Origin of the sequence: Mammaliicoccus sp. FSL K6-3158 (assembly GCF_038005105.1) — a bacterium.
Classification (GTDB): domain Bacteria; phylum Bacillota; class Bacilli; order Staphylococcales; family Staphylococcaceae; genus Mammaliicoccus; species Mammaliicoccus sciuri.
The window spans coordinates 2,249,185-2,306,855 of sequence record NZ_JBBOSL010000001.1 but is presented as its reverse complement, the minus strand read 5'-3'; the positions used below and the strand labels follow the sequence as shown (position 1 = coordinate 2,306,855).

Here is a 57,671-nt window from a genome sequence, read left to right as displayed (position 1 = left end):
CACAGATGAGAAAAGGTTTATTAGATGCTTGTATTTTATCTATCATACAATCTCAACCAGTATACGGTTATGAATTATCTCGCAAATTAAATGAACATCAATTTACCGATGTAAGTGAAGGAACGATATATCCTATTTTACTTAGATTATTAAAGAAGGATTTTATTTATAGTGAGTTTAAGCATAGTGAACAAGGACCTAAAAGAAAATATTATTATATTACAGATAAAGGTCGCGAAGAATTAGAAATCGTACGAAAAGAATGGCTTGAAATTAAAGATCCTATTACTAAATTGTTAAAAGGGAGCAATGAAGATGTCTAGAACAACTAAACAACTGGTCAAAGAAAACAACGAGAAGAGAAAGCAGCTAAATGAAGCAGATTTAGAAGTTTATGAAGATTTCTTATTATATGTTAGAACGGATTTAAGAGTAAATGAACATGAATCAGAAGTCATATTAATGGATGTCCTTGATCATTTATTAGAAGCTGTTTCGAATGGCACTACTGCAATTGAATTTTTCGGTCATGATGTTAAAGGTCATGCTGATGATATATTAAATGAACTACCGAATGAATCTAATAAAGCAATTTTAAAAATGGTAGGAATGGGTGTAGCTTACTTCTATAGTGTATATTTTGTTATTACAGGTATAGTAGGTATATTTGTTGATTATAAGACACCACTTATATCTACACTTTTCCTTTTACTTATCGTACCAATAGGTGGATTCTTTATTGTTAAAGCATTATTCAATATTATCCAAAGATATATCTTTGATAAATCTAAATATAAGAAGATAAAAGAATCAGCATATGCTGGACTATTAGTTGGTGTTATACCAGCAATTCTAATATTAGTACCTAACCTTGTATTTAAAGATATGATGAAAGTTTATATTCCTTGGTGGATCTTTCTAATATTAGGTATAGCAATTTATGCTATATATAAAGTCATGAAAAGACAGCCAAAAGCTGTATAAATAAGAATAATAAACCAAAATAAATAAGCACATCACTTAAAGAGCATTTTCAAGTTAGTGACGTGCTTATTTTATACTGTGTTTAATATTTCCTAGGAAATATTAAACACCTTTTTTATTACTCCATAACAGCGTATGTAGCTGTGGTAGAACAAAAATATCATTTAAAGTATCATTCATTACTTTATCAATCAGTTGTTCATATTTTTCGAGTAATTTCTCAGTATGGTTTGAAACGCTATCGTCTAGATACGGATTACCTACTTGTAAATAGAACGGGATAGAAGGATATCGTTTGTGTATATCTTTAGCAAATTGATAGTCATCTTCGTCGAAAATCACAACTTTAAGTGAAAGACTTTCTTTTACACATTGTGCGATAACTTCATCTAGAATTGTTAAATTAGGTTTCATACCAGAACTTGGTGGCTTAGGACTAATCGTTAAGTCATCGATTAGCGTCATCCATTCTTGGAATTTAGACCCTTGAGTTTCAAGTGCGGTCTTTATATTGCGTGCTTTAAGAGCTTCTACGAACGGACCTATATTTTTAATCAGAGCAGGGTTACCACCTGATATCGTAACGTGTTGATATTTATTTGGAGCGAGTTGATCTAATTCAGAAATAATATCTTCTGGTTCAAGTAATCGAATATCATCTTTAGCTGAGCCATCCCATGTGAAACTTGAATCGCACCAACTACATCTATAATCACAACCACTTGTTCTAACAAACATCGTTTTTTGACCAATGACTGCACCTTCACCTTGAATCGTTGGACCGAAGATTTCTAACACTGGTATTTTAGGCATTGTTGTCACCTTTCTTAGTTGGACGGTAAACGACATAACTTGTAGGTGTTTCTCTCACAAATACTTGTACACATTTAGGTTTGTTATCGCGCTTATCTAGAGATGCTTGAACGATATTATAAATTGTTTGAGCTACTTGTTCAGTTGAAGGACTATAATCTTTGAATTCTTCAAAGTCATTTAAAAGTTGATGATCATAACGTTTATGGATTAATGATTTTAATTCGCTAAAGTTTACTAAAAATCCCATTTTATCTAATTCGTCGCCAGCAATTGTTAAATTAACAAAATATGTGTGTCCATGTACATTCATACATTTACCGGCTTCTTCGTGTGGAATATAATGTGCACTTGAAAAATTAAAGTCTTTATTCAGTTCGAAAGCATAAGGGTGTTGAACGCTCGGATAAATTTGTTGTAACATTATAAACTTCCTTTCGTTTCTAGGTATTGGTCTAATCCTTGTTTTCTTAATTTACAAGCAGGACATTCACCGCAACCATCACTCATTACACCGTTATAACACGTTAATGTTTTTTCTCTAACATAGTCTAATGCACCTAATTGATCACTTAGTGCCCAAGTTTCTTTTTTATTCAACCACATAAGCGGTGTATGAATGACGAAATCTTTATCCATTGATAAGTTAAGTGACAAGTTCATAGATTTAATAAAGCTATCTCTACAATCTGGATACCCACTAAAGTCTGTTTCGCAAACACCTGTAATAATATGTTTAGCACCAATTTGATATGCTAATGCACCGGCAAATGATAAGAATAGCAAATTACGTGCTGGCACAAATGTATTAGGTATACCATTTTCGTCATTTTCAATTTGCATTGAATGGTCTGTTAGTGCGTTAGGAGATAGTTGTGAAAGTAGTGACATATCTAGAATATGATGCTTTAATCCTTGTTCTTTCGCAATGTCTTCAGCAACTTTAATTTCTAAATCATGGCGTTGGCCATATTGAAAGGTAACTAATTCTACTTCTTTAAAATGTTTTTTCGCATAGAATAAGCATGTTGTACTATCTTGTCCGCCACTGAACACAACAACTGCTTTTTCATTTTTTAATGTTTCTGACATAGTGTTTCTCCTTTATAAAGGCATAAAAAAAGCCTGCCTTCTATAAAAAGGTAGACGTAGGTGTCTAGTTTTTTATAGAGGGTGTAAGCTAGTAACCTCTTAGTTTATTGAATATACAAATGATAATATAATCAAATTGTAAAAGCAAGTTTAGTATATGGTATGATTGACATGAAATTAAGGAAAGAAGAGCGAATAAACATATGATTATAATGATAGATAACCACGATTCATTTACATATAACATTATCGAGTATATTAATATACTGACAAAAAATGAACAAATAAAAATTTTGAAATCTGAAGAGGTTACTTCTGATGTTGTACATGCAATCAATCCAGATGCGATGATCATTTCACCTGGCCCTGGTCATCCAGATGATTATGTACAGTTAAAGGCATTTCTTCAATCTATTTATACAGATGTCCCCATCTTAGGTGTATGTCTTGGTTTTCAATTATTAATATCTACTTTTGGTGGCAAAGTCGTAAAAGGCCCGCGTCCGGTACATGGACATACGGCTACGATTAAACATGATGGGAAAGGTATTTTTGAAGGATTGCCTGAATCATTTGAAGTGGCAAGATATCATTCTTTAATAGCTGATAAACACCATATACCTGAAGGGTTTAAGGTTTCGGCATGGTTAGAAGAAGGTATCCCGATGGCTATACGACATCAACATTTACCTATTGAAGCGGTTCAGTATCATCCGGAAGCAATATTAAGTGAATATGGATTAGAACAAATTGCGAATTTCTTAGTAAAGGCAGGTGTAGAGATTGAAGACACATATACAATTTAAGTATATTACAGACAGTCAAATAGAAGAGAAATTAGATTATAAATTTGAGAATCCTGTTGTTATTAAATATGCAAGAACGATTGAAGAAGTATCAGACCTTGTACATGAAGCAGAGCGCTATCAAAAGGAAGGATACTATGTTGTCATGACTTTACCATATGAAAGCGCAGCTGCTTTTGATTCAGCGTTAAATGTTTATAAAGCGTCTCATCATTATGGGAGTATTCAAGTATTCGAACAACCCGTCTCACACTTTAATAATAAAACGTATCATACATATATAAATGAACATATTGAATGGCGAAGAACAGATTCAGATGAACGTTTAGCAAACAATATACTTGCTATTCAAGATGAAATTAGAGTAGGAAATACGTATCAAGTTAATTATACGACACAACTTGAATCAGAACCGATTCGTCATGGATATGCATATTACCAATCACTCACAGAGGATGCTAATGGAGATTATCAAGCATATATTGAACTTGAAGATGAAACTATTATGTCGATTTCACCAGAACTTTTCTTTCAATATGGTCCTTATCAACAAAGGCCAAACACAATATTAACGAAACCAATGAAAGGTACAATTTCAAGAGGAAATCATAAAGCAGAAGATCAAACAAATTATGAACAACTTAAGCATTCTAAAAAAGATAGAGCAGAAAATGTCATGATTGTAGATTTACTTAGAAATGATTTAAGTAAAATTTCTGAAGTTGGTACGGTTAATGCCATTGATTTATTTAAAATCGAACCTTATCAAACGGTATATCAAATGACCAGCACGATTCGAAGTCAATTGAAAGCACAGCATTCATTATTTAATCTAATTCAAGCGCTGTTCCCATGTGGCTCGATAACGGGTGCACCAAAAGAATCAACGATGGCCATTATCAAACGATTAGAGAATAGACCAAGAGGTATATATTGTGGAGCGATAGGTTTGTTGTTACCTGATAACAGAATGATTTTTAATGTTCCAATCAGAACGATACATTCAAATTCAGAAAGATCAGTTTATGGTGTTGGAGCTGGTATCACAATAGATTCAAATGCTGAAGCTGAAATTGAGGAATTCAAAATGAAATCTAAAATATTAGAAAGCAGACATGTAAATCTTATTGAAACGATGAGATTAGAAAATGGAATAGTCCAAAGACGTCACGAACATACGCACAGAATTTCTACAAGTGCTGAAGCTTTAAATATTCAATTCAATAAAGATAAGTGGGATATTATGCTTAATGACATGGTTAATCATTATGTAGATGGCACATATAAATTAAGAGTAGAATTAAATTCAGATGGTACATTTAATGTTGAAGCTTCACCAATAACTGATTCATCTCAATCTTTAACCGCTCAGTTGTTACCGAGTACACCAGTTTCTTCTATTTATACGATACACAAAACAACTGAACGTCAGCATTTTCAACATAATCATGATACAGATGTCATATTGTATTATAATGAAGAGAATGAAATAACAGAATTTGATATTGGTAATGTCGTTATTAAAATAGGTGATGCATATATCACACCTCCATATCATGGACAATTTTTAAACGGTTGTATGAGGCAAGCATTATTAAAGGATAACCTCATTGAAGAAAAAAATATTACTGTGAAAAAATTAATCAACGATATCGAAAGTTTAAATTGTGAAATATACATGATTAACAGTTTGCGAGAATGGACAAAAATAGATTTAAAATTATGATGGCAATATAAAGATACAAATAGTAAAATAGTAAACATCATATAAGGACGGGTGAATAAAGATGTTCTTAACATTATTATATTTAGTAATAGTGATTGTTATTGTATTTTACTTAAAGCGAATCGTTTTAGGTGAATTGAGAAAAGAGAAAAATAAGCAAAGTTTTGCGTATTTATATATTGGATTTGCCGTTACAATTGTTTTTGTAGGCTTATTTGTAAATCAATTAACACATGTATTTATTGATTTAACAGATGTATTTTATCGTAAATAATGATGCTTTATATATAGCAGAATAGAATGAGGTGTCTTAAATGCGCATATATCCTAAGGGCGATTCTGCATTAACTGTAATGAGCGATCGTGAACCTTCGAGACAGCTAACGCATGAAATTAATGAATTTAGATTAGAAATATTAAATCAAGATATGCCTTTTATAGATGAGGTTATACCAAGCGAAAATAGTTTGATGGTTGTGTATCATCCATATAGCATGATGATGAATCACAATATTAATGAGCCATTTAAATATATGACTGAATTTGTAGAACGTATTATTTATCAGAAAAAACAAGACATTAATGATAGAGAAGTTATAAAGGAATCGATTATGATAGATGTTATTGTGGGTGGCGAATATGGTCCAGATTTCGATACTTTAACTGACTTGTCAGAAGAAGAACAAAGTCAAGTGCTGGAATCTAGAACTTATTTTGTTTCAATGATAGGTCATACACCAGGATGTCCTTATTTATCTGGATTAAGTCATCGATTGCATTCAGGTAATGCACAGTTCAAACATTTTATCCCTAAAGGATCATTGTGTATTGAAAGAGATAAATTATTTATTACGACAACTGATACAAGTGGTGAATGGCCAGTCATTGGTTGGACGAATATTGAAATATACGATAGACAAAATAATGTTTGTAAGCTTAATTTTGGTGATGATGTCATCTTAAATATTGTAGATCAACTACAAAGCAAGGATGGAGGGTATAAGCCATGTCATTAATTATTCGAGAAGCTGGACTATACTCTTCGATTCAAGATTTAGGAAGGCAAAAACAGCAACATATTGGTATTGTTAAAAATGGCTCAATCGATCAATTAAACCATAGACTCGCTAATATGCTTGTTGGTAATGAAGAAGGCGAAGCTATAATCGAAATGACGATTAAGTTGCCATCTATTCAATTTACAGAACCAACTTTAATTGCATTTACAGGGGCTAACTTCCCAGCATTTGTAGATGGTAAGAAAATAGCACCATATAAAATTCATTTGATGGACAAAGGTGAAGTATTAAAATTTGGCGAAGCTTCAAAAGGTACGAGAGGTTATTTAGCAATTGCAGGTGGTATTGTTGCTGAAGAATGGTTAGGTTCAAAATCTACGAGTATCCGCTTAGAAATGGGTGGCTACCACGGTCGTACTTTACAAGCAGGCGATGAAATCGAAATTTGCCGTAACTACACCCCTTTACAAAAAAAGCTATTTGAAAATCTAGAAGAATGCAAAACAGCTTCATGGGGCGTAGACCAATATACGTTAGCCTTAAATTATTTAACAGATATATTCCATGTTATATCGGGAGAAGGTATGACACACTTTAATGAAGCAGAGATTAAGCATCTTGAGAGCCAAGTTTATAAAGTATCTAATCGCTTTAATCGAACAGGATTAACATTAGAAGGAAACTCCGTTATTAATCGTAGAATCGTCGATCAGTCATTTTTAAGTGTTAAAAAAGGTACTGTTCTATTAAATGAAGGGAATCAACCGGTCGTGATGTTGAATGATCATCAATCATTATCCAGTTATCCTCAAATTGGAACAATTGCTTCTTATCATATCGATAAATTAGCACAAAAAAAGCAAGGTTCAAAACTCATCTTTAAGAAAATAACAATACAAGAAGCGGAACGCAATATGAGAAAACATGCTCAATTCGTTAAGCAAATTAAAACCGGCATCAGATATAAATTAAATGAAGAATTAAACAAGTAATTTTCATGTGTGAATTGTGTCTATTGTGTGCACTTTTTACACATTTCTTATTTGTATTTTAGGTTTTTAGTTGAAATTTATTGTAAAATAGTATAAATTATAATACTGTACATTAAATATTACAAGAATATTACAACCTTCAATAATATGTAATGAAATAATAATGAAAATTGATATGAGTTGAGATACGGAGGAACGGTATGAAAACTAAAAATAGGAAGATAGGCGTCTTTACATTCTTCTTGCTAACGATTTTAGCAATAGCGTTAAAGACTTATTTTGCCTATTATGTAGATTTGTCACTCGGGGTAAAGGGACTCGTACAGAATTTAATTTTATTAATGAACCCATACAGCTTGATTGCGCTAATATTGAGCGTATTCTTATTCTTTAAGGGAAGAAAGTCGTTCTGGTTTATTTTTATCGCTGGATTTGTACTATCGTTCTTACTATATGCGAACGTCGTGTACTTTAGATTCTTTTCAGATTTCTTAACATTTAGTACTTTGAATCAAGTAAGCAACGTAGAATCAATGTCTGGTGCGGTATATAGTTCATTCTCTTGGTACGATTTTATATATTTCACAGATACGATCATATTCTTATTTGTGTTGATCTTTAAGAGAAATAATTTATCAGTAAAAGCATTTCCAAAGAAATTTGTCCCAGTTGTTATGGGTGTAGCAGTAGCACTATTTTTCCTAAACTTAGCATTTGCTGAATCAGATAGACCAGAATTATTAACACGTACATTTGACCATAAATATTTAGTTAAATATTTAGGACCTTATAACTTTACGGTTTATGATGGGGTTAAAACGATTCAAAATAATTCGCAAAAAGCATTGGCAAGTGAAGATGATTTAACACAAGTTAAAAATTATACAAAACAGAAGTATCAAGAACCTAACAAAGAAACGTTTGGTATCGCTAAAGACAAGAACGTTATTAAAATTCACTTAGAAAGTTTCCAATCATTCTTAATTAACTTCAAAGTTAATGGTGAAGAAGTAACACCTTATTTAAACTCTTTAGCTAAAGGTGATAAAGGTTACAAATACTATCCAAACTTCTTCCATCAAACGGGACAAGGTAAAACAGCCGATTCAGAGTTAACGATGGATAATAGTATTTTCGGTTTACCACAAGGTTCAGCATTCTCATTAAAAGGTGACAACACTTATCAATCACTACCAGCAATTTTAAATCAACAAGGTGGCTATGAAACATCAGTCATGCATGGTGATTACAAAACATTCTGGAACAGAGATCAAGTGTACAAGCATTTTGGTGTAGATAAGTTCTATGATGCAACTTATTATGATATGCAACAAAAAAACCTTGAAAACTTAGGCTTAAAAGATGAAGTATTCTTTGATGAATCTATTGCACATCTAAAAGAACAAAAACAACCATTCTATTCTCATTTAATTACGTTGACTAACCATTACCCATTCACATTGAGTAAAGAAGATGCAACGATTGAGAAACCAGACACAGGAAGTGCAACATTAGATGGTTATATTCAAACAGCTCGTTATTTAGATGAATCATTAGAAAAATTCATGACAGAACTTAAAAAAGAAGGTTTATATGATGATTCAGTAATCATCATATACGGAGACCACTATGGTATTTCTGAGAACCATAATAAAGCAATGGCTAATTTACTTGGTGAAGATGAAATCACTCCAGCTAAATTCATGGACTTAAACAGAACGCCATTCTTTATGAAAGTACCAGGTCTTAAAGGTGGCGTCGATGAAACATACGGTGGCCAAACAGATGTAATGCCTACACTATTAGACGTATTAGGTATTAAGTCAAACAACTACATTATGTTTGGTACAGACTTATTAGCTAAAGGACACGATCAAACAGTTGCATTTAGAAATGGTGACTTTATAACGCCAGAATATAAATCAATCGGTAGCACTGTGTACGACAATAAGACTAATAAACCTATGAAGACGAAACCTAAAGATTTAGAAGAAAATAAAAATAACGTCGAAAAAGAACTCGAATTATCAGACCAGTTATTACACGGAGACTTATTCAGGTTCTATGATAACCCTGACTTCAAGAAAGTTAAGCCATCAAACTATGAATACAAATCCGGTAACGGTTATCAAGAAAAATAATTATGAGTAGATAAGTACCACAAAATCATGAGATTTTGTGGTACTTTTTTATGTTGGAAATGGGAGATGTGAGAGTCTGAAAATATACTTTTTAGTGAGGAATATGGGTTAAAGTTGTAGTAAACTCACAAGATTGGTAAAGAGGTGAGTTAAAGTTGTAGTAAACTCACATCTTTTTCAAAAATATAAAATGATTATATAGAAATGAACACTTTTGATTATTTAAAAAACATCCAAGTCATAGCTTAACTTCCTAATAAAGCCAAGAGATCATCCAAGTCATGGCTTAACGCCTGAATAAAGCCAAGACATTCCCAAAATCATCGACATCTCTAATTCACCCAATCTACACAACGCCCATACCCCCAACCCTCAACACATTAATCAATGAAAAAATCCCAATCGTCCTCACGATTGGGATTTGTATTCTATCTAACCTAAAGCGACATCTAATATCATCATTATTGTGAATCCACCCATTAATCCTAATGTAGCTAAGTCAGTGTTATTACCTGACTGTGATTCGGGGATGAGCTCTTCTACAACAACAAATATCATTGCGCCGGCTGCGAATGCTAATGCATATGGTAATACTGGTGTAGCAATGATAACTAGTAATGCGCCTAGCATTGCGAATACGGGTTCAACTAATGCTGATGCTTGACCGTAGTTAAATTACTTCCATCTTGATAAACCTGAAGCACGGATTGGCATAGAGAGTGCTGCGCCTTCTGGAATGTTTTGTATACCGATACCGATTGCTAATCCGAGTGCGCCTAATAATGTTGCACCTTCGTTTCCAGTTGCAACACCACCGAAAGCAACACCGATGGCCATACCTTCTGGAATGTTATGCAATGTGATGGCTAAAAATAGCAAAGTGTTTTTGCCTAATTTAGTGTCAGGTCCTTCTACTCGCTGACTTTTATCAACTGCATTTTGGTGTGCATGGGGTATGACAAAGTCTAGTAGTCTAATAAACAATCCGCCTAATAGAAAGCCGATTGCTGCTGGTAACCAAGGCATTGCTGAATGTGAACTTTGTTCTATAGAAGGTTGTAATAAAGACCAAAAACTAGCTGCAATCATGACACCTGCAGCGAAACCTTGCATTGTATTGATAACCTTTGTGTCTATATTTTTGAACAAGTAAACGAACGATGCACCGAATGCTGTTAATAGCCATGTGATGATACCTGCGAATAATGCTTGCAAGTATGGTGGTAGTTCTGTAAAAATCTGTTGCATAGTTTTTGCTCCTTCATATCTTTTGTGTGAAAAAAAGTGTATAATATATTAATTGAAAACTGAGAATACTAAAGGATGTTAATTCATGGAAGCATATAAAATTGAAAAACTTAATAAGCAATATGGTGACAAAATTATTTTTAATGATTTAGATTTATCCATTTCTTACAAAGAACGCATTGGTTTAGTTGGAATCAATGGAACAGGGAAAAGTACTTTGCTTAAAGTTATTGCAAATATTGATGATGATTATGATGCGAAGACATCTTATCCTAACCAATACCAAATTGCATATGCAAGCCAAAAGCCTGAACTTGATGAATCTTTAACTGTAATCGATGAAGTGTTAAATAACGAAACTGAATTGACGAAAGTGATTTCTAAATACGAAAATGCTTTAAATCAATATCAACAGACGGGTGAATCTAAAGATTTAGATCTTATGATGAAATATCAAACTGATATGGATCGACTAAATGCATGGGATTATAGTGCGGACGTTAAAACTATTCTATCAAAACTAGGTATAAATGACTATCTTAAAAAAATAGCTACATTAAGTGGTGGTCAGAAAAAAAGAGTTGCACTAGCAAAAGAATTAATACGTAAACCAGATTTATTATTATTAGATGAACCGACAAACCATTTAGACATTGAAGGAATTGAATGGCTCGTTAACTATATTAAACAATATCCCCATACAATCATGTTTGTTACACATGATCGTCATTTCTTAAATCAAGTTTCTACAAGAATTGTTGAACTTTCAAATGGTAAACTTACAAGTTATCCAGGTAATTATGAAGCGTATATTGAAGCAAGAGCTGAAAAAGAAGAGATTGAAGCACAACAACATGTTAAAAAGAAAGCGCTGTATAAACAAGAATTGCATTGGATGAGACAAGGTGCTAAAGCTAGATCAACGAAACAACAAGCAAGAATACAACGATTTAATACGTTAGAAGAAGATTTATCAAATAGAAAAACACAAGGTGAAGCAAGTTTGAATTTAGCGCATGCTCGTCTCGGTAAACAAGTATTTGAGTTAGACGATATTTCTAAATCTGTTGGAGATAGAAAATTATTTGAACACTTTACAACGATTATTCAAAAAGGCGATAGAATTGGTATTGTTGGAGAAAACGGCGCAGGTAAAACGACATTACTCAATATTATTAGTGGCTTAGATCAAACATTTGAAGGTAATCTCATTACAGGTCAAACTGTGAAAATTGCTTATTTTAAACAGCAAGACGAAAGTTTAACTTCAGATAAGAGAATGATTGATTATTTAAGAGAAGAAAGTGAAGTTGCTAAAGAAAAAGATGGCACAGTTGTATCTGTAACGCAGTTGTTAGAAAGATTTCTATTCCCAAGTCAGACGCATGGCACTCAAATTAATAAATTATCAGGTGGAGAACAAAAACGTTTATATTTACTAAAACTATTAGTTCACGAACCAAATGTATTAATTCTTGATGAGCCAACAAACGATTTAGATACTGAAACTTTAACAATATTAGAAGCTTATATTAATGAGTTCGGTGGAACGGTTATAACGGTAAGTCATGATAGATATTTCTTAAATAAAGTGGCAAATAAATATTGGTATATCCATGATAAGCAAATCGAACCTATGTTAGGTACATTTGAAGATTATTTAGAATATAAAAGAGAGATTGAGAAAAAAGCAACACAACAACATAAAGAAGTTCAAAAAACAGAAACGAAACCTAAGACTTCTGTAAGATTATCGTTTAAAGAAAAGCGTGAACTAGAACAACTTGAGAAAAATATTGAATATATAGAAACAAGATTAGAAGAAATCGACCAAGAAATGGTTGAACATGCTACAAATTATGAAAAATTAAATGAACTCGCAAATGAAAAGACATCAATTGAAACGCAATATGAAGAAGATTATATGCGTTGGTCATCCTTATCAGACAGATTATAAGCGTATAGAGGTGTATATATAGATGCAAAATATTTTAAAAGAGTATTTCGGATATCAACAATTTAGAGATGGACAGAAAGAAATTATTGATAAAGTTATTGATCATCGTCCCACTTTAGGTGTTATGCCAACAGGTGGCGGTAAATCGATTTGTTATCAAGTGCCGGGTCTATATTTAGATGGATTAACGATTGTGATTAGTCCATTGATTTCATTAATGAAAGACCAAGTTGATAGCTTGAGATCGATGGGAATCAAAGCTGAATTTTTAAACAGTACTTTAACAGCTAAAGAGAAAAAAAGAGTAGAGAATGAACTTGTCTCAGGACAGTTGAAATTTCTATATATTGCACCTGAAAGATTTAATCAACCACAATTTATACAAATGTTGAATAAATGTAATGTACAGCTCATCGCATTTGATGAAGCACATTGTATTTCGAAGTGGGGACATGATTTTAGACCAAGTTATCAAGAAGTAATTACACATGTTATGAGCTTGCCTCATTATTTTAGGGTGGTGGCATTAACAGCAACAGCCACTAAAGAAGTACAAGAAGATATCTCTCAAAAATTAGGAATTGCTGAAAGTGATATTGTTGAAACGTCTATTAAACGTGAGAACTTAACTTTTAAAGTGAACAATACATATCAGAGACTTAATTTTGTTAAAGATTATGTGAAGAAAAATATTAATCAATCAGGTATTATTTATTGTTCTACTAGAAAACAAGTTGAACAATTAAGTGAAACATTTGATGATTTAGAGATTAAAAATGTGATGTATCATGCAGGGCTACCAAAAGATGAACGAGAACGTGCACAACGTAAATTTATTGAAGATGATATCAAATTAGCAATTGCAACTAATGCTTTTGGTATGGGAATCGATAAATCAAATGTTAGATACGTGATTCATTATAATATGCCTCAAGATATCGAATCATATTATCAAGAGGCTGGTCGAGCTGGTCGTGATCAGTTAGACAGTGAATGTATCTTATTATTCTCAGACCGTGATATAGACCTTCAAAAATTCTTCATTTCTTCAAGTTCTGCAGATGATGAATACAAAGAAAAGCAAGGCGAAAAGCTTCGACAAATGATTCAATATACGAAGACGACTAAATGCTTAGAAGCGATGATGATTCATTACTTTAATCCTGATGAAAAATTAGAAGAGTGTGGCAGATGTTCTAGTTGTTTACAATCAGAAAAATCATATAACATGACAACTGAAGCACAAAAAATATTAAGTTGTATCGCGAGGTTAAAACAAAAAGAAAAACGTAATATGATAATACAAGTATTAAGAGGAGAACAAACACCTCAAATAACGTCTTTAGGATATGATGAACTCAGTACTTATGGTATTTTAAAAGACTATACGACGAATGAATGTCATCATTTGCTTGATGAATTACGTTATAAAGGCTATTTAAATGAACATAAAGAAATATTAAGTGTTGATCAAGAAGCGATGGATGTATTGCGTGGAAAAGTTGAAATTATGACAACACCATTTAAATCTAAACCGAAAGAAATCGTTGATATTCAAACGATTACAGATGTTGATAGATCATTGTTTAATCGATTAATAGAAGTTAGAAAAGATTTAAGTAAAGAATTAGAAGTTTCACCGCTTTCTATATTCTCTGACCAAATTTTAGAGCAATTTGCTAAACGATTACCTGAATCTAAAAAAGAAATGATTTTAATCGACGGTATTGGAAGTTATAAATTGAAACACTATTGTCCGATATTTATTGAAACCATTAAAAATTATAAACAACCCATTTAAGAAAGAATAGGCATTATATTTTGAAAATAGGGTAAATAATATAAAGGAAATTCTAGCACTGATAAAAAAGAGGAATGTGGTGTCTATTAATGATTAAGTTTGAAGCTGTTTCAAAGATATACGGGGATAAGAAAGCAGTAGATAATGTAAGTTTTAATATTAATGAAGGTGAATTTTTTGTACTTATAGGACCTTCTGGGTGTGGAAAGACTACAACACTTAAAATGATCAACAGGTTAATACCTTTATCAGAAGGATTTATATATTTTAACGATAAACCAATAAGTGAATATGATGTTGCGGAAATGCGATGGGACATTGGGTATGTTCTCCAACAAATAGCGCTTTTTCCGCATATGACGATTAAAGAAAATATCGCACAAGTACCAGAGATGAAGAAGTGGAAAAAGAAAGATATTGCGAATAGAGTAGATGAATTGCTAACTATGGTCGGTTTAGATCCTGAAACATATCGAGATAGATATCCAAGTGAGTTATCTGGAGGACAACAACAACGTATTGGCGTTATTCGTGCACTAGCTTCCGATCCGCCAGTTGTCTTAATGGATGAACCATTTAGTGCACTAGATCCAATTAGCAGAAAGAATTTACAAGATGATTTACTCGAACTTCAATCACAAATTAAAAAAACAATCGTCTTTGTAACACATGATATTGAAGAAGCAATGAAAATGGGAGACCGTATTTGTTTATTGAATCAAGGACATGTGGAACAAATTGGAACGACAGAAGACTTTATTCATCGCCCTAAGAATGATTTCGTAAAATCATTTATTGGTAATGTGGATGCGCATGTATTAAAGCAAGTGAAGTTAGGAGATATTGCGCAACCAATTTCAGAAGTAAATACGCATTCTATTGATCAATATCCTAAAGTTTCACCAGAACAAACGATTGACGACATATATGGATTATTAGCAGAACACGAAGCGATTGTGATGGATTCAGAAAATGCATCACCTAGCCATATTGTGACAAGACAATACGTGTTTAGTTATTTAGCTGAAAAGAATAGAGGTGTTTCTTCATGAATGCCTTAATCGAGACACTTTCAAGCCGTAAAGGGCAACTTTTAGAAACGTTAATTGAACATATTCAATTGTCATTTATTGCACTTTTAATTGCAGTCGTAATCGCAGTTCCGTTAGGTATATTACTGACAAAGACTAAAAAGTTAGCCGAAGTTATTATTAACATCGCAGCTGTATTACAAACAATACCATCTCTTGCTTTACTAGGTTTAATGATTCCGCTATTTGGTATAGGGCGAATACCGGCAATTATTGCACTTGTTATATACGCGTTATTACCAATATTAAGGAATACATATACCGGTATTAAAGAAGTAGATCCTTCATTGATTGAAGCGGCACGTGGTATAGGTATGAAGACTGGTAGAAGATTGTCTAAAGTTGAGTTACCACTTGCAATGCCAGTTATGATGGCTGGTATTCGAACAGCAATGGTATTAATCATTGGTACAGCAACATTAGCAGCTTTAATAGGTGCTGGTGGTCTAGGGGATTTAATATTATTAGGTATTGATAGAAATAATTCAACTCTTATATTACTTGGGGCAATTCCTGCAGCTATTTTAGCAATTTTCTTTGATGTATTTTTAAGAATTTTAGAAAGAATTTCATACAAGAAGTCTTTAATTATTCTTGGAACAATATTAGTCATATTCTTATTATCTGTAACGATACCTTTATTTGCTCAAAAAGGTGATAAAATCACATTAGCAGGTAAATTAGGATCTGAACCAGAAGTTATCACAAATATGTATAAGATTTTAATTGAAGAAGAAACTGACAACACTGTAGAAGTTAAAGCAGGTATGGGTAAGACATCTTTCCTATTTAATGCATTAAAGTCTGACGAAATAGATGGATATTTAGAATTCACAGGTACAGTTCTAGGTGAGTTAACGAAAGAAACACCGAAATCAACAACAGAACAAGAAGTATATAATCAAGCTAATAATAGTCTTGATAAAAAATTTGATATGCAATTGCTTGAACCGATGAAATATAATAATACGTATGCTTTAGCAGTTAAAAAAGAATATGCTGAAAAACATAATATTAAAACTATTTCAGATTTAAGTAAGGTAGAAGATGAAATTCGACCTGGTTTCACTTTAGAGTTTAATGACCGTGAAGATGGTTACAAAGGTATTCAAAAGAAATATGATTTAAACTTTAAAGATGTTAAAACTATGGAACCTAAATTAAGATATCAAGCACTTGAAAGTAACGATATTGATTTAATCGATGCATATTCAACAGATGCTGAGCTTAAAGAATATGGCATGGTTGTATTGGAAGATGACAAAAAATTATTCCCACCATACCAAGGTGCACCACTTATGAAAAAAGAAACAATTAAAGAGCATCCAGATGTAGTGAAAGCTATGAATAAACTAAAAGGCAAAATATCTGATGAAGAAATGCAAGAAATGAATTATAGAGTGACAATCAAGGATGAAGATGCTTATCAAGTCGCGAAAGAATATTTACAGAAGAATGACTTGATCGATTAAATACCATTGATTTATGAAAATGATTAGGTCTATAATACTAATAAATTAACAAACGGTAAATTTCGGTTTACCGTTTTTATAATTCAACTTGGAGGTCTAAAAATGAAGCAACAATTAAGTGAATTACAAGCATACCAACCGGGGTTATCTCCGAGACAATTAAAAGAAAAATACGGCATAGATGGAGACATGGTCAAACTTGCTTCAAATGAGAATTTATATGGTCCTTCACCAAATGTTAAAGAAGCAATCAAAGCTAATTTAGATGAATTATTCTACTATCCAGAAGTGAAACAATTTGAAGTGAAAGAAACATTAAGTACATTTCTCAATGTGAAAAAAGAACAAATATTCTTTGGTTCAGGTTTAGATGAAGTGATTATGATTATTTCAAGAGCAGTTCTTGAAAAAGATGATGAAATTTTAACGAGTGACATGACATTTGGACAGTATAGACATCATGCCATTATTGAAAGTGCTCAAGTTAAAACAACACCAATTAAAGATGGATATTTTGATTTAGATGCAATGTATGAACAAATTACAGATAAAACGAAACTGATTTGGATTTGTAATCCGAATAACCCAACAGGCACATATTTGCCTCATGATGCAATAGAAGCATTTATTCAAAAAGTACCAGATGATATTATCGTTTTAATAGATGAAGCATATATAGAATTTGCTGTTGCTGAAGACATGCCAAATAGCTTAGAATTGCTTTCAAAATATAATCAAGTCGTTGTCTTACGTACACTTTCTAAAGCATATGGATTAGCAGCACAACGTATTGGTTATGCAATCGCTAATGAATCATTATTAGACCAATTAGATATTGTCAGATTACCATTCAATGTAACATCACTTTCAGCTGTTGCAGCAGATGCCGCGATTAAAGATCAAGCATACTTAAAAGACATTACAACAAAGAATCGTCATGAAATTGAGAAATTCTTAAATGCACCTTTTAAAGAACATATTTACGATAGCCAAACGAACTTTATATACGTTAATACAGACGAACCTCAAGTATTATATGATTATTTAATAAAAGAAGGCTTTATCACAAGACCATTCCCAAATGGTGTACGTATTACGATGGGCTTTAGTGAACATAACGATAAGATGTTACAAGTATTAGAAGAATTCTTTAAAACACACAGTTCGTAATAAAGGAAAGGCATTGCGTTCTTTGGTATACTAGTAGACATTGATATATAAAGGAGAAGGTATAATGACGAAGCAAACAATTGGTATCGATATGGATGAAGTGCTAGCTGACACAATAAAAAAACTTTTAAGACGTTACAATGAAGAAACTTCTTCTAATGTTACTATGGAAGAACTTAAAGGTACTAAAATCCGTAATATGATGCCTGAACATCAAGGTATTTTGACAAGCATTTTAAGAGAAAATGGATTTTTTAGAGACTTAGAAGTATTTCCAGACGCTGTGGAAGTTGTACAGAAGTTAAATGAATACTATGACGTATATATTGTTACAGCAGCAATGGACGTACCAACATCATTTGCTGATAAATACGCTTGGCTAAGAGAACATATGCCATTCTTAGACCCTCAACACTTTGTATTTTGTGGAGATAAAGGTATCGTCAATACAGATTATTTAATTGATGATAATCCTAAACAACTAGAAAGCTTCAATAATCATTCTATTATGTATGCAGCAGATCATAATATTGATATTGATAAATGGCCAAAAGTTCAAAACTGGAAAGAAGTAGAAGCATATTTCTTTGGTGAAAACGGGGAATATAATAAACAACAAGAATCTTTATCAGAATCATATAAATAAAGTAAAAGACATCAGCTTGGGAAGCTGATGTCTTTTACTTTAATGTATGCCTTGCATAAGTTTTTTAATTTTTGGCGTCATTGATAATACAATAAGTGAAACGACAATTGCGATTGCGCCGATTAAGCCAAAGTAGTTCTGTTGTCCTAACGGCTCGATCAGTTTAACTAATTGTCCGTTAATACCTTGTGCTGTTGCATTCGTTAAGAACCAAAGACTAAGCATTTGTGCTGAAAAGGCTTTTGGTGCAAGTTTAACGGAAACACTTGATCCAGTAGGTGATAAACATAATTCCCCAATAACACATAGGAAGAAGCTTAATACTAACCAAATTGGATTCATCAGTTCAGCTTGTTGCATCATCATAGCAATCATCATAGCAATAAATGAAATACCAGCGAATGCTAAGCCAATTACAAATTTAAGTGGTGTAGAAGGATTGTATTTACCTAATTTTTGCCACAAGAATGAAATAACTGGTGCAAATAGAACAATGAAGATTGGGTTAATGGATTGGAACCAACCTGCTGGTATCACGAAATTAATACCATATGCATTTAAATCTAATTGTGTATGTTCTTGCGCGAATACACCAAGTACGTTTGATCCTTGTTCTTGAATACTCCAGAATAAAACAGAAGCTAAGAACAATGGTACATACGCAAGTAATCTTGATTTTTCTGTTTGATCTATATCAGGGCTTCTATACATAATTGTCCAGTATATAAATGGTATAACGATACCGATAATTAAAACGATTAAACTGATTGAATTAAATGTAAGATAACCTGTTAAATATAAAATAGCTAAAAGAATAACAATACCTATTGCACTATATGTAAACATTTTAGCGTATTTAACTTTTTCTTTATGATTGAGTGGGTTAGAAGGATAATTTTCAACTTCCCCAAGACTTCTTTTTTGGAATAGAATGTATGCTACTAAAGCTAAAAGCATACCGAAAGCTGCGATTGAGAATCCTTGGTGGAAACCAACGCTTACACGTACTTTGTCGATAATAAGTGGTGATAATAAAGCACCCATATTAACTGACATATAAAAGATAACAAAACCTGCATCTAATCTATTATCATTCTTATGATATAAACCACCTACAACATTTGAAATGTTAGGTTTCATAAGTCCCGAACCTACAATGATTAATATCATAGAAATAAGAAATGCACCTAAACCAAACGGTAAAGATAACACTAAATGACCTAGCATAATAAGTACTGCACCGTACATTAATGATCTACGAGAGCCAAGTAATCTATCAGCTACCCAACCACCTAATATACCTGTCATAAATATTAATGAACCATACATGGCCATAATTTGTTGAGCTGTAATTTTATCTAAACCTAGTCCACCTTGGCTGACAGTAAAGTATAAATAATACAGTAAAATTGCACGCATCCCATAATAACTAAAACGTTCCCAGAATTCTACAAAGAACAATATACCTAGGCCGCGAGGATGTCCAAAAAATCCATGTTGAGGGACAGTTTCAACCATTTCCTCTCGCGTCATTTTGCCCATAAAAAATCGCTTCCTTTCTAAACTTCCCCCGATTGTCAGGTAAGTTTAAAGAACATTTTAACCCTATATGTTAGTAAATTCAATAAAATTTTAATAAGTTCTAATATTGTGAATATTCTAAAATAATTAATATATCATTAAAAAGTATTTTTACACATATTAGTTAATTGTGTAACTCGTATTGTTGTGTGATAAGAGTGAAGCAGGGCTCTTGATGTTGGTATTAGGGACAGAATTCCGAGAAATGTCCGTAAGAGGTGCTGTTAGGGACAGAATTCCGAGAAATGTCCGTAAGAGGTGCTGTTAGGGACAGAATTCCGAGAAATGTCTCTTATTGAGCACATTCTAATTACCAGAATTCGAAATAATGGAAGTTACAGCATCCTAACTCCCACCAATCAGAACTTTCCCAATACTAAAAAAGGTAAGGGCAACTTTCGTTGCCCTTACCTGGTAAATGGCTAGATCTTATTTTACGCCGGCCATTAATGTTTTAATTTTTGGACTTGCTACAAGTAAGATGATTGAAATGATGATTGCGAATATACCTGAGTATAAGAAATAATCATTTGAACTAATACTTGTATAAATTTTTACCATTTGAGCATTCAAACCTTGAGCCATAGCATTTGATAAGAACCAAACACTCATCATTTGAGCTGTAAATGCTTTTGGTGCTAATTTAGTCGTTGTTGATAATGCGATTGGTGATATACAAAGTTCACCAAGTGTTACTAATAAGAAACTTGCGAATAACCAAACTGGGTTAATTAAAGTTGATGTGTCTGATAACGGAACGACCATAATAATATATGAAAGTCCTGCTAAGAATACACCTATAGCAAATTTATAAACAGTAGGTGGATTGAATTTACCTAATTTAACCCATAATACTGAGAACAATGGCGCTAAAATAATAATGAAGAATGGGTTAAGTGATTGGAACCATGCTGCTGGTATATTAAAATCAATTGCGCCACCTGTTAATTTAGCCATGCTTAATTGTGTCTTAGTATCTGCGAATTGTGCTAATACTGTAGAACCTTGCTCTTGAATCATCCAGAATGCTACTGCTGCAATGAATAATGGTATATATGCATATACACGTGTACGTTCATAATCTTCAGTCTTTTTACTTAATGAAATTTTCACGAAATAGTAAATTGGTAGAACAACACCAAGTACTGAAATAAAGTTTGCAAAATTAGGCAATGTTAATTGTCCGAATAGACTAAGGATGAAACAAACGATTGCGATAATTACGACAGTGATACCAACAATTTTGACCATTTTTTTCTTTTCAGAAGATGATAATGGATCAGGTACTTCAACGCCCGCTAAACCTAAATATTTCTTGTTTGTGATGAAATAAATAATTAAACCGATGAACATACCAACTGCTGCTACTGCAAAACCAGCATGGAAGCCTACGTTTACTTGTAACCAACCGATTAATAATGGTGAAATTAAAGCACCTAAGTTGATTGACATATAGAAAATAGTAAATGCTGAATCCATTCTTGGGTCATTCTTTTCATATAATAAACCTACTGTAGAAGAAATGTTTGGTTTCAATAATCCTGTACCAATAATTAAGAACAATAGCGCGATTAATAGCAATGTAAAATTATTTGGTAATGATAATAAGATGTGACCAATCATGATGAGTATTCCACCGTAGAATAATGCATGGCGTGTACCAGTAATTCTATCAGCAATCCATCCACCGATAACACCACTCATATAAACAAGTGCACCGTAGATTGAGACGATTTGTAGTGCTAAACCTTGATCAATACCAAAGCCGCCTTTTGCTACTGAATAGTAAATGTAGTAGGCAAGAATAGCCTTCATTCCATAATAACTAAATCTTTCCCAGAATTCGGTAAGGAATAGTGTAGCCAAGCCTTTAGGATGACCAAAGAAACCTGTACGTGGTGTACTTTGGATAATTTCCTCTTTAGTATAATGTTTGTTACCCATTTTTTACTTCCCCTCATAATAAACTGTATTCATTTTTAGATGTACTTAAAATTAGCACATGTTAAATTGTAATGCTTTCACAAAATAAACACAAGTTAAAGATTAACAATATTCATACAATAATGACTATTAAAAATACTAGCGTCAATAGTGGCAAGGCTTAAGATAAATGTGAACAAATTTTTAAAATTGTAAGCGTTTTCTTTATTGGTGGGTAATATGTTTTGAAATGTGGAATTTATGTATATAAAAAGCCGAGTCATGTTGAATATGACTCGGCTAAATATTGGATAATTATCTGTTATCTATATTTTCAGGGTATAAATCGTGGTTCATCATACGATACTCTGCCATTTTTTCGTATTTAGAATCTGGTCTTCCGTAGTTTGTATAAGGATCTATAGAAATGCCTCCACGTGGTGTGAATTTACCTAAAACCTCTATATAATGGGGGTCCATTAATTCTATTAAATCATTCATGATAACATTCATACAATCTTCGTGAAAATCACCATGGTTTCTAAAACTGAATAAGTATAATTTTAATGATTTAGATTCTACCATTTTGACGTTTGGAATATAAGAAATATAAATTGTCGCAAAATCAGGTTGTCCAGTAATAGGACATAGTGAAGTGAATTCTGGACAATTGAATTTTACAAAATAATCTCTACCTTGATGTTTATTGTCAAACACTTCTAATACTTCTGGTTTGTATTGATCATAATATTGATTATTTTGATTCCCTAATAACGTAATATCTTTTAAATCGTCTTTGTTTCTTCCCTCTGACATTATGATTCTCCTTTATTAATTGCTTCTTTAGGTTTTGGGTTTCTTTGGGCTTTCTTGAACATATAATAGCCTGCTAAGAATATAATAATGTATCCTAGGTAACTGAGTAAATCTGGTACTTCTTTAAATAAGATGAAACCGAGTATTGCACTGAATATTACAGATGCATATACAAATATTGAAATATCTTTTGCTGCTGCGAAACTATATGCAATTGTAATACCAAATTGACCAACTGTTGCAAAGACACCTGATAACAATAATATGATGACTTGTGAAAGTGTCATTGGTTCATATGTAAATATGACAAACGGAATTAATGCAACCGTAGAAAAGAATGAAAAGTAAAATACTGTTGTATATGATTTTTCACGTTGTCCTAAAGGTCGTAGTGCAGTATAAGCACCTGCAGCAAAAATTCCAGATAATAAACCAATAACTGCTGGCATCATATCTGAATCAAATGTTGGCTTAATGATAAACAATGCACCAAGAATCGCTACAACCATTGCAATTACTTGATATTTGCGTGCTTTTTCATTTAAAAATAACGCACAAAGTAGTATAGTCCAGAATGGGTTTAATTTCATTAACATATCCGCATCACTTAATACCATGTGATCAATTGCATAAATATTGAGTAATACACCAATAAGTCCAAGTGTAGAGCGTAAAATGAGTAACGGTTGATTTTCTAATTTACCGAAAAATGGTGCTTTATACTTCATGACAAAGTAAATAGGTACAATCATCGCGATGAGATTTCTGAAAAGTGATTTTTGGAAAACTGGTAAGTCACCAGATAATCTGAAGAATACTGCCATTAAACTAAAACCAATCGAAGAAATGAGTATTGCAATTATTCCTTTTACTGTGGAATTCATGTAAACACCTTCTATTTTTTATCAATGAACATATATTATCATAATTCACTTTAAAAAGTATATGACTTATTCAGTGATTGTTTTTAACAAAAAAATTTTTATGAAAGTAATTTTCAAATGTTGATATAGCAACGCTTAGTCGAAATAGAGAGAAAGTCAACCCTATTTTTTTAAAAATAATAAGGTATTATAAGTGTTATGAATCATTTAAAGTGTTATAATGAATCACATAATATAGTATGTGCTTATAAAACATAACACTATATCTTGTGTTTTGTGCATTTGAAATAAAAATGAATAAAGTGTTCATTTTTTTGTATTTTTTATTTCATTTATACAGTTGCATAGGCATTTACATGTGGTAGGTGAAAGTTTATGAAGATAATTTATTACTCTTTAACTGGTAATGTACGACGGTTCATACAGAGAGCAGGATTGTCTGACACAATGGCTCTCACTGAGGCAAACAAGACAAATGAAATAAATGAACCATTTATAATGGTTACAGGTACAATTGGATTTGGCCAAGTACCTGATACTGTACAAGATTTTTTGAAAGTGAATCATCATAATCTTAAAGCAGTAGCAGGTAGTGGAAATAGAAATTGGGGACAGAATTTCGCGAAAGCTAGTGAAGAAATCGCGAATCAATATCATGTCCCTTTATTGATGAAATTTGAGTTACACGGTAACCAAGCAATAGCAGATGAATTTAAAGAAAAGGTGGTTAATCTCTATGAAAATGATAAACAAACAAAAGAAAAATCATATTGAATTAAACAATAAGGTAACAAAGAGAAGAGAAGACGGCTTTTTCGATATTGAAAAAGATCAAGAAGCATTAGAAGTATACTTAGAAGAAATTGCAGAAAAAACAATTCAATTCAATGATCCTATTGAACGTTTACACTTTTTAGTTGAACAAGACTTTTATTATGACTTATTTAAAGAATACAGTGAGTCATCATTAAAAGAGATTAACCAGTTTGCAGATTCAATTCCTTTTCAATTTGCAAGTTACATGTCAGCTAGTAAGTTCTTCAAAGATTATGCTTTGAAGACTAATGACAAATCAGAATACCTTGAAACATATAAAGAACACGTTATTATTGTTTCTCTATATTTAGCTAAAGGTAATGTAGAACAAGCTAAACAATTTGTTGCAGGTATGATTGAACAACGTATCCAACCTGCAACACCAACATTCTTAAATGCTGGTAGAGCTAGACGTGGTGAGTTAGTAAGTTGTTTCCTATTAGAAGTTGATGATAGCTTAAATTCAATTAACTTTATAGATTCAACAGCTAAACAATTGAGTAAAATCGGTGGCGGTGTCGCAATCAACTTATCTAAATTGCGTGCACGTGGTGAAGCTATTAAAGGCATTAAAGGTGTCGCTAAGGGTGTATTACCAGTTGCTAAATCACTTGAAGGTGGCTTTAGTTATGCTGATCAACTTGGTCAAAGACCAGGTGCCGGTGCAGTATACTTAAACATCTTCCATTATGATGTATTAGAATTTTTAGATACTAAAAAAGTGAACGCAGATGAAGATATTAGATTATCTACTATTTCTACTGGTTTAATCGTGCCATCTAAATTCTTTGATTTAGCTAAAGAAGGTAAAGATTTCTATATGTTCGCTCCACATACTGTTGAACGCGAATATGGTGTGACACTTGATGATATTAATCTTGATGAATATTATGACGAACTTGTAGCAAATCCTAATATCATTAAAAAAGCTAAAGATGCACGTGATATGTTAAATACAATTGCTCAAACGCAATTGCAATCAGGTTATCCTTATTTGATGTTTAAAGATAATGCGAATAAAGTACATCCTAACTCTAATATCGGACAAATTAAAATGAGTAACTTATGTACAGAAATATTCCAATTACAAGAAACGTCAATTATTAACGATTATGGAACTGAAGATGAAATCAAACGTGATATTTCTTGTAACTTAGGTTCATTAAATATTGTAAACGTCATGGAATCTAAGAAATTCCGTGATTCTGTACATATTGGTATGGATGCTTTAACAGTTGTATCTGATGATACAGACATTAAAAATGCACCAGGTGTAAGAAAAGCAAATAATGAATTACATTCTGTAGGTTTAGGTGTTATGAACTTACATGGTTTCTTAGCTAAAAATAAAATTGGTTATGAATCAGAGCAAGCTAAAGACTTCGCAAATGTCTTCTTTATGATGATGAATTACTATTCTATTGAACGTTCAATGGAAATTGCGAAAGAAAGACACGAAACATATGTAGATTTCGACAAATCTGATTACGCTTCAGGTAAATACTTTGAAAAATATATACAACAAGATATTAAACCTGAATATGATAATGTTGCAGCATTATTTGAAGGTTTCGATATTCCAACTGCTGAAGATTGGAAAGCATTAGCAGAAGCTGTTAAAGAAAATGGTTTATACCATGCATATAGGCTTGCTATTGCACCAACTCAAAGTATTTCATATGTACAAAATGCTACAAGTTCTGTTATGCCTATTGTCGATCAAATTGAAAGAAGAACATATGGTAATGCAGAAACATTTTACCCAATGCCATTCTTATCGCCTGAAACAATGTGGTATTACAAATCAGCATTTAATACAGATCAAATGAAATTAATTGATTTAATTGCAACGATTCAAGAGCATGTGGACCAAGGTATTTCTACAATTTTATATGTAAATTCAGAGATTTCAACACGTGAACTTTCAAGATTATACGTATATGCTCACCATAAAGGCTTAAAATCACTTTACTATACACGAAATAAATTATTAAGCGTTGAAGAATGTACAAGTTGCGCAATCTAATCAATTTAATTAAGATAGGAGATCTAACATGAAGGCAGTAAACTGGAATACACAAGAAGATATGACGAATATGTTTTGGCGTCAAAACATCTCACAAATGTGGGTTGAGTCAGAATTTAAAGTATCTAAAGATATAGCAAGTTGGGAAACATTAACAGAACCTGAAAGAAATGCTTTTAAAAAGGCGTTAGCTGGTCTTACTGGATTAGATACACATCAAGCTGATGATGGCATGCCTTTAATCATGATGCATACGAAAGACTTACGTAAAAAAGCAGTGTATTCATTTATGGGTATGATGGAACAAATACATGCGAAAAGTTATTCACATATATTCACGACACTATTACCATCTAGTGAAACAAATGAATTATTAGATAAGTGGGTTGTTGAAGAACCACACTTGAAATATAAATCAGAAATGATTGTAGGTAATTATCATAAATTATGGGGTAAAGAAGCTTCCATTTATGATCAATACATGGCAAGAGTATCAAGTGTGTTCTTAGAAACATTCTTATTCTACTCTGGTTTCTACTATCCATTATATTTAGCTGGACAAGGCCGTATGACAACTTCAGGAGAAATCATCCGTAAAATTTTACTAGATGAATCTATCCATGGTGTGTTTACAGGACTAGATGCACAAAGTTTAAAAAATGAATTATCACAAGATGAACAAATTAAAGCGGATAGAGAAATGTATCGTATGCTTGATTTACTATACAAAAATGAATACGAATATACAAAAACATTATATGATGAAATAGGATTAACAAATGATGTTATGAACTACGTAACATATAATGCAAATAAAGCATTAGCTAATTTAGGATTTGAACCATATTATGAAGAAAAAGCGTTCAACCCTATCATTGAAAATGCATTAAATACAAGTACTAAAAACCATGACTTCTTCAGTGTTAAAGGTGACGGTTATGTACTAGCATTAAATGTAGAAGCACTTAAAGATGAAGACTTCATCTTTGATGAAAAGTAAAATATTAAAAGAGTCTAGGACATACATTTTGTTCTAGGCTCTTTTTATTGTGTAATTAAAAAGTTAACATATTTTTCAATATTTATGGTAATTTATGTGATATTTATTGTTTATAATGAAGTTAATATATTGAAAGGTGGGTTATATTCATGAAAAGAATATTACTAGGGGTATTAACAGTATTAGTTATTTCTGTTCTAGCTGCATGTGGAAATGACAAAAAAGAGGATGAGCATCAACATTCAGAGCATAAGTCTTCTGATAAACCTCAAGCTTTAGAAGTGGCTTTAGATGTACCTAAAGAAGCTAAAAGAGGTGAAGAAGTAGAACTTTCTGCAAAAGTGACACTTGGTGATGAAAAAGTGAAAGATGCAGATGAGGTGATGTTTGAAATCGTTAAAGATGGGGACAAAAAATCTTCAGAAATGAAAAAAGTTAAAGAAAACAAAGATGGGGTATATACTTTAAAATATAAATTTAAAGATGCGGGTCAATATAATATAACAAGTCACGTTACTGCTAGAGATCAACATACAATGCCAAATAAAGATATTAATATAAAATAATTATAAAAGAGTGGTGGAATTTAATTCCATCACTCTTTTTTTAAATGGCATTGCATTTACCCATACTCTTCATTACAATAGAGATAATGATAATCGTTATCAACTAAAAAGAAGTAGGGTGTGAAATGGGAAAGTTTTTAATGCGTTTAGATGTTTTGATTATTTTATTAGTAATTGCAACGTTCTTCTCTATATTTATAGGTGTTTCAGAAGTAAAACCATTACATATATTAAATTTAACAGACGAACAGAAGAACATTTTAGTATCAAGTAGAATTCCGAGAACAGTCAGTATTATTATCTCAGGTAGCTCGTTAGCTATTTGTGGACTGATTATGCAACAGCTTACAAGAAATAAATTCGTTTCTCCAACAACTGCAGGGACAATGGATTGGGCCAGATTAGGTATATTAATTTCTCTTATCGCTTTTCCAGAAGCCAACATACTACTTAAATTATTATTTGCTACATTATTAAGTTTATTTGGAACAATGCTATTCATGCAAATTCTCCGTAGAATTCAATTTAAAGATGTTATTTTTATACCATTAGTTGGTATTATGCTCGGAAACATAGTGTCAAGTTTTTCTTCTTTTGTTGCATTACGTACAAATGCTGTACAAAGTATTGGTAATTTTATGCAAGGTAATTTCTCAATTATTACAAGCGGTAGATATGAAATTCTTTATATTAGTATTCCGTTATTGATTTTAGCATTTATATTTGCGAATCAATTTACGATTGCTGGTATGGGTAAAGATTTTAGTGTGAATTTAGGACTTAATTATCAAAAAGTCGTCAATATCGGACTGATCATTGCCTCAATCATTACGGCACTTGTTGTTGTAACAGTTGGTATGATGCCATTCTTAGGTTTAATTATTCCTAACTTAGTTTCAATATTCAGAGGAGATCATTTAAAAAATGCATTGCCACATACAGCTGTATTTGGTGCATTGTTTGTCATGATTTGTGATGTAATAGGTCGATTAATTATATTCCCTTATGAAATTACAATTGGTTTAACAATTGGTGTGATTGGTAGTTTCATATTTATAGTATTGCTGATGAAAGGACGTTCAAGAAATGCTCAATAAATTAACCCCTATACATAAATTAATCCTTTTATCTGTGTTAACGCTATTAATTGCAGCACTTTATTTACTTTATAACATTAATCCTAATATATTGGCGTATCAATTAACCGGACGTGTTAGAAAAGTTATTGCAATGCTATTAGTAGGTGGCAGTATTGCAGTTTCAACAGTTATTTTCCAAACAATCACGAATAATAGAATTTTAACACCATCCATCATTGGTTTAGATGCAGTCTATATGTTTATTAAAACGTCTTTAATATTTTTATTTGGTTCAACATCGACTGTCGTACTCAATAATCATCTTAACTTTTTGATTACATTGGTTGGTATGATTCTATTTAGTTTATTCTTATTCCAAATATTGTTTAGGTCTAAAGATCAAAATGTCTTCTTCATATTATTACTAGGTATTGTTTTTGGAACATTCTTCTCAAGTTTATCTAGTTTTATTGAAATGATGATAGATCCTGAAGAATTCTTATCTATACAAAGTGCAATGTTCGCAAGCTTTGGAGCAATAAATGAAGGTTTACTTACAATATCAGGCATTGTTTTATTAATTATGATATTCATTGCTTTTAAGATAAAGAACTACTTAGATGTATTGTCTTTAGGAAGAGACCAAGCTATTAACCTTGGTGTTAATTATACAAATGTGACGAGATGGTTAATGGTTATGGTTGCACTACTTGTCACAATTTCAACAGCACTTGTTGGACCCATTACATTTTTAGGTCTACTTGTCGTGAATTTAGCACATGAATTCATCAAAGAATTCGAACATAAATACATATTACCGGCTTCAATACTCATCAGTTGGATCAGCTTATTTTTAGGTCAATGGGTCGTGGAGCACTTGTTTGAAGGTAATACAGAAATTAGCATCATGATTAACTTTATAGGTGGCATTTACTTTATATTCTTAATTTTAAAGGAGCGTAATGTAGCATGATTAAAGTCGAAGGATTAACAAAAGCTTATCATCATCATAAAGTTGTTGATGAAGTCGATATAGAAATTGAAAAAGGGAAAATCACATCATTCATTGGTCCAAACGGGGCAGGTAAAAGTACGGTCTTAGCGATGGTCAGCCGCTTAATTGATAAAGATAACGGTAAAATCACGATAGACGATCAAGATATCGCTTCAATGAAAAGCAATGAACTTGCTAAGAAACTAGCAATTTTAAAACAAACTAATCATACAGAACTTAAAATTTCAGTAAGACAACTCGTGAGTTTCGGAAGATTTCCATATTCAAAAGGTAAATTAAAAAAAGAAGATCAAGATATGATTGATAAAGCGCTAGATTATTTAGGACTCACTGAAATTCAAGATAAATATTTAAGTGAGCTATCAGGTGGTCAAAGACAAAGAGCTTATATCGCGATGACGATAGCTCAAGATACAGAATACATTCTATTAGATGAACCATTGAACAATCTAGATATGAAACATTCTGTACAGATTATGAAAATCTTAAGAAGACTTGTGAAAGAAATGAACAAGACAATCGTAATCGTTATACATGATATTAATTTTGCTTCATGCTATTCAGATAGAATTATCGCGATCAAAGAAGGTAAAGTTGAAATCGCCGGTATTAAAAACGATGTTATTTGTGAGGATGTATTACGTGACATTTATGACTTAGAAATTAAAATTCAAGAAATTAATGGTCAACGTATTTGTGTCTATTTTGATGATGAATACATCGAAGAAGAAGAAATTAAAACATTAGCTATATAGCAAAATTGATATCACATTGAAAGGAGTGATGTTTGTAATTTGTTGGGCAATAGGGTTTTGGACGCATAATTTATCATAATATTTGAAGGAGAGACATCGATAATGAAAAAAGTTTTCAGTTTTATTTTAATTGCAGTATTATCAGTTGTACTTGTAGCATGTGGAAGTAATTCAAGTAGTAAAGAAAAATCATCAAAAGGTGATACTAAGAGTGAGTCTAAAACAGTAGAAATCCAATCGAAATATCAAATTCGTGGTGAAAAGAAAGATGGCAGTGATTCAAAAACTGTAGAAGATAAAGTTAAAGTACCTGTTAACCCTAAAAAAGTTGTTGTATTAGACTACGGTGCTTTAGATACAATTGAAGCTTTAGGTGCTAAAGATGCAGTTAAAGGTGTACCAAAAGGTGAAGGTGGCGCATCATTACCAAAATTCTTAGATGCATTTAAAGGCGACGACATTGTAAACACTGGTTCAGTTAAAGAAGTAAACTATGATAAAGTAGCAGAAGTTCAACCAGACTTAATCTTATTCTCTGGTCGTACAGCTGGAACTGAAGTACAAGATGAATTGAAAAAAGCAGCACCAGATGCAGCACGTTTATATGTTGGTGCAGATGATAACAATTACTTAGAATCAGTAGAAGAAAACACAACTAACTTAGGTAAAATCTTCGACAAAGAAAGCAAAGCAAAAGAATTAAACGCTGATTTAGATAAAAAAGTGAAATCTGCTAAAGATAAAGCTAAAAAATCAGACGACAAAGCAATGTACTTATTAGTTAACGAAGGTGAATTATCTACATACGGTCCAGGTGCTAGATTTGGTAGCTTAATCTTTGATGTATTAGGTGTTACACCAGTAGATAAAGATATTAAAGCAAGCGGTCACGGACAACCAGTAAGTTATGAATATATCACTGAGAAAAACCCTGGAATCATCTATGCTATGGACAGAGGTCAAGCAATCGGTGGTAAATCAACTGCTAAGAAAGCATTATCAAATGACGTAATTAAAGATGTAGATGCAGTTAAGAACGACAAAGTTGTTAATGTAGATGCACAATTATGGTACTTAGCTTCAGGTGGCGTAAGAACAACTGAAAAACAAGTAGACGAAGTTATTAAAGGTTTAGAATAATAACATAAGAAAAGCATGGGACGTGGTGTCCCATGCTTTTTCTCTTATTCTAAAGGTTCTCCAATGATTCTAACTTCTCTTTTGAGTTCCACATCAAATTTCTCTTTAACGACTTTTTGAACGTGTTTAATGATGTTCTCATAGTCTGTAGCTGTTCCGTTATCAACATTAACGATAAATCCAGCATGTTTAGTAGAAACTTCTACACCACCTATTCTATGCCCTTGTAATTCAGCGTCTTGAATAAGTTTACCTGCGAAGTGATTTGGTGGTCTTTGGAACACGCTTCCGCATGAAGGGTATTCTAAAGGTTGTTTATCTTCACGACGTTGTGTAAGATCATCCATTGTTGCTTGAATAGATGTAATATCTCCATCTTGTAATTTAAAAGTTGCTTCTAGTACGACTAGGTGTTTACGTTGAACGATACTTGTACGATAGTCCAATTCTAAGTCTTCACCTTTAATGATATGTAACTGACCAGTATCATCTACTGCTTTAATATGGTCGATACAACCTTTGATTTCACCGCCATATGCACCAGCGTTCATATATACTGCGCCACCGACAGATCCAGGTATACCACAGGCAAATTCTAAACCAGTTAAATGGTGATCTCTAGCACGTCTTGAAACATCAATAATTGCTGCACCGCTTCCACATGTAATGGATTGATTTTTCACCGTTATTTGATTGAATTGTAATAAGCTTATAACAATTCCTCTTATACCACCATCACGGATGATAATATTAGAACCATTCCCCAAAAATGTAAGTGGAATTTGATTGTTATAAGCAAATTCTATTATCTTTTGTACTTCTGTATATGAAGTAGGTGATAAGTAGAAATCTGCATTGCCACCAGTTTTTGTGAAAGTGTATTTTTTAAGTGGCTCATTTACTTTTATAAGGGATTTTGGGAGAAAGTTAGAAAGCTCCTCCAAAATTGTATGATTCTCCAACGCACGACGTCCTTTCTGTATTATGCTCTCACATTATTATATCAAGATTTATCATCTTAAGCGAATGGGTTATTTTTTATGTTTTTGAACAAGTTGTTGAAACCATTTTTGTTTTTGAGCTTCGTAATCTTTTATACTATTTGCTTCAAGTAAAGCAGCTTTCTTAAAGGATTCAAATGTTTGTATGACATCTGTATCATTTGTTAAAAGTGACTCTACAGTTAAATAATCATATAACATTTGATTGTTTTGTTCAACAATATGTAAACGTGCTATTTGCTTTAAGCTTATCATGTCTTGGAATTGAGCCATCATGACTTTTTTATTGTAACCATTATGTAATCGATATATGCGGTGATAATTGAGTCTTTTTTCATCGAGGCTTGTAATATCGTGAAGTGATTTTACCGTAACAAGTACATCTACGATAGGTTCTGTAACATATTGTGTTTGTTTCGTACCACCGATATGGAATACATCTATCACTGGCGTATCAAGCAAATGTATTAATAATTGTTGAATACTTTCAAAATTTAGTTTAAAATCATCTGATGATTGTAATTGAATAAAGGGTTGTGGAAGTTTAAGCATAATAGCTCCTTTCTAAAATCCATGCATGAATATACTATATAACATTTTCATTATCCATGAAATTATGTATAATACAAGTGAAACAGGGGTGCAATGATGAAAATTAAATTATTTTATTTAATGATATTTGTTCTTGTTTTAATTATTGCAGCTTGTGGTAACGAATTACATTCAGATCTTCAAAAGTATAAAAGGGAAATGAAACCTATTTATAAAAAAGAGAATTCAATTCTTAAAGATATAGATAAATTAAGATTAAATCAGTTAGATCAACTTATTGGTACGGAAGTAACAGTTGAAAAACGTAAAGAATTGAATGAACTTCAAGATAAAATCGACAAGCAAATTATACCTGAAGTTAAAGATCTTAGTAAGCAAGCTCATAATATAAATGTAAGCACAAATGAGGTTCAAGATGCTCATGATATTTACATGAGTAATATAGAAAAGAAAGAAAAAACATTAGAAGAATTAAATGAGTACATTTCATTATTTAAACAATCCATCCAATCTAATGAGAAAATATTAGACTATACAGATGTATTTGAACAGAACAAATCTGATGCAGAGAAAAATGCTAAATTAGCTAAAAATAATCCTGATGATAAAGAAGATTATGATGCACTTGTTTCTGTTATTGATAAGAATAGTGAAGAATTAAGTACGAAAGCTAAATATTTAAATGATACTCAAAACGTGCAAGATAGAGCGGACTATATTGAGAAAGATATTATCCCATTATTTTCTAAAAATATTAAATCACTGAATCAAACGAATATTTCATCTAAACGTGTTAATCAGATGAGACAAGCTCAAATAGAAGTGTATTATACTTTAATTAATTACTATAAAGAACGTAAAAAAGGTATTCTTATAGAAGATAAACTTCAAAAAGTCCAAGTACAAAATGGCGTAAGTTCTCAATTTAGTTACTTAGGTAAAGATGAAAAGTACAACAAAGCGATAGATAGATTAGATAAGTAAAACACACCAAATACATTGTTTTATGTAATCGGTGTGTTTTATTTTATTGCTTATCAATTGTATCTTTAGGGTTGTCTTTGTTGCGCTTTGATAAATATATATTTTTACCTATAAGTGAAATAAACCATATAGAAAATGCTATTACAAGAATATACGATAATGCAGGTTGGTTTTTAAAATCAAATAAAAATAAGACAGAAATAATAAGTAAACATGCATTGATCGTATCAATCATACCCCATCTTTTAATAAGTACGGGTGAAGTATTTTTGGACAAATTTCGCACCTCCTTAATATATATTAACAAGTATACCAAAATTGTCTTGTGGTTAATATTATAGATTGCGGGTAAAGATAATAAAGATAATTATTAAAAATAGAATTTGCCATATAAATGGATAAATGATATAGTGTTCAATTGTATTGGTTAAATTATGATAGAGGTGAATTAAAATGGTCGTGAAATTAACTTCCATCGATCAATTTGAAAAAGTACTCAATGATAATCCAAACGTATTTGTTATGAAACATAGCAGTACTTGTCCTATTTCAGCAAGTGCATATGATCAATTTAACAAATTCTTATATGAAAGAGATATGGATGGTTATTACTTAATTGTTCAAGAAGAAAGAGAATTGTCTGATTATATAGCCGATAAAACTGGAATCAAACATGAATCACCACAAGCATTTTACTTTGTTAATGGTAATGCTGAATGGGATGCAGATCATGAAAATATCACAGTCGCAAGTTTATCGAAAGCAGAAGAGTAAGTGAAACATATGCAAACAGTCTGATTGGACTGTTTGTTTTTTTGTTAATTGAAGTAAAAAACAGTATAATGAATTAAGATAAAAAGCATGAGGTGAAAATTATGAGAGTATTAGTTGCGATGGATGAGTTTGATAGTATTTTATCTAGTTACCATGCAAATCGATTTGTCGAAGAAGCAATAAAGTCTCAATTTAATGAAGCAGACATAGTACAAGTCCCATTATTTAATGGTCAAAGGGAAGTTATAGATTCAGTATTATTATGGCAATCTGGCACTAAATATTCAGTGGATCATCATGACGCATATATGAGACCAAAGTCGTCTTCATATGTTGTAACAGAGAAAGATATCATTGTCATTGAAGCGGGTAATGTTTTAACTTCAAGTGAGGATATTATTAAACCACTTGAAACGTCTTCATTTGGACTAGGAGAAGTGATTTTAGAAGCGCTGAATGAAGACAGTAATGAGATATTAATTTCAGTCGGTGATGTCGCAAGTTACGATGGTGGACTTGGTATGTTACAAGCATTAGGAGCTAAATTCTTTGATGCTGAAGGTAGTTTTATAGATGTTAGCCAAGGTGCAAAACAGATTAAATATATAAGAACAATTGATTTATATGATTTAGATAAAAGGTTAAAAGATAAAAATATCAAAGTGATAACAGACTTTGAATCAAAGTATTATGGTAAGAATAGTCGTATCATGAAAGAGCAAGCAAGCAATCAAATTGCTATTGAAGATGCTGTATCAATTGATAATGCTTTATGGTATATTAGTGAACTATTTAAGAGCCAACATAGAATCTTATTAGGTAAAGAAGAACGTGGTGGCTCAGGAAGTGGCTTAGCTGCCTTGTTTAATTGTCTATGGGACGCACAACTTGTTACAGGTGGAGATGTTGTAAATGAGCTTACTTATTTAGATAAGTTGATTGAACAAGCTGACTTAATCGTATTCGGTGAAGGTTTGAAACCTAATCAACAATTGCTAGAGACGACGTCTGTAAGAATTGCTGAACTTTGTAACAAATATCAAAAAGTCAATATTGCGATATGCGCAACAGATGAAAAGTTTGATCAATACTTGGAACAAGATGTAACAGCTATGTATAAAGTATTTAATAAAGATCAATATTCAATGAGTGATTTAGAATTAGGTATAGCTTTAAGACATTTAACAACACAATCGCTAAGATTATTAAAAGCTAATATATAAAAATAAGAGCCTGAGACACTGTATTTGTCTCAGGCTCTTATATGTTGTTTTAAGACTGTTGTTCAAATTCTGATACGATACCTACTATCGTATGTACAGCTTTTTCCATAACATCTATGGAAGCATACTCATACGGTCCGTGGAAGTTTGCGCCACCTGTAAATAAATTAGGTGTTGGTAATCCCATGAATGAGAGTTGTGAACCGTCTGTACCACCTCTAATAGGTTCAATAATAGGTGTCATACCTAATGATTCAATAACTTTTTCAGGTATGTTCACAAGTTCAGGTTGTGGCTTGATTTTTTCACCCATATTGTAATACTGATCTTTGATTGTTACAGTTATCAGTTCTTGATCATATTTATGATTTAATACTTTTGCGATATCTAATAAATGATTTTTTCTACGTTCGAACTGTGCTTTATCATGATCACGAATAATATATTGTAGCGTTGCTTTCTCAACAGTACCTGTCATGTCAGATAAATGATAGAAGCCCTCATAACCTTCAGTATGTTCAGGTACTTCATCACTAGGCAATTGATCATTAAATGCCATTGCTAAAGTATTAGCATTAACCATAACATCCTTCGCTGAACCTGGATGTACGTTTACGCCGTTAACTTCAACGACTGCAGAAGCCGCATTAAAGCTTTCGTATTGTAATTCGCCTTCTAAGCTACCATCTAAAGTATAAGCAAAATCAGCGTTAAATCGTTCAACATCGAAATGATGTGGTCCTCTACCAATTTCTTCATCTGGTGTAAAGCTGAATCTAATCTTGCCGTGTTTAATTTCAGGATGTTCTAATAAGTAAATAATCGCTTCCATAATCTCAACGACACCGGCTTTATCATCAGCACCTAGTAAAGTTGTACCGTCTGTTGTCATTAATGTATGACCAATTACTTTTTCAAGTTGTGGGAAAGTCTTCGTGCTTAATACTTTGTCTGTATTACCTAATGTAATATTTTCTCCGTTATATTGTTCTACAATAACAGGATTAACATTTGATGCATGGTAATCTGGAGACGTATCAATATGTGCCAATAACCCTATAGTAGGTACATCCTTATCTGTATTTGACGGTAAAGTGGCCATTAAATACCCTTTATCATCTACGTCAACTTCAAGATTTAATGCTTTAATTTCTTCTTCAAGCATATGGATTAAATCCCATTGCTTTTCAGTAGATGGCGTACTTTCACTTGCTGCATCAGCTTGTGTATCTACTTTTACATATCTTGTTAATCGATCAATTAGACGTTGTTTCAAATTGCTCGCTCCCTTTACATCTATTTACGTTATTTATTATACGCTTTTTTGTTTCTTAGAAGCAAAAGAATGCTTTGTTCTGACATAGATTTGGAAAATGATTTCAGAACATAAAATACCAAACGCGATTGCACCAGAAATGAGTGTCGCTTGTAGTGTTGTATTAATTGCAACATCATAATTGTTGATAACTAAGTTTTTAGTTGCATCATATGCTAAGCCTCCAGGAACGAGAGGGATAATACCGGCAACTATAAAGATAATCATTGGACGTTTGTAATAGCGACTCATAATATGACTCATTAACGCTAAGGCAAAGCTACCATAGAATGATGCTTGTACTTTATCGATGCCAAAGTCTAACGAAATGGTATAAATCATCCAGCCCATCGCACCAACAATACCACATGCTATTAATAGTCTCTTAGGTGCATTAAAAATGACAGAGAAAAACAACGTTGCGGTAAAACTTAACAAAATTTGATATATATAATCTAACATTTAAAGCACCTCCTTAACTAAGTAATAATACGATAGCAACACCAGCACCAATAGCAAATGCCGTAAGTGCCGCTTCTACACCTTTAGATATACCTGCAAGCAACTGTCCTGCCATTAAGTCTCTGATTGCATTTGTAATCAAGACACCTGGTACAAGTGGCATAACAGAAGCGATTGTAATTAAGCTTAAATTAACGCCTATAAAGAAATTCACACTAATCGTTGCGATTGTAGCAATAATTAATGAACTTATAAACTCTGTGAAGAATTTAATTCTAATCGTGTTATGGACAAGGGACATCGTTAAATATCCTACACCACCCGCAATGAATGAAGGGATGACTTCAGCTTGTTTACCACCAAACATAGGTAAAAAACAGGCTGATGCTATCGCTGCAGCTAATACTTTTAACCAAAATGGAAATTGTAATGAAGCATGATGTAAATGGATCAGCTCTGATTTAGCTTCATCTATCGTTAGTTCATTGTTAGCTATCTTACGTGATATTTGATTCGTTAAAGAAATCTTCTCTAAATCTGTTGTACGTTCATCTATTCTAATCAGACGTGTATTTGTTCTGTCATTAAGCGAGAATATAATCGCAGTAGATGTTACAAAGCTATGTGTATTTTCTAAGCCATAACTTGTAGCGATTCTTGCCATTGTATCTTCAACTCGATATGTTTCAGCGCCACTTTCTAAAAGTATGCGACCGGCAGTCATGACAACATCAATGATTTTATTTTCATCTATAATCGTGAAGTCTTGTATCTCTTCCATAGTAACCTCCAGTTTCGTATTGAATTTTATGTAAATAATCAAATTAAAAACGATTCAACAAAAAACATAGAATTGCTAGAGGCAATTCTATGTTCAGTTTATAACTTAATAATTGGATTGAACATTACTTTGTTTTGACCTTGTAATTTGGCTTCATGTAACATATCATCCGCATCTTTAAATACGCGGCGTTTAGATTTGTTATCTTGTTCACTTAAATAGCCTACACCAATTGAAACAGATAGCTTAATTGTTTCTTTGTTAGGTAAATGGAAAGTAGATTGTTGAACGCTATCTCTAATACTTTCAGCTAATTTAATAGCACTATCTAATGTTTCGCCAACAAGAATAATAGAAAATTCTTCTCCGCCGTTACGAAAAGCTTTAACATCTTTAGGTAAATAGTTGATTAACAATTGCGACATTTGTTTTAAGACCGCGTCTCCAGCCTTATGAGAATACGCATCGTTCACGTCTTTAAATCCATCAATATCAATCAATAATAATGCCATAGATTGGTCTTGTTCAGTTATTTGTTCAGTCGTCTTATTTAAATAACGATCGAATTCTTTAACATTTCCTAAACCTGTTAAGTAATCAACGGATTCTTCATTTTCATATCGTGAAATTAAATTTTTCAAGATCCAAATGTCTCTATAAACACTTGCACTAATAATACTTAGGATAAAGGAAACTGGCACAAGAAACAACCATTCGTTGAGCCATGAATCAGGATTTAAAAAGATAAGCGTTATCGCAATAATCATAATGCTGATTAAATACAATAATTGAATACTCACGAAATCACTTTGTTTAAGAAAAGGACCTATCATCCCAACAACAATTGCAATAATCAGTAAATGGATATCATCTAAAAATGGTGTACCCATTACAAAAATGTCAAATAGTACAATAACTACGGCACTTAAAACAGAGTAAAATAAATTAGTAAATCTTCCTAAGAAGAGAATAGGTATAAAACTTAAAGAGAATGCATAGTCATGATACTGTATAGGATTAGATATTAATAATATTGAAACACCTGTCATTAAGATGGTGATATAATTTTGTGAAAAAGTCACAGTTCTCGTTTCGCTATATTGTATTCGATGGTATAGATAAAATGCTGCAATAGTTACAGATATATTGAATATAATTGCTTGAATCATTTAATTTAACACCATCCTTCATTTAGTAAGCCATATGATATTGTAATCTATTAGATTGCTTTTGTCACGGTATAACAGGTTATTTTGATAAAAAAGTTTCTTTTTTCACATGTTTGCTTATAGAGCTAGTTTAAACGCAAAAATCTTTGATTTCAAAAATGTGGTATACTATTATTTTTATGGCATGTAGAATGAAATTTTGATATTCTAGAAGTAATGTTTTAATCAAATTCGGTGCAATTACAAAATGAAGGTGACTCAATGTTTACTTTACAACTAATATTACTAACCATGATTGTAAGTTTAATACTAACACCTTTAGTTATCGTTCTTTCTATTAAAATTGGTGCAGTTGATATGCCAAACGTTAGAAAAGTTCATACTAAACCCGTATCAGTATTAGGTGGCTCAGTCATTTTAATATCTTTTCTCATCGGTTTATGGTGGGGAAAACCAGTAGAACATGAAACAATTCCTATTATACTAGGTGCGATTGTCATCTATATTATAGGTTTAGTGGATGATTTATATGATATGAAACCACTTGTTAAATTAGCAGGTCAAATTGCTGTATCTTTAATCGTCGTTTTTAACCACGTCACATTAGATTTTATTACATTACCATTTGGTGTTGTAATAGAGTTTGGAATCTTTAGTATTCCAATGACAATCTTCTGGGTTGTTGCAGTAATGAATGCAATCAACTTAATAGATGGTCTAGATGGATTAGCTTCAGGCATATCATGTATCGCTTTAGTAACAATAGGATTTATCGCAATATTACAGCAGAATATCTTTATCATGATGATTTGTAGTGTGTTAATAGGATCATTATTAGGTTTCTTAGTATTTAACTCACATCCTGCTAAAATATTCTTAGGTGACAGTGGGGCATTACTATTAGGTTATATTATCGGTGTGTTATCGCTATTAGGCTTTAAGAACATTACGTTAATATCGCTATTCTTCCCAATGGTTATACTTGCAGTACCATTTATCGATATGTTGTTCGCAGTAATACGTAGACTACATAATCGTCAATCTATCGTTCAAGCAGATAAATCGCATTTACACCATAGATTGTTAGATTTAGGTTATACACATAGGCAAACTGTTATATTAATATATATGATTGCCATATTATTCAGCATATCAAGTGTCATCCTTTATTTATCACCACCATACGGCGTATTAATGATGTTTATTATGATATTAATAACAATAGAATTAATCGTAGAATTTACAGGACTCGTGAATGCAAATTACAGACCAATATTAAATTTATTAACAAGAACAAAGTATAAAAAAGAACGCTAATGTCGATTAGCGTTCTTCTTCTTTATTATATGGAAATGGTAGCGCGATGATATCTTGTTTGTTTAATTCGTACTTACCTTGGTTGACTTCGTTTAAGAAATCTATAAATGGTTCTTCTTCTGATGCTATCACATGTATAGTATAGGTAACTTTGTCTGTATAAGCAGTATCTACAAGTTGATAATCAGTTTGTTGTAATTCGTGCTCGAAGCGTCCTGTTTGATCATAGTCTAATGTTACTTCGAATGGTATTGCGTCTAATAAAACAATTCTGCCTACTTCTTTAATAACTTGGCTGACTGCACTTCCGTATGCGCGTATTAATCCACCTGCACCTAATTTAATACCACCAAAGTATCTTGTAACGACAACAACAACATTATGGAGTTGTTGTTTTTTTAATACTTCTAACATAGGCACGCCTGCTGTTCCTGATGGTTCACCATCATCATTTGCTTTTTGGATAAGCATTGTAGGACCGATAACATAGCTAGAGCAATTATGTGTTGCATCATGATGTTCTTTTTTCTTTTGTTGTATGAATGCTTTCGCTTCTTCTTCAGTTTCTGCAGGATGAATGCTCGCGATAAATCTCGATTTATTAATGACAATTTCAGTTTCATGTGCTGATTTGATTGTAATTAGTCCTTCTGCCATGTTAATACTTCTCCCTTTACATCGTAATCTGTTACGATTATTATATACTATTGAAATTAGTCGGGAAAGGATTGTATGAATTGAAGAATAAATTATTGATGTTGTGCTTAGTGTTGTCTATCGTGTTAGCTGCTTGTGGATCAAAAGAAGAAAAGCAAACGACGGACAAAGTGGATGATAGTCAAGGTGTACTATTAGATGAAAAAGGAAATCCAAAAGATACGATTCAAGTAAATAAAGATACTGAAAAAGCAGTCAAAGAAGCTATTGAAAAAAATAGAAAGTCTTTAAATGATGGTGATGTAGAAGCTTACATTAAAACAATCGACACAGATTCAAAACAACTAGACGTTAAAGAAGAAGAAAAAGTGTTAAAAGATACACTTAAAAGTTATAAATTCGATAAAAAAATATCCAATATTAAGTTTTTAGAACAGAAAAAAGATCAAGTTGTTGTATTCTATAATGTAGAAACGACAGCTCACCCTAAGAATGGTAGTAAAGATGAGAAAAAGACTTTTAACGAAGTTGTGACGCTTGTTAAAAAGGACGGCACATATAAATTTTCTAAAATGGCACAGGCAGCAATTTAGTTCATAAACTTCTTTTCAAATAACCAAGAATTAGATATGATGAGTATGGAAGAGAATCAAGGAGGATAACTTTATGAAGATTGCTGTTATAACAGATTCAACAGCATATTTAGATCAAGCATATATAGATAAATATAACATTAGAACGATTGCCTTAAATGTTATATTTGATGATGAAGTTTATAAAGAATTGTCAGAGATAAGTACAGAAGATTTCTATAAAAGAATGAGAAATGAAAAACAATTACCGACGACATCTCAACCAGCTATGGGTCAATATGTGGAATTACTTGAGAGTTTGAAAGACGAAGGATATACAGATGTGATTGCAGTTCACTTATCAAGTGGTATAAGTGGTACATATCAAACAGCTGTGACGTTAAACGATATGGTAGAAGGTATAAACGTTCATGCATTTGATTCTGAAATCTCTTGTTCAGTACAAGGTTTCTATGCTTTAAAAGCAGCTCAACTTATTGAACAAGGTATGACAGTTATTGATAACATCCTAGAACAATTAGAGAATATGAAACAAAATACAAATGCATATTTTATAGTAGATGATTTAAATAACTTGAAAAAAGGCGGTCGCTTAAATAGTGCACAAGCATTAGTCGGCACGATGTTACAAGTGAAACCATTACTACACTTCGTTGATACGAAAATTGTCCCTTACGATAAAGTGAGAACAAAGAAAAGAGCAATGAAACGTATTGAAGAACAATTAGCTCAAGAAGTTGAAGGTTCTAAAAACTTATCTATTGTTATTATTGAAGGAAACGATAAAGAAACTGCACTTTCCTGGAAAGCGCAAGTTGAAGAACAATTCCCTGATGCACAAATTATTATGAGTTATTTTGGACCAGTAATCGGAACGCATTTAGGAGAAGGTTCATTAGGTTTAGGATTCACAACGACCGAATTAGATTTAAGTATATAATATAACTACAGCACAAAAAGCTTCGGCTTTTTGTGCTTTTTTTATGGAGGTTAGAATGAAATTATACGGACGAATATGCCGAGATTTAAATGAAGTAACGACTGAAAAAGTTAAAGACAGTAAACCTGGCGTGTCTTTTATTCAAGGTAAATATATTTGTAATCAGTGTGGTAACAAAGATCAATCATTGTTTTATCAGTATTTTTGCCACCATTGCGAGCAAGAAACAACCTATTGTAGATATTGTATTGCACTTGGTAAAGTTCAAAGTTGTAAAGACATTTATTTCATTGAGAGCTTGCATGAAGCATCAGAATATCATTATCAGTTGGATTTTGAATTGAGTGAACAGCAACAACTTGCATCCTCTAAAATTAAAGACGCTATTTTAAAGCAAGAACATTTATTACTCCATGCTGTGACAGGAGCAGGGAAGACAGAAATGATATTTGAAGGTATATCAAAAGCTCGAAAATCGGGTATGAATGTTGCAGTTGTTTCACCAAGAGTAGATGTCGTGAAAGAAGTTTACTTAAGACTGATAAACGCATTTAAAGAGGAGCAAATTGATTTAATGTATGAAGGTCAGTTCGCGCAGTTTAATAGTTCATTTGTCGTATCGACAGTTCATCAACTTATGCGCTATGATGGACACTTTAATGTGGTCATTGTTGATGAAGTAGATGCATTTCCGTTAGAAATGGATAATCAACTGATGCATACCATTCGAAAAGCTTCTTCAGTGCAATCTAGTCATATTTATTTAACAGCGACGCCTAACAAGCAACTCCTTTCTAAATTTAATCATAATCAGATTATCAAACTCCCCGCAAGATATCATAAACACCCATTACCAGTTCCAGAATTTCAATTTAATATCATTAAAGAAAATAAACTCAATCAGAAGTTACTTACGTTTCTTAAATCCCAAATAGAACAAAATAGAAAAACATTTGTCTTCTTTCATAATATTCATTATATGGAACAAATATTTAAAGTGTTTCAATGTTACTTTTCAAAAATTGAATATGTATCTAGTCATGATGTGATGAGGCATGAAAAGGTGACGCGTTTAAGAAATGATGAAATAGACATTATGTTAACGACGACAATATTAGAAAGAGGCGTTACGTTAGAAAAATTAGATGTCGTCATCGTGCATACAGAGAAGTTTACAAGTAGTGCCATCATTCAAATTGCAGGACGTGTTGGTCGAAAATTATCTTGTCCGACTGGCAAGGTATTGTGTTATCACGAAGGTATCACACGAAATATGATACAAGCGAAACGTGAAATTATAGAAATGAATGATTTAGCACGCGAGAAAGGATGGTTAATTTGAATAAATGTTTAATTTGTCAAAATAATATAAATGAAGTAATCGATTTGTTAAATCTATTTTCAAAGCAATCTATAATATGTGAGCAATGTGCAAATCAATTAACATTTAATCATCAAACAAGACGATGCAAAAAATGCTTAAAAATAATGTCTGAAGAAGAGGATGCTTGTTTAGATTGCCAGTGGCTTTCGAATAAGTATCCATTGATTAATCAACTTTATACGCTTTATGACTATGATGGTCTTGTCAAAGCGCTTATACAACAATATAAGTTAAATGGAGATGTTGCGCTCAATCAAGTATTTCAATTACCACTTAAATTATTTAAGCGATATGATTACGTTATTCCGGCACCCATTCATCCTAATAAGTTAGAGCAGCGTACATTCGATCATGTAACAACAGTGTTGGATAATCATAAAATTAAATATATACAAGTTTTTGAAACTGAAGAAAGGAAAAAGCAATCTGAATTAACTAAAATTGAAAGGTCATCTCAGCATAATCCATTTAAAATAAATAAAGATATAGACTTTGAAAATAAGAGAATATTACTCGTAGATGATATTTATACAACAGGGTTAACAATGCATCGATTAGCGGAACTTTTATTTATTAGAAAAATCAGAAAAATAGATGCCTTAACATTTGCAAGAGCGGTAAATAATGATAAAATATAAGTAGGAAGAAACACAAGAGAAATTGAGCGTTAAAGGAGTCGGTGTTTTATGATCAGATTTGAAATTCATGGGGAAAACATCACAGTGACTGATCCGATAAGAAATTATATTGAGGACAAAGTAAGTAAACTAGAAAGATATTTTACTAATGTCCCAGAGGCGATAGCCCACGTTAAAATCAAAACTTATCAGGATTCTAGAAGTAAAATTGAAGTAACTATTCCGTTGAAAGATGTTACTTTGAGAGCTGAAGAAAGACATGAAGATTTATATGCTGGAATCGACTTAATAACTAACAAACTCGAAAGACAAGTACGTAAGTACAAAACTAAGGTTAATAGAAAGTATCGCGATAAAGGGCGAGATAAAGATGTCTTTGTAGTAAGTGCAGATTCAGCTGCTCCTGAAGAAGTTGAAGAGAATGATAGCGATAATGAAATTGAAATCATTCGTTCTAAGCAATTTGCATTGAAACCAATGGATTCTGAAGAAGCAGTATTACAAATGAACTTACTAGGACATGATTTTTACATCTTTACTGATGCAGAAACAGATGAAACAAGCATCGTTTATAAACGTAAAGATGGTAAATATGGATTAATTGAAACTTCAATACAATAAAAATGATTCACACGAACTGGTGCAGAATTTCTGCACCAGTTTCTTTGGCTATTGATAGCTTTTCATGTACAGAGGTGGTAATCTTAAATAGTGTAAAAAGAGATATAAACGTGTTATGATATATTGTTGTAAGATTACTAGTTTTCTAGTTGAAGGAGAGAACAAAATGGGTTTTTTATCAAAAATAGCTGATGGTAACAAACGAGTTGTTAAATCACTCGGAAAATTAGCAGACCAAGTCATCAATTTAGAAGATGAAATTGCTAAATTAACAGATGATCAATTAAGAGAGAAAACAGAACAATTCAAAAAAGAATTGTCAGAAATAGAAGATTATAAAAAGCAAGAAAAATATTTAGACAAAATTTTACCTGAAGCATATGCAATCGTAAGAGAAGCATCTACTAGGGTATTTAATATGACACCATTTAAAGTACAAATAATGGGTGGTATTGCCATTCATCGTGGTGATATTTCAGAAATGAAAACTGGTGAAGGTAAAACATTAACAGCAACAATGCCAGTTTATTTAAATGCGTTAACAGGTAGAGGCGTTCATGTTGTTACAGTCAATGAATATCTATCAAGTTCACAAAGTGAAGAAATGGCGCAATTATATAATTTCTTAGGTTTATCAGTTGGACTTAATTTGAATTCAATGGATACGGATCAAAAACGTGAAGCATATGCAGCGGACATCACGTATAGTACAAACAATGAACTTGGATTTGATTATTTAAGAGACAACATGGTTACGTATAAAAAAGACCGTGTTATGAGACCTCTTAATTTTGCCATCATTGATGAGGTTGACTCAATTTTAATTGACGAAGCGAGAACACCACTTATCATTTCTGGTGAAGCAGAAAAATCAACTACTTTATATACACAAGCCAACGTATTTGTAAAAATGCTTAAAGGTGAAGATGACTTTAGTTATGATGAAAAAACTAAAGCCATCACTTTAACAGAACAAGGTATTGATAAAGCTGAACGTATGTTCAAAATTGATAACCTGTTTGACGTGAAACATGTTAACTTAATGCATCATATTAATATTGCATTAAAAGCAAATAGAACAATGTTTAAAGATAAAGATTACGTTGTTGAAGATGGAGAAATTATGATTGTCGACCAATTTACAGGTCGTACAATGCCAGGTAGAAGATTCTCTGACGGCTTGCATCAAGCAATTGAAGCAAAAGAAGGACTCGAGATTCAAAATGAATCTAAAACAATGGCATCTATTACGTTCCAAAACTTCTTTAGAATGTATAACAAATTATCAGGTATGACTGGTACGGCTAAGACGGAAGAAGAAGAGTTCAGAAATATTTACAATATGACTGTTACGCAAATTCCAACAAATAGACCGATACAACGTAAAGATGAAGCGGACTTAATTTTTGCATCTCAAAAAGGTAAGTTTGATGCAGTTGTTAAAGATGTAATCGAGCTCTACAAGAAAGGTCAACCAGTATTATTAGGTACAGTTGCCGTTGAAACAAGTGAATATATTTCACAACTATTAAAGAAAAAAGGCGTTAGACATAACGTATTGAATGCGAAAAACCACGAACGTGAAGCAGAAATTATTTTAAATGCAGGTCAAAAAGGTGCAGTAACCATTGCAACAAACATGGCCGGTCGTGGTACGGATATCAAGCTTGGTGATGGCGTTGTCGAACTTGGTGGTTTAGCTGTTATTGGTACAGAACGTCACGAATCAAGACGTATCGATGACCAATTAAGAGGACGTTCAGGTCGTCAAGGTGACGTTGGTCGAAGTAGATTTTACTTATCATTACAAGATGAGTTGATGGTTCGTTTCGGATCAGAACGTATGCAATCTTTAATGGGTAAATTAGGTATGAATGATGATACACCAATTGAATCTAAAATGGTTTCTAGAGCAGTAGAATCTGCTCAAAAACGTGTTGAAGGTAATAACTTCGATGCACGTAAACGTTTATTAGAATACGATGATGTACTTAGAAAACAACGTGAAATCATTTACGGTGAACGTAATGATATTATCGAAAAAGATGATGTACAAGACATTGTTAAAGACATGATTAAATCATCATTAGAGCGTGGCGTGAACTATCACTTCGCAACAAATGAAGAAGAAATTGATTTTGAAGCGCTTGTTCAATATATTGAAGATTCATATTTACCACAAGGTGCAATTAAAGTTGATGATATTCGTGGTAGAGATTATGAAGATATCGTAGAAATTGTATTAGAAAAAATTAAAACACAATACAATGCTCAACAAGAAGACTTTGGTGATCAAATGTCTGAATTTGAACGTATGATTGTGTTAAGAACAATAGACCGTAAATGGACTGATCATATTGATACAATGGATCAATTACGTACAGGTATCCACTTAAGATCTTATGGTCAAATCAATCCACTTAGAGAGTACCAAAATGAAGGTTTGGATTTATTTGAAACAATGTTGAATGAAATAGAAGATGAAGTAAGTAAATACATTCTTAAATCAACAATTGATCGTGGCGAACAAGTTGAACGTGAACAAGTTGAAATAGGTGAAGCTAAACATGTGAGTGCAAACGATGGTAAAGAAAAAGTTAAACCAAAACCAATCGTAAAAGATGAACAAGTTGGCCGAAATGATCCATGTCCATGTGGTAGTGGTAAGAAATATAAAAACTGTCATGGTCAAGCATAAAGGAGTAATTTTATGGAATTAACGGAAATTAGACAAACATTAAATAAAAATAATGAAAAATTAATGAATATCAGGGGGTCTCTTTGACTTAGAAAATAAAGAGACGAACATTCAAGAATACGAAGAAATGATGGTTGATCCGTCATTCTGGGACGATCAAAATAAAGCACAAGACATCATTAACAAAAACAATGCATTAAAGTCTGTAGTCGGTGATTTTCATACTTTAGATCAACAGATTGAAGATTTGCTTACAACTGTTGAATTGTTACAAGAAGAATATGATGAAGATATGCACGAAATGCTTGAGCAGGATTTAAAAGCGTTACAAACAGACATCGATCAATTTGAATTGAAACTGCTACTTAATGGTGAACATGATGAAAACAACGCTATATTAGAATTGCATCCAGGTGCAGGTGGTACAGAATCTCAAGATTGGGGTTCAATGCTACTTAGGATGTATCAACGTTTCGCAGAACAAAAAGGCTTCAAAGTAGAAACGTTAGATTATCAAGCTGGAGATGAAGCGGGCATTAAAAGTGTCACAATTCTTATCAAAGGTCATAATGCATATGGATATTTAAAAGCTGAAAAAGGTGTCCATAGATTAGTGCGTATTTCGCCATTCGATTCATCAGGAAGACGGCATACATCATTTGTATCTTGTGATGTAACACCTGAATTTAATAATGAAAAAATAGAAATAGAAGTTAATTCTGAAGACATTACAGTCGATACTTATAGAGCATCTGGTGCAGGTGGACAGCACGTCAACACAACTGATTCAGCTGTTCGAATTACACACCAACCAACTGGTATCGTCGTAACATGTCAAAACGAAAGATCACAAATTAAAAATAGAGAACAAGCTATGAAAATGTTAAAAGCTAAACTCTACCAAAAAGAACTTGAAGAACAAGCAGCAGCTTTAGATGAAATTAGAGGCGAACAAAAAGAAATTGGATGGGGTAGTCAAATACGTTCATACGTATTTCATCCATATGCTATGGTTAAAGATCATAGAACTAATGAAGAAACAGGTAATACGAATGCAGTTATGGATGGTGACTTAGATCCATTTATCGATGCATATTTAAGAAGTCAAATTAATGAAAAATAATTTAAAGTAAGAGGCTAGGATGATTTTTAATATCCTAGCTTCTTTTATGATAATTTAAATTGTGAATTATTGAACAAAGTGATGTCAGACGATGGTTTACATGGTAAAATATAATTGATAATAAAATGAATGGAGTGTTATACATGAAAATCAAAATGGGCATGATTTCTGTAATAGCATTATCATCGTTAGTATTTGCAGGATGTGGACAATCAAGCGATGATAGCAGCAAAGAAGAATACAGTTCACAAGGGGAAAAAATCTTTAAAAACAATTCTTGCGTAGGATGTCATGGTAAAGATTTAGATGGTGCATCTGGACCATCACTTAAAAAAGTCGGTGCCAAAATGTCTGAGTCTGATATTGAAAAAATTATCAACGAAGGTAAAGGCAATATGCCAAGCAAAGTTGTAGATGAAAAAGATGCAAAAGAAGTTGCTAAATGGTTAGCTAAACAAAAATAATCATTTATATTCATTTTGCATACAAATTGGAAATTTTATTTTTTAAAACATAAGTATTTTAATTGAATATTGATAAATCAAAATGACGATGTTAATTGTGTATAAATAATTAACATTGTCTTTTTAAATGTCTACTTGACAGTCTTTAGTAACATTTTTATCTATAAAATTATAGAATGTTAACGTTTATATTACAGATTTGTAACAATACAATATTGAGAAAGATATTGTGCTATATTATTTCCAGTATTAATTGAGGGACATCATATAAATTAAAAATATAAATGTAAATACATACACTTCGGGAGGATATTTCATCATGAAGAAGACTTTCATTACATTAGCATCTGTAACTGCTTTAACAACTTTAGCAAATTCATCTGCCTATGCAGCTGATATTAAAGTAAAAGAAGGACAATCATTAGAGAATATTGCAGAAGAATATGGAACATCAGTATCTGAAATTAAATCTTTAAATAACATCGACGTAAATGTTAAGGTTGGACAAACATTAAAGGTATTAGAAGATAACATCTATACAATTCAAGATGGTGATACACTTAACAAAATAGCTGAAAAATTTGATGTTAATGTATCAGACTTAAAAGAATGGAATAATTTATCTTCAGATCTAATTTTAGTAGGTGATGAATTAAAAGTTGCAGCAGAAACTTCAGAACTAACTGCTGAACCTACTAGTTTGACAGTTAGTGCACCTGAATCTCCTGCTCAAGAAGATTCATTATTAAGATACGTATTTGAACAAACATCATATGGTAATGTTTACAATAGTGAAGACTCAGTTGCTTATGTTGCACCGACATTTAATCACAGTCAATCAACACAATATACAGAACCTGTTTCATACAGCCGACCAAATTCTGGTGGCGGAAGTAATTTATACACTTCTGGGCAATGTACGTACTATGCATTTAGTAAACGTCCAGATTTAGGTAATACTTGGGGTAATGCTAACAACTGGGCTAATGCAGCAGCTCAAGCTGGTTACACAGTAAACAACAGCCCATCAGCTGGTTCAATTTTACAATCAACTGCTGGTGGATATGGACATGTAGCTTATGTAGATAAAGTGAATGCAGATGGTTCAATTCAAGTTTCTGAAATGAACTACCAAGGTGTAGGCGTTGTATCTTCACGTACAATTTCAGCATCAGCAGCTGGTTCATATAATTATATTCATTAGTATTTATAGAAATTTAATAAATAAGCAAGTAGTTAATTCAGTTTAAGAATTTTAACTATTTGCTTTTTTTTATCATTATAGTTGATATAATAAACGTAAATGTTAGTGTAGAGGTTTGAAAACATGAAAAAAAGGTTAAAAATCATATTAGTTATACTTTTGTTATTGATTATTAGCGTCAGCGTTTATAAAGTAATGGATATCAATAAGTTTCAAACGAACGAACAGTTTAAAGAGCAACAAGGGAAGCAGTCGTTTCAAAACAGTCATCCAGCTACAGGCATGAATGTAAATAATGAAACTGTGAATGTTTTTTCATCTGAAAAATCAAAACAATTAAAAGAGGTAACATCTAAAAATGATATTACAGTTATTAATTTATTTGCCTCTTGGTGTGACCCTTGCAAACGAGAAATGCCTGAACTTGTAAAATATGCAAAGCACGAGGATAAAGGTGTCGAATTAGTTGGTTTAAATGTTAAAGATAAACGAAAACCAGCTAAACAATTAATGGACGATGTAAATGTGAATTATGATGTTTACGTTGCGCAAGATGATTTTCTTGAAAAGTTCAAATCGTATAATATACCTACAACTTTATTTGTAGATAAAAATGGCGAAATCAAAAAAGTGTATTTAGGTGAATTATCTGAAAAGACACTAAACAACTTAGTTACACAAGTTAAGGAGGAAATTTAATGGGGGTACATCAATATTTTAAAAGTTTGTCTGATTTAGAGAAATTAGTAAGATGTCCAGGTAAATTTAAATATCAAGACCATAATGTCGCAGCTCATTCCTTTAAAGTAACGAAAATAGCGCAATATTTAGCAACAGTAGAAGAACAAAATGGTCAAGAAATAGACTGGAAACTTGTTTATGAAAAAGCTTTGAACCATGATTATCCTGAAATATTTACAGGTGATATTAAGACACCTGTAAAATATGCGTCTTATGAAATTAAAAAATTATTCTCTCAAGTTGAAGAAGAGATGATCGATAAATTTATAACAGAAGAATTTCCTGAGCAATATCAAGATATATATAGACATAGACTACAAGAGGGTAAAGATGATAGTATAGAAGGGCAAATATTAAGTGTTGCTGATAAAATTGATTTATTGTATGAATCTTTTGGTGAAATTCAGAAGAGAAATCCAGAACCTTTATTCTTCGAAATTTATGAAAGTTCATTGGAAACCATCATGCAATTTGATCATTTAGCATCTGTACAAGATTTTATTCAACATATTATACCTGATATGTTACAAGAAAAATTTATACCACGTTCAGAGTTAAGAGAGATAACAATGACGATACTTGAGAAACGTGAAACAAAAAGGAGTTAGTGAATTGAATGATTTGGCCGATTCTAGCTTTGTTTCTTCCTTGTTTAATGGTTATTATTTTCACGCAAATTGCTCAAAATAAATGGATTGGTTTACTTGTATCCAGTATTATAATTGGTGTTTCGGTTTATAAAGGCTTTTTTAATAATGAGCTCATTATGTTGTTAGATGTATTGAGTTTAGTAGCTGGCTTTTATATAGTAGATACACTTAAAATAGATAAAATTGAATCAAGATAGATAAGAGGAATAATCATTTAGATTTTTCCTCTTATTTGTATGTAATTTTAAAATTAACGAACAAATGTTTGGTCATTTTTACAAATTTTTGATAAAATAAATATATATATTACAGAAAATGAGGAGGTTCCTATGCAACATTTTCCTTTTAAAATACATTCTGACTACTCTCCGCAAGGTGATCAGCCAGAAGCGATTAAATCTCTTGTAAAAGGCATTAATGATGGCAAGAGACATCAAACTTTACTAGGTGCGACAGGTACAGGTAAAACGTTTACGATGAGTAATGTCATTAAAGAAGTCGGTAAACCAACATTGATCATTGCACATAATAAAACGTTGGCTGGACAGCTATATAGTGAGTTTAAAGAATTCTTTCCTGAGAATAGAGTGGAATATTTCGTAAGTTATTATGATTATTATCAACCTGAAGCATATGTACCTCAAACGGATACTTTTATTGAAAAGGATGCCTCTATAAATGATGAAATTGATAAACTTCGACATTCAGCTACTAGTGCATTGTTTGAACGAGATGATGTTATCGTTATTGCGAGTGTCAGCTGTATTTATGGTTTAGGTAATCCAGAAGAATATAAAGACTTAGTTGTAAGTACACGTGTTGGTATGGAAATGGAACGTAATGAACTGTTAAGAAAGCTTGTTGATAACCAATATTCACGTAATGATATAGATTTTAGACGTGGGACATTTAGAGTTAGAGGAGATGTTGTAGAAATATTTCCAGCATCACGTGATGAACTATGTGTCAGAGTGGAGTTCTTTGGAGATGAAATCGATAGAATTCGAGAAGTGAATTACTTAACAGGCGAAGTTATTGCTGAAAGAGAACATTTTCTATTTTATCCCGCATCTCACTTCGTAACACGTGAAGAAAAAATGAAAGTTGCGATTGAGCGTATTGAGAAAGAACTTGAAGAACGATTGGCAGAACTTCGAAAAGAAAATAAACTTTTAGAAGCTCAACGACTTGAACAAAGAACGAATTATGATTTAGAAATGATGAGAGAAATGGGTTTTTGTTCAGGCATTGAGAACTATTCTGTACATTTAACGTTACGACCAAAAGGTTCTACACCATATACTTTATTAGATTACTTTGGTGATGATTGGTTAGTGATGATTGATGAATCTCATGTAACACTTCCTCAAATTAGAGGCATGTATAATGGTGACCAAGCGAGAAAAAATGTTTTAGTAGAACATGGCTTTAGACTACCAAGTGCTTTAGATAATAGACCGCTTAAATTTGAAGAATTTGAAGAAAAAACGAAACAGTTGGTTTATGTTTCAGCAACACCGGGACCATATGAAATTGAACATACTGATGAAATGGTCGAACAAATTATTCGTCCAACTGGTTTGTTAGATCCAATTGTTGAAGTCAGACCAAGTGAAAATCAAATAGATGATTTAATGGCTGAAATTAATGAAAGAATAGAAAGAAATGAACGTGTATTAATTACAACATTAACTAAAAAAATGAGTGAAGATTTAACGACTTATTTAAAAGAAGCCGGCATTAAAGTGAATTATTTACACTCAGAAATAAAAACATTAGAAAGAATAGAAATCATTAGAGACTTAAGAATGGGTGTTTATGATGTATTAGTTGGGATTAACTTACTAAGAGAAGGTTTAGATATCCCAGAAGTTTCGCTTGTGACGATTTTAGATGCAGATAAAGAAGGTTTCTTGAGATCAGAGCGTTCGTTGATTCAAACGATTGGTCGAGCTGCACGTAATGATAAAGGTAAAGTTATTATGTATGCTGATAAAATTACAGATTCTATGAGAACAGCATTAGATGAAACAAGTAGAAGACGTGCTACTCAAGAAGCGTACAATGAAGAACACAATATAACACCACAAACAATTAATAAGAAAATACGTGATGTCATATCAGCAACAGTAGAAACGGATGAAGTAACCGAAAAAGATACTAAAAAAGCGCCTAAGAAACTTACGAAAAAAGAAAGAGAAAAGACAATTGAGCGCATAGAAAAAGAAATGAAAGATGCTGCGAAAGATTTAGATTTCGAGCGTGCATCTGAACTAAGAGATATATTATTTGAACTAAAAGCAGAAAGGTGACTGAGATGAAAAACAAATCCATCATCGTAAAAGGTGCAAGAGCACATAATTTAAAAGATATAGATATAGAAATACCTAAAGATCAACTTGTTGTTATGACTGGATTATCTGGTTCAGGAAAGTCGTCTTTAGCATTTGATACGATATATGCAGAAGGTCAAAGAAGATATGTAGAATCATTAAGTGCATATGCGAGACAATTTTTAGGACAGATGGACAAACCAGATGTAGATTTAATTGATGGTCTTTCTCCAGCGATATCAATCGATCAAAAGACAACAAGTAAAAACCCAAGATCAACTGTTGCTACCGTAACTGAAATATATGATTATTTAAGATTATTATATGCGAGAGTTGGAAGACCAATATGTCCAAACCATGGTATTGAAATCAAATCACAAACGGTTCAACAAATGGTCGATCAAGTCATGGAGTTAGAAGAAAGAACAAAAATACAAATTCTTTCACCAATTGTTTCAGGACGTAAAGGTACACATAAGAAATTAATCGAAGACATTGCTAAAAAAGGCTATGCAAGGTTAAAAGTAGATGGCGATATTTTAGATGTAGATGATGTTCCAGATTTAAACAAAAATCAAAATCATTCTATTGATGTCGTGATTGATAGACTTGTCATTAAACCAGGTATTGAAGCGAGGTTAGCTGATTCATTACAAACAGCGCTAGAATTAGCTGATGGTAATGCAGTTGCTGATATTATTGATGGTGATGAAATTAAATTTTCTGAACACCATGCTTGTCCTATTTGTGGTTTCTCAGTAGATCAATTAGAACCTAGAATGTTCTCATTTAACAATCCATTTGGTGCTTGTCCATCTTGTGATGGATTAGGAAGTAAACTAACTGTAGATATTGATTTGGTTGTGCCAGATAAGACTTTAAGTTTAAATGAAGGTGCAATTTTACCATGGCAGCCAATCAGTTCTAATTATTATCCAACTTTATTGAAACAAGCTTGTGAACATTTTAATATTGACATGGATAAACCATTTAATAAATTAACGAAAAAAGAAAAGAACATCGTCTTAAGAGGTCATGATGATGAAATAGAATTTAAATTCAATCAAGATTATGGCGTTAAAACAGAAAGAAAGAGAACGATGGCTTTTGAAGGTGTACTGAATAATATTGAACGTCGTTACCATGATTCACCATCTGAATACGTTAGAGAAGTGATGCAAAAATACATGGTAGAAAAAACTTGTGAAACATGTGATGGTTATCGTTTAAATGAAAAAGTACTTTCTGTCAAAGTAGATGGCCAACATATCGGTGAAGTAGTCAGATATTCAATTTATAATGCAATCAAACATTTTGATAATCTAGATTTAGATGAAACAGAACGTAAAATTGCGAAGCTCATCTTAAAAGAAATACATGAAAGATTATCTTTCTTAAATAATGTAGGTTTAGAATATTTAACACTCAATCGAGCATCAGGTACATTATCTGGTGGGGAAGCACAACGTATCAGACTGGCAACTCAAA

General features: G+C 32.2%; 55 protein-coding genes and 1 pseudogene (2 of these 56 only partly in view). 40 read left to right on the top strand and 16 right to left on the bottom strand.

What is annotated here, in order from left to right:
• On the top strand, window positions 1–323 hold the 3' portion of the coding sequence (locus tag MHH94_RS11655) for a PadR family transcriptional regulator (RefSeq protein ID WP_025904753.1). Its footprint begins 16 nt before the window's first position; only the last 323 of its 339 coding nucleotides appear in the window; the start codon falls outside the window, past its left edge; its stop codon occupies window positions 321–323.
• The gene (locus tag MHH94_RS11650) at window positions 316–984 is read left to right on the top strand and encodes a DUF1129 family protein (RefSeq protein WP_058591637.1); all 669 of its coding nucleotides are present in this window, start codon (window positions 316–318) and stop codon (window positions 982–984) included. Before MHH94_RS11655 ends, MHH94_RS11650 begins: the two co-directional genes overlap by 8 nt.
• Before the next feature lie 102 nt (window positions 985–1,086).
• Here the strand turns inward: MHH94_RS11650 and queE are convergent, their stop codons facing one another.
• The 3 genes from queE to queC are packed head-to-tail and all read right to left on the bottom strand — an operon-like array spanning window position 1,087 to window position 2,889.
• On the bottom strand, window positions 1,087–1,797 hold the full coding sequence (gene queE / locus MHH94_RS11645; RefSeq protein WP_058591636.1) for a 7-carboxy-7-deazaguanine synthase QueE: 711 nt from the start codon (window positions 1,795–1,797) through the stop codon (window positions 1,087–1,089).
• Window positions 1,790–2,221 carry a 6-carboxytetrahydropterin synthase QueD gene (queD, locus tag MHH94_RS11640; RefSeq protein WP_084755139.1) on the bottom strand — a complete coding sequence of 144 codons (432 nt, stop codon included), beginning with the start codon at window positions 2,219–2,221 and terminating at the stop codon, window positions 1,790–1,792. Before queD ends, queE begins: the two co-directional genes overlap by 8 nt.
• Complete coding sequence (queC, locus tag MHH94_RS11635; RefSeq protein WP_058591634.1) at window positions 2,221–2,889, bottom strand: 7-cyano-7-deazaguanine synthase QueC; 669 nt, start codon at window positions 2,887–2,889, stop codon at window positions 2,221–2,223. Before queC ends, queD begins: the two co-directional genes overlap by 1 nt.
• Window positions 2,890–3,092: 203 nt before the next feature.
• Here queC and MHH94_RS11630 point away from each other — a divergent pair, with 203 nt between their 5' ends.
• From MHH94_RS11630 to ltaS, 6 genes are all read left to right on the top strand, one after another.
• Window positions 3,093–3,695 (top strand): anthranilate synthase component II, encoded by a 603-nt coding sequence (locus MHH94_RS11630; RefSeq protein ID WP_058591633.1) that lies wholly within the window; start codon window positions 3,093–3,095, stop codon window positions 3,693–3,695.
• The gene (locus MHH94_RS11625) at window positions 3,673–5,421 is read left to right on the top strand and encodes a bifunctional anthranilate synthase component I family protein/class IV aminotransferase (RefSeq protein WP_340841190.1); all 1,749 of its coding nucleotides are present in this window, start codon (window positions 3,673–3,675) and stop codon (window positions 5,419–5,421) included. The genes MHH94_RS11630 and MHH94_RS11625 overlap by 23 nt, the downstream gene beginning before the upstream one ends.
• Before the next feature lie 61 nt (window positions 5,422–5,482).
• On the top strand, window positions 5,483–5,695 hold the full coding sequence (locus MHH94_RS11620) for a hypothetical protein (RefSeq protein ID WP_058591631.1): 213 nt from the start codon (window positions 5,483–5,485) through the stop codon (window positions 5,693–5,695).
• A 40-nt stretch (window positions 5,696–5,735) separates the two neighbouring features.
• Entirely contained in the window at window positions 5,736–6,437 is a 702-nt protein-coding gene (locus tag MHH94_RS11615; protein WP_058591630.1) for a carboxyltransferase domain-containing protein, read from the top strand.
• A complete protein-coding gene (locus MHH94_RS11610) occupies window positions 6,428–7,432 on the top strand; it encodes a 5-oxoprolinase subunit C family protein (RefSeq protein WP_078355503.1) in 1,005 nt (334 codons plus the stop codon). Before MHH94_RS11615 ends, MHH94_RS11610 begins: the two co-directional genes overlap by 10 nt.
• 200 nt (window positions 7,433–7,632) lie before the next feature.
• Window positions 7,633–9,573 (top strand): polyglycerol-phosphate lipoteichoic acid synthase LtaS, encoded by a 1,941-nt coding sequence (ltaS, locus tag MHH94_RS11605; protein ID WP_048539950.1) that lies wholly within the window; start codon window positions 7,633–7,635, stop codon window positions 9,571–9,573.
• Between the two features lie 432 nt (window positions 9,574–10,005).
• On the opposite strand, the pseudogene MHH94_RS11600 reads toward ltaS, so the two are convergent.
• Window positions 10,006–10,821 (bottom strand): annotated as a pseudogene (locus MHH94_RS11600) (ZIP family metal transporter).
• A gap of 85 nt (window positions 10,822–10,906) precedes the next feature.
• Here MHH94_RS11600 and MHH94_RS11595 point away from each other — a divergent pair.
• The 6 genes from MHH94_RS11595 to MHH94_RS11570 all read left to right on the top strand — a co-directional run bounded on the left by MHH94_RS11595 (window position 10,907) and on the right by MHH94_RS11570 (window position 18,958).
• Complete coding sequence (locus MHH94_RS11595) at window positions 10,907–12,778, top strand: ABC-F family ATP-binding cassette domain-containing protein (protein WP_078355504.1); 1,872 nt, start codon at window positions 10,907–10,909, stop codon at window positions 12,776–12,778.
• Between the two features lie 22 nt (window positions 12,779–12,800).
• Window positions 12,801–14,579, top strand: a complete 1,779-nt coding sequence (recQ, locus tag MHH94_RS11590; RefSeq protein ID WP_340841185.1) for a DNA helicase RecQ — start codon at window positions 12,801–12,803, stop codon at window positions 14,577–14,579.
• Between the two features lie 89 nt (window positions 14,580–14,668).
• Window positions 14,669–15,631 (top strand): ABC transporter ATP-binding protein, encoded by a 963-nt coding sequence (locus tag MHH94_RS11585; RefSeq protein ID WP_048539946.1) that lies wholly within the window; start codon window positions 14,669–14,671, stop codon window positions 15,629–15,631.
• On the top strand, window positions 15,628–17,142 hold the full coding sequence (locus MHH94_RS11580) for an ABC transporter permease/substrate-binding protein (RefSeq protein ID WP_078355506.1): 1,515 nt from the start codon (window positions 15,628–15,630) through the stop codon (window positions 17,140–17,142). Before MHH94_RS11585 ends, MHH94_RS11580 begins: the two co-directional genes overlap by 4 nt.
• Window positions 17,143–17,244: 102 nt before the next feature.
• Window positions 17,245–18,312, top strand: a complete 1,068-nt coding sequence (hisC, locus tag MHH94_RS11575) for a histidinol-phosphate transaminase (RefSeq protein ID WP_058591625.1) — start codon at window positions 17,245–17,247, stop codon at window positions 18,310–18,312.
• Window positions 18,313–18,376: 64 nt separating this feature from the next.
• Window positions 18,377–18,958: a 5' nucleotidase, NT5C type gene (locus tag MHH94_RS11570; RefSeq protein WP_058591624.1), complete on the top strand. Its 582-nt coding sequence runs from the start codon at window positions 18,377–18,379 to the stop codon at window positions 18,956–18,958.
• 39 nt (window positions 18,959–18,997) lie between these two features.
• On the opposite strand, the gene MHH94_RS11565 is transcribed toward MHH94_RS11570, so the two are convergent.
• The 4 genes from MHH94_RS11565 to MHH94_RS11550 form a co-directional block, all read right to left on the bottom strand.
• Entirely contained in the window at window positions 18,998–20,500 is a 1,503-nt protein-coding gene (locus MHH94_RS11565) for a peptide MFS transporter (protein WP_078355508.1), read from the bottom strand.
• A 468-nt stretch (window positions 20,501–20,968) separates the two neighbouring features.
• Window positions 20,969–22,483: a peptide MFS transporter gene (locus MHH94_RS11560; protein ID WP_048539941.1), complete on the bottom strand. Its 1,515-nt coding sequence runs from the start codon at window positions 22,481–22,483 to the stop codon at window positions 20,969–20,971.
• A gap of 294 nt (window positions 22,484–22,777) precedes the next feature.
• Window positions 22,778–23,278: a preQ(1) synthase gene (queF, locus tag MHH94_RS11555; RefSeq protein ID WP_048539940.1), complete on the bottom strand. Its 501-nt coding sequence runs from the start codon at window positions 23,276–23,278 to the stop codon at window positions 22,778–22,780.
• Window positions 23,278–24,162: a DMT family transporter gene (locus MHH94_RS11550; protein ID WP_078355509.1), complete on the bottom strand. Its 885-nt coding sequence runs from the start codon at window positions 24,160–24,162 to the stop codon at window positions 23,278–23,280. Before MHH94_RS11550 ends, queF begins: the two co-directional genes overlap by 1 nt.
• Before the next feature lie 375 nt (window positions 24,163–24,537).
• Here MHH94_RS11550 and nrdI point away from each other — a divergent pair, with 375 nt between their 5' ends.
• From nrdI to MHH94_RS11510, 8 genes are all read left to right on the top strand, one after another.
• The gene (gene nrdI, locus MHH94_RS11545) at window positions 24,538–24,936 is read left to right on the top strand and encodes a class Ib ribonucleoside-diphosphate reductase assembly flavoprotein NrdI (protein WP_025905413.1); all 399 of its coding nucleotides are present in this window, start codon (window positions 24,538–24,540) and stop codon (window positions 24,934–24,936) included.
• Entirely contained in the window at window positions 24,899–27,004 is a 2,106-nt protein-coding gene (gene nrdE, locus MHH94_RS11540) for a class 1b ribonucleoside-diphosphate reductase subunit alpha (RefSeq protein WP_048539938.1), read from the top strand. The genes nrdI and nrdE overlap by 38 nt, the downstream gene beginning before the upstream one ends.
• A 28-nt stretch (window positions 27,005–27,032) precedes the next feature.
• Window positions 27,033–28,004 (top strand): class 1b ribonucleoside-diphosphate reductase subunit beta, encoded by a 972-nt coding sequence (nrdF, locus tag MHH94_RS11535; RefSeq protein WP_048539937.1) that lies wholly within the window; start codon window positions 27,033–27,035, stop codon window positions 28,002–28,004.
• Window positions 28,005–28,153: 149 nt separating this feature from the next.
• The gene (locus MHH94_RS11530; protein WP_048539936.1) at window positions 28,154–28,570 is read left to right on the top strand and encodes a FixH family protein; all 417 of its coding nucleotides are present in this window, start codon (window positions 28,154–28,156) and stop codon (window positions 28,568–28,570) included.
• A 125-nt stretch (window positions 28,571–28,695) separates the two neighbouring features.
• A complete protein-coding gene (locus MHH94_RS11525; protein ID WP_025905417.1) occupies window positions 28,696–29,667 on the top strand; it encodes an ABC transporter permease in 972 nt (323 codons plus the stop codon).
• Window positions 29,657–30,622 carry an iron chelate uptake ABC transporter family permease subunit gene (locus MHH94_RS11520; RefSeq protein WP_048539935.1) on the top strand — a complete coding sequence of 322 codons (966 nt, stop codon included), beginning with the start codon at window positions 29,657–29,659 and terminating at the stop codon, window positions 30,620–30,622. Before MHH94_RS11525 ends, MHH94_RS11520 begins: the two co-directional genes overlap by 11 nt.
• Window positions 30,619–31,419 (top strand): iron ABC transporter ATP-binding protein, encoded by an 801-nt coding sequence (locus MHH94_RS11515; protein ID WP_058591622.1) that lies wholly within the window; start codon window positions 30,619–30,621, stop codon window positions 31,417–31,419. Before MHH94_RS11520 ends, MHH94_RS11515 begins: the two co-directional genes overlap by 4 nt.
• A 102-nt stretch (window positions 31,420–31,521) precedes the next feature.
• The gene (locus MHH94_RS11510; protein WP_048539933.1) at window positions 31,522–32,559 is read left to right on the top strand and encodes a ferrated catecholamine ABC transporter substrate-binding lipoprotein SstD; all 1,038 of its coding nucleotides are present in this window, start codon (window positions 31,522–31,524) and stop codon (window positions 32,557–32,559) included.
• Between the two features lie 44 nt (window positions 32,560–32,603).
• On the opposite strand, the gene murB is transcribed toward MHH94_RS11510, so the two are convergent.
• Both murB and MHH94_RS11500 read right to left on the bottom strand, forming a co-directional pair.
• Complete coding sequence (gene murB, locus MHH94_RS11505; protein WP_078355512.1) at window positions 32,604–33,521, bottom strand: UDP-N-acetylmuramate dehydrogenase; 918 nt, start codon at window positions 33,519–33,521, stop codon at window positions 32,604–32,606.
• Between the two features lie 69 nt (window positions 33,522–33,590).
• Window positions 33,591–34,112 carry a GrpB family protein gene (locus tag MHH94_RS11500; RefSeq protein ID WP_058591620.1) on the bottom strand — a complete coding sequence of 174 codons (522 nt, stop codon included), beginning with the start codon at window positions 34,110–34,112 and terminating at the stop codon, window positions 33,591–33,593.
• Window positions 34,113–34,208: 96 nt separating this feature from the next.
• Here MHH94_RS11500 and MHH94_RS11495 point away from each other — a divergent pair, with 96 nt between their 5' ends.
• The gene (locus MHH94_RS11495) at window positions 34,209–35,096 is read left to right on the top strand and encodes an EMYY motif lipoprotein (protein ID WP_078355513.1); all 888 of its coding nucleotides are present in this window, start codon (window positions 34,209–34,211) and stop codon (window positions 35,094–35,096) included.
• A 43-nt stretch (window positions 35,097–35,139) separates the two neighbouring features.
• Here the strand turns inward: MHH94_RS11495 and MHH94_RS11490 are convergent, their stop codons facing one another.
• Window positions 35,140–35,382 (bottom strand): hypothetical protein, encoded by a 243-nt coding sequence (locus tag MHH94_RS11490; protein WP_227531834.1) that lies wholly within the window; start codon window positions 35,380–35,382, stop codon window positions 35,140–35,142.
• 167 nt (window positions 35,383–35,549) lie between these two features.
• Between MHH94_RS11490 and ytxJ the strand changes: the two genes are divergently transcribed.
• Both ytxJ and MHH94_RS11480 read left to right on the top strand, forming a co-directional pair.
• On the top strand, window positions 35,550–35,870 hold the full coding sequence (gene ytxJ / locus MHH94_RS11485) for a bacillithiol system redox-active protein YtxJ (protein ID WP_025905425.1): 321 nt from the start codon (window positions 35,550–35,552) through the stop codon (window positions 35,868–35,870).
• A gap of 101 nt (window positions 35,871–35,971) precedes the next feature.
• Window positions 35,972–37,093, top strand: a complete 1,122-nt coding sequence (locus MHH94_RS11480; RefSeq protein WP_078355514.1) for a glycerate kinase — start codon at window positions 35,972–35,974, stop codon at window positions 37,091–37,093.
• Between the two features lie 49 nt (window positions 37,094–37,142).
• Here the strand turns inward: MHH94_RS11480 and pepT are convergent, their stop codons facing one another.
• The 4 genes from pepT to gdpS form a co-directional block, all read right to left on the bottom strand.
• A complete protein-coding gene (gene pepT / locus MHH94_RS11475; RefSeq protein ID WP_075577739.1) occupies window positions 37,143–38,369 on the bottom strand; it encodes a peptidase T in 1,227 nt (408 codons plus the stop codon).
• 36 nt (window positions 38,370–38,405) lie between these two features.
• Window positions 38,406–38,870: a threonine/serine exporter family protein gene (locus tag MHH94_RS11470; protein ID WP_048539926.1), complete on the bottom strand. Its 465-nt coding sequence runs from the start codon at window positions 38,868–38,870 to the stop codon at window positions 38,406–38,408.
• Between the two features lie 13 nt (window positions 38,871–38,883).
• Window positions 38,884–39,651 carry a threonine/serine exporter family protein gene (locus MHH94_RS11465; protein ID WP_037588735.1) on the bottom strand — a complete coding sequence of 256 codons (768 nt, stop codon included), beginning with the start codon at window positions 39,649–39,651 and terminating at the stop codon, window positions 38,884–38,886.
• A 98-nt stretch (window positions 39,652–39,749) separates the two neighbouring features.
• Window positions 39,750–40,820: a GGDEF domain-containing protein GdpS gene (gene gdpS, locus MHH94_RS11460; RefSeq protein WP_048539925.1), complete on the bottom strand. Its 1,071-nt coding sequence runs from the start codon at window positions 40,818–40,820 to the stop codon at window positions 39,750–39,752.
• A 261-nt stretch (window positions 40,821–41,081) separates the two neighbouring features.
• Here gdpS and MHH94_RS11455 point away from each other — a divergent pair, with 261 nt between their 5' ends.
• Window positions 41,082–42,137: a glycosyltransferase family 4 protein gene (locus MHH94_RS11455; RefSeq protein WP_025905431.1), complete on the top strand. Its 1,056-nt coding sequence runs from the start codon at window positions 41,082–41,084 to the stop codon at window positions 42,135–42,137.
• Between the two features lie 6 nt (window positions 42,138–42,143).
• Here MHH94_RS11455 and MHH94_RS11450 read toward each other — a convergent pair whose 3' ends face one another.
• The gene (locus MHH94_RS11450) at window positions 42,144–42,794 is read right to left on the bottom strand and encodes a YigZ family protein (protein ID WP_058591616.1); all 651 of its coding nucleotides are present in this window, start codon (window positions 42,792–42,794) and stop codon (window positions 42,144–42,146) included.
• Between the two features lie 80 nt (window positions 42,795–42,874).
• On the opposite strand from MHH94_RS11450, the gene MHH94_RS11445 reads away from it, so the two are divergent.
• The 14 genes from MHH94_RS11445 to uvrA form a co-directional block, all read left to right on the top strand.
• Window positions 42,875–43,387 carry a hypothetical protein gene (locus tag MHH94_RS11445; protein ID WP_048539923.1) on the top strand — a complete coding sequence of 171 codons (513 nt, stop codon included), beginning with the start codon at window positions 42,875–42,877 and terminating at the stop codon, window positions 43,385–43,387.
• A gap of 73 nt (window positions 43,388–43,460) precedes the next feature.
• Entirely contained in the window at window positions 43,461–44,327 is an 867-nt protein-coding gene (gene fakB1 / locus MHH94_RS11440) for a fatty acid kinase binding subunit FakB1 (RefSeq protein ID WP_048539922.1), read from the top strand.
• 55 nt (window positions 44,328–44,382) lie between these two features.
• A complete protein-coding gene (locus MHH94_RS11435) occupies window positions 44,383–45,669 on the top strand; it encodes a DEAD/DEAH box helicase family protein (RefSeq protein WP_078355516.1) in 1,287 nt (428 codons plus the stop codon).
• The gene (locus MHH94_RS11430; RefSeq protein WP_048539921.1) at window positions 45,666–46,349 is read left to right on the top strand and encodes a ComF family protein; all 684 of its coding nucleotides are present in this window, start codon (window positions 45,666–45,668) and stop codon (window positions 46,347–46,349) included. Before MHH94_RS11435 ends, MHH94_RS11430 begins: the two co-directional genes overlap by 4 nt.
• A 48-nt stretch (window positions 46,350–46,397) precedes the next feature.
• Complete coding sequence (hpf, locus tag MHH94_RS11425; RefSeq protein WP_058591615.1) at window positions 46,398–46,970, top strand: ribosome hibernation-promoting factor, HPF/YfiA family; 573 nt, start codon at window positions 46,398–46,400, stop codon at window positions 46,968–46,970.
• Window positions 46,971–47,136: 166 nt separating this feature from the next.
• Window positions 47,137–49,668 carry a preprotein translocase subunit SecA gene (secA, locus tag MHH94_RS11420; RefSeq protein WP_058591614.1) on the top strand — a complete coding sequence of 844 codons (2,532 nt, stop codon included), beginning with the start codon at window positions 47,137–47,139 and terminating at the stop codon, window positions 49,666–49,668.
• A gap of 12 nt (window positions 49,669–49,680) precedes the next feature.
• Window positions 49,681–50,791 (top strand): peptide chain release factor 2 gene (prfB, locus tag MHH94_RS11415; RefSeq protein WP_103354192.1). Its coding sequence is split into 2 segments (ribosomal slippage): window positions 49,681–49,752 and window positions 49,754–50,791, totalling 1,110 coding nucleotides; the frame shifts between segments, so codons are not numbered across the junction.
• Window positions 50,792–50,934: 143 nt separating this feature from the next.
• Window positions 50,935–51,255, top strand: coding sequence for a cytochrome c551 (gene cccB / locus MHH94_RS11410; protein ID WP_049319735.1), 321 nt, complete (start codon window positions 50,935–50,937; stop codon window positions 51,253–51,255).
• A 319-nt stretch (window positions 51,256–51,574) separates the two neighbouring features.
• Entirely contained in the window at window positions 51,575–52,459 is an 885-nt protein-coding gene (locus MHH94_RS11405) for a LysM peptidoglycan-binding domain-containing protein (protein ID WP_078355519.1), read from the top strand.
• 123 nt (window positions 52,460–52,582) lie between these two features.
• The gene (locus MHH94_RS11400; protein WP_058591611.1) at window positions 52,583–53,158 is read left to right on the top strand and encodes a TlpA family protein disulfide reductase; all 576 of its coding nucleotides are present in this window, start codon (window positions 52,583–52,585) and stop codon (window positions 53,156–53,158) included.
• Window positions 53,158–53,808 (top strand): HD domain-containing protein, encoded by a 651-nt coding sequence (locus tag MHH94_RS11395; RefSeq protein ID WP_025904529.1) that lies wholly within the window; start codon window positions 53,158–53,160, stop codon window positions 53,806–53,808. Before MHH94_RS11400 ends, MHH94_RS11395 begins: the two co-directional genes overlap by 1 nt.
• 8 nt (window positions 53,809–53,816) lie before the next feature.
• Window positions 53,817–54,047, top strand: a complete 231-nt coding sequence (locus MHH94_RS11390) for a DUF2198 family protein (RefSeq protein WP_025904530.1) — start codon at window positions 53,817–53,819, stop codon at window positions 54,045–54,047.
• 132 nt (window positions 54,048–54,179) lie between these two features.
• Window positions 54,180–56,162, top strand: a complete 1,983-nt coding sequence (uvrB, locus tag MHH94_RS11385) for an excinuclease ABC subunit UvrB (protein ID WP_048539915.1) — start codon at window positions 54,180–54,182, stop codon at window positions 56,160–56,162.
• A gap of 5 nt (window positions 56,163–56,167) precedes the next feature.
• Window positions 56,168–57,671, top strand: partial view of an excinuclease ABC subunit UvrA gene (uvrA, locus tag MHH94_RS11380; protein WP_048539914.1) — the 5' portion only. It continues 1,331 nt past the right edge of the window; the window shows 1,504 of its 2,835 coding nt (coding positions 1–1,504); its start codon is at window positions 56,168–56,170; the stop codon falls past the right edge of the window.

Coding starts and splice junctions, on each gene's coding strand:
- MHH94_RS11650 (WP_058591637.1), top strand. CDS start 316: ATGTCTAGAACAACTAAACAACTGGTCAAAGAAAACAACGAGAAGAGA.
- hpf (WP_058591615.1), top strand. CDS start 46,398: ATGATCAGATTTGAAATTCATGGGGAAAACATCACAGTGACTGATCCG.
- MHH94_RS11530 (WP_048539936.1), top strand. CDS start 28,154: ATGAAAAGAATATTACTAGGGGTATTAACAGTATTAGTTATTTCTGTT.
- MHH94_RS11395 (WP_025904529.1), top strand. CDS start 53,158: ATGGGGGTACATCAATATTTTAAAAGTTTGTCTGATTTAGAGAAATTA.
- MHH94_RS11480 (WP_078355514.1), top strand. CDS start 35,972: ATGAGAGTATTAGTTGCGATGGATGAGTTTGATAGTATTTTATCTAGT.
- secA (WP_058591614.1), top strand. CDS start 47,137: ATGGGTTTTTTATCAAAAATAGCTGATGGTAACAAACGAGTTGTTAAA.
- MHH94_RS11390 (WP_025904530.1), top strand. CDS start 53,817: ATGATTTGGCCGATTCTAGCTTTGTTTCTTCCTTGTTTAATGGTTATT.
- MHH94_RS11585 (WP_048539946.1), top strand. CDS start 14,669: ATGATTAAGTTTGAAGCTGTTTCAAAGATATACGGGGATAAGAAAGCA.
- nrdI (WP_025905413.1), top strand. CDS start 24,538: ATGAAGATAATTTATTACTCTTTAACTGGTAATGTACGACGGTTCATA.
- ytxJ (WP_025905425.1), top strand. CDS start 35,550: ATGGTCGTGAAATTAACTTCCATCGATCAATTTGAAAAAGTACTCAAT.
- fakB1 (WP_048539922.1), top strand. CDS start 43,461: ATGAAGATTGCTGTTATAACAGATTCAACAGCATATTTAGATCAAGCA.
- MHH94_RS11465 (WP_037588735.1), bottom strand. CDS start 39,651: ATGGAAGAGATACAAGACTTCACGATTATAGATGAAAATAAAATCATT.
- MHH94_RS11405 (WP_078355519.1), top strand. CDS start 51,575: ATGAAGAAGACTTTCATTACATTAGCATCTGTAACTGCTTTAACAACT.
- MHH94_RS11495 (WP_078355513.1), top strand. CDS start 34,209: ATGAAAATTAAATTATTTTATTTAATGATATTTGTTCTTGTTTTAATT.
- nrdE (WP_048539938.1), top strand. CDS start 24,899: ATGAAAATGATAAACAAACAAAAGAAAAATCATATTGAATTAAACAAT.
- recQ (WP_340841185.1), top strand. CDS start 12,801: ATGCAAAATATTTTAAAAGAGTATTTCGGATATCAACAATTTAGAGAT.
- uvrB (WP_048539915.1), top strand. CDS start 54,180: ATGCAACATTTTCCTTTTAAAATACATTCTGACTACTCTCCGCAAGGT.
- gdpS (WP_048539925.1), bottom strand. CDS start 40,820: ATGATTCAAGCAATTATATTCAATATATCTGTAACTATTGCAGCATTT.
- MHH94_RS11400 (WP_058591611.1), top strand. CDS start 52,583: ATGAAAAAAAGGTTAAAAATCATATTAGTTATACTTTTGTTATTGATT.
- MHH94_RS11570 (WP_058591624.1), top strand. CDS start 18,377: ATGACGAAGCAAACAATTGGTATCGATATGGATGAAGTGCTAGCTGAC.
- MHH94_RS11620 (WP_058591631.1), top strand. CDS start 5,483: ATGTTCTTAACATTATTATATTTAGTAATAGTGATTGTTATTGTATTT.
- MHH94_RS11580 (WP_078355506.1), top strand. CDS start 15,628: ATGAATGCCTTAATCGAGACACTTTCAAGCCGTAAAGGGCAACTTTTA.
- MHH94_RS11515 (WP_058591622.1), top strand. CDS start 30,619: ATGATTAAAGTCGAAGGATTAACAAAAGCTTATCATCATCATAAAGTT.
- ltaS (WP_048539950.1), top strand. CDS start 7,633: ATGAAAACTAAAAATAGGAAGATAGGCGTCTTTACATTCTTCTTGCTA.
- MHH94_RS11560 (WP_048539941.1), bottom strand. CDS start 22,483: ATGGGTAACAAACATTATACTAAAGAGGAAATTATCCAAAGTACACCA.
- MHH94_RS11630 (WP_058591633.1), top strand. CDS start 3,093: ATGATTATAATGATAGATAACCACGATTCATTTACATATAACATTATC.
- MHH94_RS11520 (WP_048539935.1), top strand. CDS start 29,657: ATGCTCAATAAATTAACCCCTATACATAAATTAATCCTTTTATCTGTG.
- queF (WP_048539940.1), bottom strand. CDS start 23,278: ATGTCAGAGGGAAGAAACAAAGACGATTTAAAAGATATTACGTTATTA.
- MHH94_RS11615 (WP_058591630.1), top strand. CDS start 5,736: ATGCGCATATATCCTAAGGGCGATTCTGCATTAACTGTAATGAGCGAT.
- cccB (WP_049319735.1), top strand. CDS start 50,935: ATGAAAATCAAAATGGGCATGATTTCTGTAATAGCATTATCATCGTTA.
- queD (WP_084755139.1), bottom strand. CDS start 2,221: ATGTTACAACAAATTTATCCGAGCGTTCAACACCCTTATGCTTTCGAA.
- queE (WP_058591636.1), bottom strand. CDS start 1,797: ATGCCTAAAATACCAGTGTTAGAAATCTTCGGTCCAACGATTCAAGGT.
- nrdF (WP_048539937.1), top strand. CDS start 27,033: ATGAAGGCAGTAAACTGGAATACACAAGAAGATATGACGAATATGTTT.
- MHH94_RS11470 (WP_048539926.1), bottom strand. CDS start 38,870: ATGTTAGATTATATATATCAAATTTTGTTAAGTTTTACCGCAACGTTG.
- MHH94_RS11610 (WP_078355503.1), top strand. CDS start 6,428: ATGTCATTAATTATTCGAGAAGCTGGACTATACTCTTCGATTCAAGAT.
- MHH94_RS11435 (WP_078355516.1), top strand. CDS start 44,383: ATGAAATTATACGGACGAATATGCCGAGATTTAAATGAAGTAACGACT.
- MHH94_RS11595 (WP_078355504.1), top strand. CDS start 10,907: ATGGAAGCATATAAAATTGAAAAACTTAATAAGCAATATGGTGACAAA.
- MHH94_RS11565 (WP_078355508.1), bottom strand. CDS start 20,500: ATGGGCAAAATGACGCGAGAGGAAATGGTTGAAACTGTCCCTCAACAT.
- MHH94_RS11550 (WP_078355509.1), bottom strand. CDS start 24,162: ATGAATTCCACAGTAAAAGGAATAATTGCAATACTCATTTCTTCGATT.
- MHH94_RS11510 (WP_048539933.1), top strand. CDS start 31,522: ATGAAAAAAGTTTTCAGTTTTATTTTAATTGCAGTATTATCAGTTGTA.
- MHH94_RS11500 (WP_058591620.1), bottom strand. CDS start 34,112: ATGCTTAAACTTCCACAACCCTTTATTCAATTACAATCATCAGATGAT.
- MHH94_RS11455 (WP_025905431.1), top strand. CDS start 41,082: ATGTTTACTTTACAACTAATATTACTAACCATGATTGTAAGTTTAATA.
- MHH94_RS11450 (WP_058591616.1), bottom strand. CDS start 42,794: ATGGCAGAAGGACTAATTACAATCAAATCAGCACATGAAACTGAAATT.
- hisC (WP_058591625.1), top strand. CDS start 17,245: ATGAAGCAACAATTAAGTGAATTACAAGCATACCAACCGGGGTTATCT.
- queC (WP_058591634.1), bottom strand. CDS start 2,889: ATGTCAGAAACATTAAAAAATGAAAAAGCAGTTGTTGTGTTCAGTGGC.
- MHH94_RS11525 (WP_025905417.1), top strand. CDS start 28,696: ATGGGAAAGTTTTTAATGCGTTTAGATGTTTTGATTATTTTATTAGTA.